Annotated in this window: 52 protein-coding genes, 1 tRNA gene and 1 pseudogene; 30 read left to right on the plus strand and 24 right to left on the minus strand. The window is 59.0% G+C overall.

Features of this window, described 5'->3' with window-relative positions; all coding sequences use genetic code 11:
• Positions 1–288 precede the first annotated feature (288 nt).
• Positions 289–1,488 (minus strand): tyrosine--tRNA ligase, encoded by a 1,200-nt coding sequence (gene tyrS / locus ACQRAX_RS06925; RefSeq protein WP_412039097.1) that lies wholly within the window; start codon positions 1,486–1,488, stop codon positions 289–291.
• 209 nt (positions 1,489–1,697) lie between these two features.
• On the opposite strand from tyrS, the gene ACQRAX_RS06930 reads away from it, so the two are divergent.
• Complete coding sequence (locus ACQRAX_RS06930) at positions 1,698–3,122, plus strand: peptidoglycan DD-metalloendopeptidase family protein (protein ID WP_412039096.1); 1,425 nt, start codon at positions 1,698–1,700, stop codon at positions 3,120–3,122.
• 3 nt (positions 3,123–3,125) lie between these two features.
• The gene (locus tag ACQRAX_RS06935) at positions 3,126–4,217 is read left to right on the plus strand and encodes an anhydro-N-acetylmuramic acid kinase (RefSeq protein WP_412039095.1); all 1,092 of its coding nucleotides are present in this window, start codon (positions 3,126–3,128) and stop codon (positions 4,215–4,217) included.
• A 60-nt stretch (positions 4,218–4,277) separates the two neighbouring features.
• Here ACQRAX_RS06935 and erpA read toward each other — a convergent pair whose 3' ends face one another.
• A complete protein-coding gene (gene erpA / locus ACQRAX_RS06940) occupies positions 4,278–4,628 on the minus strand; it encodes an iron-sulfur cluster insertion protein ErpA (RefSeq protein WP_028942121.1) in 351 nt (116 codons plus the stop codon).
• Positions 4,629–4,794: 166 nt separating this feature from the next.
• Positions 4,795–5,829, minus strand: coding sequence for an N-acetyl-gamma-glutamyl-phosphate reductase (argC, locus tag ACQRAX_RS06945; RefSeq protein ID WP_412039094.1), 1,035 nt, complete (start codon positions 5,827–5,829; stop codon positions 4,795–4,797).
• Positions 5,830–5,971: 142 nt separating this feature from the next.
• Here argC and hemJ point away from each other — a divergent pair, with 142 nt between their 5' ends.
• The 8 genes from hemJ to ACQRAX_RS06985 all read left to right on the plus strand — a co-directional run bounded on the left by hemJ (position 5,972) and on the right by ACQRAX_RS06985 (position 11,358).
• The gene (gene hemJ / locus ACQRAX_RS06950) at positions 5,972–6,397 is read left to right on the plus strand and encodes a protoporphyrinogen oxidase HemJ (protein ID WP_412039093.1); all 426 of its coding nucleotides are present in this window, start codon (positions 5,972–5,974) and stop codon (positions 6,395–6,397) included.
• A gap of 33 nt (positions 6,398–6,430) precedes the next feature.
• Positions 6,431–7,387 (plus strand): NAD(P)H-dependent flavin oxidoreductase, encoded by a 957-nt coding sequence (locus ACQRAX_RS06955; RefSeq protein ID WP_412039092.1) that lies wholly within the window; start codon positions 6,431–6,433, stop codon positions 7,385–7,387.
• Positions 7,388–7,418: 31 nt separating this feature from the next.
• On the plus strand, positions 7,419–7,880 hold the full coding sequence (locus ACQRAX_RS06960; protein WP_412039091.1) for a DUF805 domain-containing protein: 462 nt from the start codon (positions 7,419–7,421) through the stop codon (positions 7,878–7,880).
• Positions 7,881–7,939: 59 nt separating this feature from the next.
• Positions 7,940–8,713, plus strand: a complete 774-nt coding sequence (locus tag ACQRAX_RS06965; protein WP_412039090.1) for an SDR family NAD(P)-dependent oxidoreductase — start codon at positions 7,940–7,942, stop codon at positions 8,711–8,713.
• 71 nt (positions 8,714–8,784) lie between these two features.
• Positions 8,785–9,123, plus strand: coding sequence for a histidine triad nucleotide-binding protein (locus tag ACQRAX_RS06970; protein WP_045180357.1), 339 nt, complete (start codon positions 8,785–8,787; stop codon positions 9,121–9,123).
• Between the two features lie 65 nt (positions 9,124–9,188).
• Entirely contained in the window at positions 9,189–9,836 is a 648-nt protein-coding gene (coq7, locus tag ACQRAX_RS06975; protein WP_412039089.1) for a 2-polyprenyl-3-methyl-6-methoxy-1,4-benzoquinone monooxygenase, read from the plus strand.
• An 8-nt stretch (positions 9,837–9,844) separates the two neighbouring features.
• Complete coding sequence (locus ACQRAX_RS06980; RefSeq protein ID WP_412039088.1) at positions 9,845–10,885, plus strand: DUF2157 domain-containing protein; 1,041 nt, start codon at positions 9,845–9,847, stop codon at positions 10,883–10,885.
• Between the two features lie 2 nt (positions 10,886–10,887).
• Positions 10,888–11,358 carry a hypothetical protein gene (locus tag ACQRAX_RS06985; RefSeq protein WP_412039087.1) on the plus strand — a complete coding sequence of 157 codons (471 nt, stop codon included), beginning with the start codon at positions 10,888–10,890 and terminating at the stop codon, positions 11,356–11,358.
• Here ACQRAX_RS06985 and ACQRAX_RS06990 read toward each other — a convergent pair.
• Positions 11,334–11,756 carry an OsmC family protein gene (locus ACQRAX_RS06990; RefSeq protein ID WP_038616192.1) on the minus strand — a complete coding sequence of 141 codons (423 nt, stop codon included), beginning with the start codon at positions 11,754–11,756 and terminating at the stop codon, positions 11,334–11,336. The genes ACQRAX_RS06985 and ACQRAX_RS06990 overlap by 25 nt on opposite strands.
• A 190-nt stretch (positions 11,757–11,946) precedes the next feature.
• Here ACQRAX_RS06990 and crp point away from each other — a divergent pair, with 190 nt between their 5' ends.
• Complete coding sequence (gene crp / locus ACQRAX_RS06995) at positions 11,947–12,591, plus strand: cAMP-activated global transcriptional regulator CRP (protein ID WP_412039086.1); 645 nt, start codon at positions 11,947–11,949, stop codon at positions 12,589–12,591.
• Here crp and ACQRAX_RS07000 read toward each other — a convergent pair.
• From ACQRAX_RS07000 to ACQRAX_RS07060, 13 genes are all read right to left on the minus strand, one after another.
• Positions 12,588–13,292 (minus strand): lipoate--protein ligase family protein, encoded by a 705-nt coding sequence (locus ACQRAX_RS07000; protein WP_412039085.1) that lies wholly within the window; start codon positions 13,290–13,292, stop codon positions 12,588–12,590. The genes crp and ACQRAX_RS07000 overlap by 4 nt on opposite strands.
• A 53-nt stretch (positions 13,293–13,345) precedes the next feature.
• A complete protein-coding gene (gene trpC, locus ACQRAX_RS07005; RefSeq protein WP_412039084.1) occupies positions 13,346–14,182 on the minus strand; it encodes an indole-3-glycerol phosphate synthase TrpC in 837 nt (278 codons plus the stop codon).
• Positions 14,179–15,228 carry an anthranilate phosphoribosyltransferase gene (gene trpD, locus ACQRAX_RS07010; RefSeq protein ID WP_412039083.1) on the minus strand — a complete coding sequence of 350 codons (1,050 nt, stop codon included), beginning with the start codon at positions 15,226–15,228 and terminating at the stop codon, positions 14,179–14,181. Before trpD ends, trpC begins: the two co-directional genes overlap by 4 nt.
• A 9-nt stretch (positions 15,229–15,237) precedes the next feature.
• Positions 15,238–15,831 (minus strand): aminodeoxychorismate/anthranilate synthase component II, encoded by a 594-nt coding sequence (locus tag ACQRAX_RS07015; RefSeq protein WP_412039082.1) that lies wholly within the window; start codon positions 15,829–15,831, stop codon positions 15,238–15,240.
• A 77-nt stretch (positions 15,832–15,908) separates the two neighbouring features.
• Positions 15,909–17,390, minus strand: a complete 1,482-nt coding sequence (trpE, locus tag ACQRAX_RS07020) for an anthranilate synthase component I (RefSeq protein ID WP_412039081.1) — start codon at positions 17,388–17,390, stop codon at positions 15,909–15,911.
• A gap of 69 nt (positions 17,391–17,459) precedes the next feature.
• Entirely contained in the window at positions 17,460–18,278 is an 819-nt protein-coding gene (locus tag ACQRAX_RS07025) for a phosphoglycolate phosphatase (RefSeq protein ID WP_412039080.1), read from the minus strand.
• Positions 18,275–18,949 (minus strand): ribulose-phosphate 3-epimerase, encoded by a 675-nt coding sequence (rpe, locus tag ACQRAX_RS07030; protein WP_412039079.1) that lies wholly within the window; start codon positions 18,947–18,949, stop codon positions 18,275–18,277. The genes ACQRAX_RS07025 and rpe overlap by 4 nt, the downstream gene beginning before the upstream one ends.
• A gap of 123 nt (positions 18,950–19,072) precedes the next feature.
• On the minus strand, positions 19,073–19,900 hold the full coding sequence (locus ACQRAX_RS07035) for an ABC transporter permease (protein ID WP_412039078.1): 828 nt from the start codon (positions 19,898–19,900) through the stop codon (positions 19,073–19,075).
• A gap of 11 nt (positions 19,901–19,911) precedes the next feature.
• Positions 19,912–21,159: an ABC transporter permease gene (locus tag ACQRAX_RS07040; RefSeq protein ID WP_412039077.1), complete on the minus strand. Its 1,248-nt coding sequence runs from the start codon at positions 21,157–21,159 to the stop codon at positions 19,912–19,914.
• Between the two features lie 64 nt (positions 21,160–21,223).
• Positions 21,224–22,258: an ABC transporter substrate-binding protein gene (locus ACQRAX_RS07045; RefSeq protein WP_412039076.1), complete on the minus strand. Its 1,035-nt coding sequence runs from the start codon at positions 22,256–22,258 to the stop codon at positions 21,224–21,226.
• Between the two features lie 40 nt (positions 22,259–22,298).
• On the minus strand, positions 22,299–23,423 hold the full coding sequence (locus ACQRAX_RS07050) for an ABC transporter ATP-binding protein (protein WP_412039075.1): 1,125 nt from the start codon (positions 23,421–23,423) through the stop codon (positions 22,299–22,301).
• Positions 23,424–23,702: 279 nt separating this feature from the next.
• On the minus strand, positions 23,703–24,332 hold the full coding sequence (locus tag ACQRAX_RS07055) for a response regulator (RefSeq protein WP_045180405.1): 630 nt from the start codon (positions 24,330–24,332) through the stop codon (positions 23,703–23,705).
• Positions 24,333–24,342: 10 nt separating this feature from the next.
• On the minus strand, positions 24,343–26,733 hold the full coding sequence (locus tag ACQRAX_RS07060; RefSeq protein WP_412039074.1) for a PAS domain-containing sensor histidine kinase: 2,391 nt from the start codon (positions 26,731–26,733) through the stop codon (positions 24,343–24,345).
• Positions 26,734–26,827: 94 nt separating this feature from the next.
• Between ACQRAX_RS07060 and ACQRAX_RS07065 the strand changes: the two genes are divergently transcribed.
• Positions 26,828–27,832 carry an alpha/beta hydrolase family protein gene (locus ACQRAX_RS07065; RefSeq protein ID WP_412039073.1) on the plus strand — a complete coding sequence of 335 codons (1,005 nt, stop codon included), beginning with the start codon at positions 26,828–26,830 and terminating at the stop codon, positions 27,830–27,832.
• On the opposite strand, the gene ACQRAX_RS07070 is transcribed toward ACQRAX_RS07065, so the two are convergent.
• From ACQRAX_RS07070 to ACQRAX_RS07080, 3 genes are read right to left on the minus strand one after another with little or no spacing between them, the layout of a single operon-like run.
• Positions 27,829–28,593: a TerB family tellurite resistance protein gene (locus ACQRAX_RS07070; protein WP_412039072.1), complete on the minus strand. Its 765-nt coding sequence runs from the start codon at positions 28,591–28,593 to the stop codon at positions 27,829–27,831. The genes ACQRAX_RS07065 and ACQRAX_RS07070 overlap by 4 nt on opposite strands.
• A gap of 1 nt (position 28,594) precedes the next feature.
• Positions 28,595–29,266: an N-acetylmuramate alpha-1-phosphate uridylyltransferase MurU gene (murU, locus tag ACQRAX_RS07075; protein ID WP_412039071.1), complete on the minus strand. Its 672-nt coding sequence runs from the start codon at positions 29,264–29,266 to the stop codon at positions 28,595–28,597.
• Positions 29,263–30,288 carry an aminoglycoside phosphotransferase family protein gene (locus tag ACQRAX_RS07080; protein ID WP_412039070.1) on the minus strand — a complete coding sequence of 342 codons (1,026 nt, stop codon included), beginning with the start codon at positions 30,286–30,288 and terminating at the stop codon, positions 29,263–29,265. Before ACQRAX_RS07080 ends, murU begins: the two co-directional genes overlap by 4 nt.
• Before the next feature lie 130 nt (positions 30,289–30,418).
• On the opposite strand from ACQRAX_RS07080, the gene ACQRAX_RS07085 reads away from it, so the two are divergent.
• The 11 genes from ACQRAX_RS07085 (at position 30,419) to ACQRAX_RS07135 (ending at position 44,479) form a co-directional block, all read left to right on the plus strand.
• Complete coding sequence (locus ACQRAX_RS07085) at positions 30,419–33,232, plus strand: LPS-assembly protein LptD (RefSeq protein WP_412039069.1); 2,814 nt, start codon at positions 30,419–30,421, stop codon at positions 33,230–33,232.
• On the plus strand, positions 33,213–34,529 hold the full coding sequence (locus tag ACQRAX_RS07090) for a peptidylprolyl isomerase (protein WP_412039068.1): 1,317 nt from the start codon (positions 33,213–33,215) through the stop codon (positions 34,527–34,529). The genes ACQRAX_RS07085 and ACQRAX_RS07090 overlap by 20 nt, the downstream gene beginning before the upstream one ends.
• A complete protein-coding gene (gene pdxA / locus ACQRAX_RS07095) occupies positions 34,526–35,515 on the plus strand; it encodes a 4-hydroxythreonine-4-phosphate dehydrogenase PdxA (RefSeq protein ID WP_412039067.1) in 990 nt (329 codons plus the stop codon). The genes ACQRAX_RS07090 and pdxA overlap by 4 nt, the downstream gene beginning before the upstream one ends.
• A complete protein-coding gene (gene rsmA, locus ACQRAX_RS07100; protein WP_412039066.1) occupies positions 35,512–36,318 on the plus strand; it encodes a 16S rRNA (adenine(1518)-N(6)/adenine(1519)-N(6))-dimethyltransferase RsmA in 807 nt (268 codons plus the stop codon). Before pdxA ends, rsmA begins: the two co-directional genes overlap by 4 nt.
• A 105-nt stretch (positions 36,319–36,423) precedes the next feature.
• Positions 36,424–36,804 (plus strand): Co2+/Mg2+ efflux protein ApaG, encoded by a 381-nt coding sequence (apaG, locus tag ACQRAX_RS07105; protein ID WP_412039065.1) that lies wholly within the window; start codon positions 36,424–36,426, stop codon positions 36,802–36,804.
• On the plus strand, positions 36,804–37,679 hold the full coding sequence (locus ACQRAX_RS07110; RefSeq protein WP_412039064.1) for a symmetrical bis(5'-nucleosyl)-tetraphosphatase: 876 nt from the start codon (positions 36,804–36,806) through the stop codon (positions 37,677–37,679). The genes apaG and ACQRAX_RS07110 overlap by 1 nt, the downstream gene beginning before the upstream one ends.
• A 14-nt stretch (positions 37,680–37,693) precedes the next feature.
• Positions 37,694–38,023, plus strand: a complete 330-nt coding sequence (glpE, locus tag ACQRAX_RS07115; protein WP_412039063.1) for a thiosulfate sulfurtransferase GlpE — start codon at positions 37,694–37,696, stop codon at positions 38,021–38,023.
• A gap of 282 nt (positions 38,024–38,305) precedes the next feature.
• Positions 38,306–40,228 (plus strand): PrkA family serine protein kinase, encoded by a 1,923-nt coding sequence (locus ACQRAX_RS07120; protein ID WP_412039062.1) that lies wholly within the window; start codon positions 38,306–38,308, stop codon positions 40,226–40,228.
• A 134-nt stretch (positions 40,229–40,362) separates the two neighbouring features.
• Positions 40,363–41,634 (plus strand): YeaH/YhbH family protein, encoded by a 1,272-nt coding sequence (locus ACQRAX_RS07125; protein ID WP_412039061.1) that lies wholly within the window; start codon positions 40,363–40,365, stop codon positions 41,632–41,634.
• Positions 41,631–43,193, plus strand: a complete 1,563-nt coding sequence (locus ACQRAX_RS07130; protein ID WP_412039060.1) for a SpoVR family protein — start codon at positions 41,631–41,633, stop codon at positions 43,191–43,193. The genes ACQRAX_RS07125 and ACQRAX_RS07130 overlap by 4 nt, the downstream gene beginning before the upstream one ends.
• Positions 43,194–43,249: 56 nt before the next feature.
• Entirely contained in the window at positions 43,250–44,479 is a 1,230-nt protein-coding gene (locus ACQRAX_RS07135) for a multifunctional CCA addition/repair protein (RefSeq protein ID WP_412039059.1), read from the plus strand.
• Between the two features lie 67 nt (positions 44,480–44,546).
• Here the strand turns inward: ACQRAX_RS07135 and folK are convergent, their stop codons facing one another.
• Together folK and folB are read right to left on the minus strand one after the other, a co-directional pair.
• Positions 44,547–45,056 (minus strand): 2-amino-4-hydroxy-6-hydroxymethyldihydropteridine diphosphokinase, encoded by a 510-nt coding sequence (folK, locus tag ACQRAX_RS07140; RefSeq protein WP_412039058.1) that lies wholly within the window; start codon positions 45,054–45,056, stop codon positions 44,547–44,549.
• The gene (folB, locus tag ACQRAX_RS07145) at positions 45,047–45,400 is read right to left on the minus strand and encodes a dihydroneopterin aldolase (RefSeq protein ID WP_412039057.1); all 354 of its coding nucleotides are present in this window, start codon (positions 45,398–45,400) and stop codon (positions 45,047–45,049) included. Before folB ends, folK begins: the two co-directional genes overlap by 10 nt.
• Positions 45,401–45,474: 74 nt before the next feature.
• Between folB and plsY the strand changes: the two genes are divergently transcribed.
• Positions 45,475–46,044 (plus strand): glycerol-3-phosphate 1-O-acyltransferase PlsY, encoded by a 570-nt coding sequence (gene plsY / locus ACQRAX_RS07150; protein WP_412039056.1) that lies wholly within the window; start codon positions 45,475–45,477, stop codon positions 46,042–46,044.
• 23 nt (positions 46,045–46,067) lie between these two features.
• Here the strand turns inward: plsY and tsaD are convergent, their stop codons facing one another.
• Positions 46,068–47,093, minus strand: a complete 1,026-nt coding sequence (tsaD, locus tag ACQRAX_RS07155) for a tRNA (adenosine(37)-N6)-threonylcarbamoyltransferase complex transferase subunit TsaD (protein ID WP_412039055.1) — start codon at positions 47,091–47,093, stop codon at positions 46,068–46,070.
• A gap of 202 nt (positions 47,094–47,295) precedes the next feature.
• Here tsaD and rpsU point away from each other — a divergent pair, with 202 nt between their 5' ends.
• The 6 genes and pseudogenes from rpsU to ACQRAX_RS07185 all read left to right on the plus strand — a co-directional run.
• Positions 47,296–47,511 carry a 30S ribosomal protein S21 gene (gene rpsU, locus ACQRAX_RS07160; protein ID WP_002551877.1) on the plus strand — a complete coding sequence of 72 codons (216 nt, stop codon included), beginning with the start codon at positions 47,296–47,298 and terminating at the stop codon, positions 47,509–47,511.
• Between the two features lie 304 nt (positions 47,512–47,815).
• The gene (gene dnaG / locus ACQRAX_RS07165; protein ID WP_412039054.1) at positions 47,816–49,786 is read left to right on the plus strand and encodes a DNA primase; all 1,971 of its coding nucleotides are present in this window, start codon (positions 47,816–47,818) and stop codon (positions 49,784–49,786) included.
• A gap of 67 nt (positions 49,787–49,853) precedes the next feature.
• A complete protein-coding gene (gene rpoD, locus ACQRAX_RS07170) occupies positions 49,854–51,701 on the plus strand; it encodes an RNA polymerase sigma factor RpoD (RefSeq protein ID WP_412039053.1) in 1,848 nt (615 codons plus the stop codon).
• A gap of 126 nt (positions 51,702–51,827) precedes the next feature.
• Positions 51,828–55,571 carry a bifunctional diguanylate cyclase/phosphodiesterase gene (locus tag ACQRAX_RS07175; protein ID WP_412039052.1) on the plus strand — a complete coding sequence of 1,248 codons (3,744 nt, stop codon included), beginning with the start codon at positions 51,828–51,830 and terminating at the stop codon, positions 55,569–55,571.
• A gap of 13 nt (positions 55,572–55,584) precedes the next feature.
• Positions 55,585–55,661 (plus strand) — tRNA-Ile (locus ACQRAX_RS07180).
• A gap of 126 nt (positions 55,662–55,787) precedes the next feature.
• Positions 55,788–56,183, plus strand: a pseudogene (locus ACQRAX_RS07185) (site-specific integrase); the annotation flags it as partial.
• On the opposite strand, the gene ACQRAX_RS07190 reads toward ACQRAX_RS07185, so the two are convergent.
• Positions 56,181–57,037 (minus strand): IS5 family transposase gene (locus tag ACQRAX_RS07190; RefSeq protein WP_427867733.1). Its coding sequence is split into 2 segments (ribosomal slippage): positions 56,181–56,689 and positions 56,689–57,037, totalling 858 coding nucleotides; the frame shifts between segments, so codons are not numbered across the junction. The pseudogene ACQRAX_RS07185 and the gene ACQRAX_RS07190 overlap by 3 nt on opposite strands.
• Positions 57,038–57,325 lie beyond the last annotated feature (288 nt).

Consider the following 57,325-nt stretch of genomic DNA (forward strand, 5'->3'; position numbering starts at 1 on the left):
CGCTGTCAACCACCTTTTTCACCGCTACCGATCTTGCGATCGAAGCCCCTCCGGTACTACCTGGAACATCTAACTCGTTGAATCTCAAGGAGTTTTCCGTTCCGACTACGCCGGAAGTGGGGCGGATTATAGACAGATCCACAGGGGCGTCAAGGACTTATTTCAACTTTGTTTCAGCGGGGGCGTTTTGGCTATAAGTAGCAAGCTTCAAGCTGCAAGTAGAAGCAGGAGCGCCGTGCCCACTTGCAGCTTACGGCCTGAAGCTTGCCGCCTCCTTATATAGCTAACTTACTCAGCCTTCAGGGTAATACGCGCGAACGCTTTCTTGCCCGCCTGGCAAACATGAGTAGCTCCCAGAGCAAACACAAAACCGCGATCAACCACTTCGCCATCCACCCGAACACTACCCGCTGCCAGCAGATCACGTGCAGCTGCTGAGTTCTTCACCAGGCCTGCCTTATTAAGGACAGCAGAGATTGGCATCTCCTCGCTCGCCAGCACTTCGACCTCCGGCAAGTCTTCCGGCAGCTCGCCCTCCTTCATGCGGTTGCCCGCAGCACGGTGGGCGTTTTCCGCAGCTTCTTCACCATGGAAACGCGCAACAATCTCTTCGGCCAGCTTGATTTTAATGTCACGCGGGTTGGCACCAGCAGCAACATCGGCACGGAACGCCTCGATCTCGTCCATCGAACGGAAGCTCAGCAGCTCAAAGTAACGCCACATCAAGGTGTCAGGGATCGATACCAGCTTGCTGTACATAACGCCCGGCGCCTCCTGGATACCAACATAGTTACCCAGTGACTTGGACATCTTCTTGACGCCATCGAGACCTTCCAGCAGCGGCATGGTCACAATGTTTTGCGCCTCCTGACCATACGAGCGCTGTAGTTCACGCCCCATCAGCAGATTGAATTTCTGATCCGTACCACCCAGCTCGACATCACACTTGAGCGCCACCGAGTCGTAACCCTGCACCAGCGGATAAAGGAACTCGTGGATGGCGATTGGCTGATTGGTGGTGTAGCGCTTGTCGAAGTCGTCACGCTCGAGCATGCGCGCCACGGTGTACTGCGAAGCCAGGCGAATGAAGTCTGCCGGGGACAACTTGTCCATCCAGGTGGAGTTGAACGCAACCTCGGTCTTGGCCGGGTCGAGAATCTTGAACACCTGCTGTTTATATGTCTCGGCGTTATCCAGCACCTGCTCGCGGGTCAGTGGCGGACGCGTGGCGCTCTTACCGCTCGGGTCACCGATCATGCCGGTGAAGTCGCCGATCAGGAAAATCACCTGATGCCCCAGATCCTGGAACTGGCGCAGCTTGTTAATAAGTACGGTATGCCCCAGGTGCAGGTCGGGAGCGGTCGGGTCAAAACCCGCCTTGATCCGCAGCGGCTGCCCGCGCTTGAGCTTCTCGACCAACTCGGACTCTACCAGTACCTCTTGCGCACCACGCTTGATCAGCGCTAGCTGCTCTTCAACCGACTTCATAACAGACCCGCAGGCTCAGATTCAAAGGGCCCCAACCATACAAGATCAGCCATCAATTACAAGTTTTTGCCCCGGATGTGACCCCGTAGCCGACTGATGACGTCTGCGCGCTTGCGCTGAAAGGGATTTGGTTATATTTTATACAGTTATTTCATCTTCATCATGTCATTCATCTTTTCCAATTCATCTATTTCAAAGTCAATTCATCTATGACCAACGAACCGCCTAAAGCGCCCCCGCTTTATCCGAAGAGCCATCTGTTGGCCGCCAGCGGCATCGCCGCCTTGCTCAGTCTGGCCTTGCTGGTGTTCCCGTCCAGCGAAGTAGAAGCCAAGAAAACCACCCTGAATCTGGAGCTGGAGAGCCCTGCCGAAGAACTTAAGCAAGGCCCGGACGCGCCCCTGACCCAGAACACAGAGGCTTCCAGCCCGTCCCCGTTTGCTCAAATCGATAACAGCAGCGCCGCATCCAAAGAAACTGCCAAGGTTGAAGCGGCACCCGCGTCAGAGCCAGTTGTCCCAGCCAAGGACCCGGGCCATCGTGAAGTCACTGTAAGCCGTGGCGACACTCTGTCGACCCTGTTTGCCAAAGTTGGCCTACCGGCCAGCGCCGTGCACGAAGTACTGAGCAGTAACAAGCAAGCAAAGCAGTTCAGCCAGCTCAAGAGCGGCCAGGTACTGCAGATCGAACTGGACAAGGACGGTCAACTGGCCAGCCTGCACAGCAAGGTCAGTGACCTGGAAACCATCCGCCTGACCAAAAGCGCCAAGGGTTACGCCTTCAATCGTGAAGTCAGTAAGCCAGTGGTGCGCTCAGCCTACGCTCACGGCGTGATCAAGAGTTCGCTGTCGGCCTCCGGCCAGCGCGCCGGCCTGCCCCACAGCCTGACCATGGATATGGCGCGGATCTTTGGCTACGACATCGACTTCGCTCAGGATATCCGCCAGGGCGATGAGTTCGACGTGATCTACGAGCAGAAGATCATGGGCGACAAGGTGGTTGGCAACGGCAATATTCTCTCTGCCCGCTTTACCAACCGTGGCAAGACCTACAGCGCCATTCGCTACACCAACAAGCAGGGCAATACCAATTACTACACCGCTGATGGCAACAGCATGCGCAAGGCGTTCATCCGCACCCCGGTTGATTTCGCCCGCATCAGCTCACGTTTCTCGGCCGGTCGCAAACACCCGATTCTGAACAAGATCCGCGCCCACAAGGGTGTCGACTATGCCGCACCACGGGGCACGCCAATCAAAGCTGCCGGCGATGGCAAGGTCTTGCTCGCCGGACGTCGCGGTGGCTACGGCAACACCGTTATCATCCAGCACGGCAACCGCTACCAAACCCTCTACGGGCACATGCAGGGCTTCGCTAAAGGCGTAAGAACCGGCGGTACGGTAAAACAGGGCCAGGTCATCGGCTACATCGGCACCACCGGCCTGTCCACCGGACCGCACCTGCACTATGAGTTCCAGGTCAACGGCGTCCACGTCGACCCGCTGGGGCAGAAACTGCCAATGGCCGATCCGATTGCCAAGGCTGAGCGTCAGCGTTTCCTGCAGCAAAGCCAACCACTGGTTGCACGCATGAACCAGGAAAAAGCCACCATGCTCGCGTCGAACAAGCGCTAAGCAATGGCTCTTTATCTGGGAGTGATGTCCGGGACCAGCCTCGATGGCCTGGACATTGCCTTGATCAAGCAAGAGCAGGACACCCGCCTGCTCGCAACTCACTACATTCCCATGCCCGCCAGCCTGCGCCAGGATCTGCTCGCGCTGTGCTCCAGCGGTGCTGACGAAATTGCCCGCGCGGCACTGGCCGAAGCGCAGTGGGTACGCCTGGCAGCTGAAGGTATCGAACATTTGCTGGCTGCTCAGAGCCTCAAGCCTGCCGATATCCGCGCCATTGGCAGTCATGGCCAGACCATTCGCCATGAGCCGGCACGCGGATTCACCGTCCAGATCGGTAACCCGGCGTTGCTCGCCGAGCTTACCGGTATTTGTGTAGTGGGCGACTTCCGGCGCCGCGATGTAGCCGCTGGCGGCCAGGGCGCGCCTTTGGTCCCAGCCTTTCATGAGGCACTGTTCGAACACCAGGGCCAGCGCCTGGCTGTGCTTAACGTTGGGGGCTTCAGCAACCTCAGCCTGATTGAACAAGACAAACCGGTCAATGGCTTTGATTGCGGCCCCGGCAACGTCCTGCTCGACGCCTGGATTGATGAGAAACAAGGCCGCAGCTACGACGCCGACGGTGCCTGGGCAGGCGGTGGCCAAGTACATCCCGGCCTGCTCGCCGCTCTGCTGAGTGACCCATTCTTCGCCGGCACCGGCCCCAAGAGCACAGGACGGGAAGTCTTCAACCTGCCTTGGCTCAAGCAGCACCTGGCAAGGCAACCGGTGATTAGCGATACCGATGTTCAAGCCACTCTGCTAGAGCTCACTGCCCACAGCATTGTCACTTCTCTGCAAGCAGCTCAAGAAGCTACCCAGGCACTATTGGTCTGTGGCGGCGGTGCTCACAATGGCGCACTGATGCGCCGCCTCGCCGCCTTGTTACCTGGCGCACGAGTCAGTAGCACCGCAGCACTAGGTATTGACCCCGACTGGGTTGAGGCCATGGCCTTTGCCTGGCTAGCCCACTGTTGCCTGCAAGGCATTCCCGGCAATCGCCCGAGTGTCACCGGCGCCCGCGGCTTGCGCGTGCTCGGCGCAATTTACCCCGGCTGATTTGCACACAGCAAAACGCCGCGCATAAGCGCGGCGTTTGCGGTGCAACCTACCCTGCGATCAAATCGAGAACGACGAGCCACAACCACACGTGGTGCTGGCGTTCGGGTTCTTGATGACAAAACGCGAGCCTTCCAGGCCTTCCTGGTAATCCACCTCGGCTCCTGCCAGGTATTGGAAACTCATCGGATCTACCACCAGGGCCACGCCTTCGCGCTCGACGATGGTGTCGTCTTCAGCGACATCTTCATCGAAGGTAAAACCGTATTGAAAACCCGAGCAACCGCCACCGGTCACGAATACTCGCAACTTCAGACGATCATTGCCCTCTTCATCGACCAGGGTCTTCACCTTGTGCGCTGCACCCTCAGTGAACTGCAAAGCTACGGGGGTGAAGGATTCGACGCTCATGCTGATTATCTCCCGGCGCTGTGCCGCCATAATGCGTGATGACGCGCATTATCCGCTTCTCCGAGAAAATCGGTCAAGAATACAAAAGCCGCAAGCGGTTAGCTGCAAGCTACAAGTGGAGCGCGTTCGCCTTGTACTTGCAGCTTGCGACTTGCACCTTGGGCGCTTAGGGCAGCAGTCCTGCGTGAGAAAGCCCCATGCGTTCATCCAGCCCGAAGAGGATGTTGAGGTTCTGTACCGCTTGGCCCGACGCGCCTTTGACCAGGTTGTCGATGACGGAAAGCACCACGACCAGATCACCATCCTGCGGCCGATGCACGGCAATGCGGCAGACGTTGGCACCACGCACGCTACGGGTTTCCGGATGGCTCCCAGCCGGCATCACATCGACGAACGGTTCATCGGCATAGCGCTTTTCAAACAGCGCCTGCAGGTCAACCGAGGTGTCGGCAACTGTCGCGTACAGGGTGGAATGAATACCGCGGATCATCGGCGTCAGGTGTGGAACGAAGGTCAGACTAACATCGCTACCCGCCGCTCGGCGCAGGCCCTGAGTAATTTCTGGCAGGTGGCGGTGCCCCTTGACCGCATAAGCCTTCATGCTTTCGCCAGCTTCGCAGAACAGCGAACCAACAGACGCGCCACGACCCGCACCGCTAACGCCCGACTTACAGTCGGCAATCAAGCGTGAGGCATCGGCGATTCCGGCCTCCAGTAGTGGCAGGAAGCCCAGCTGGGTGGCCGTCGGGTAACAGCCCGGCACGGCGATCAGCCGAGCCTGGCGAATCTGTTCGCGGTTGACCTCTGGCAGGCCGTAGACCGCGTCCTTGAGCAGCTCTGGTGCGCCATGGGGCTGGCCATACCACCTGGCCCACTCATCAGCATCCTGCAGGCGGAAGTCAGCAGACAAGTCGATGACCTTAGTACCCGCCGCCAGCAGTTCACCTGCCAGGGCATGGGCAACGCCATGAGGGGTGGCAAAGAACACTACGTCGCAGGCTCCCAGGGCTTTTACATCCGGCACGCTGAAGGCCAGACCGTCGTAGTGGCCGCGCAGGTTCGGGTACATGTCGGCAACTGCCAGACCAGCTTCGGAGCGCGAGGTGATCACCGCCACCTCAGCCTGTGGGTGCTGTGCCAACAGACGCAGCAGCTCGACCCCGGTATAACCCGTGCCGCCAACGATACCGACCTTGACCATAACGCGTGCCCCTTATCAACGAACCAACAGGAAAGCTCACGATAATAGGGGGCCGGAAACACGCCCACAACTGTTGAGATGGCCCAGCAGGCGCCTAGCCACTACTATCTGACGACCGTGAACCCTGAAGGAACTCAACTCCATGCTTTTTCTCTGGATCAAAGCGCTGCACATCGTCAGCGTGGTCTGCTGGTTTGCCGGGCTGTTCTACCTGCCGCGCTTGTTTGTCTATCACGCGCAAAGCCAGGACAGCATCAGCCAGGAACGCTTCGTGACCATGGAACGCAAGCTGTACCGCGGCATCATGTTGCCGGCAATGGTCGCCACCCTGGTCTTCGGAATCTGGCTGATGAGCCTGACGCCGGGCTTTCTTAGCCAGGGCTGGATGCACGCCAAGCTCACGCTGGTGATCCTGCTGATCGGTTACCACCACATGTGTGGTGCCCAGCTCAAGCGCTTCGCACGCGGCGAAAACACCCGCAGTCATGTGTTCTATCGCTGGTTCAACGAAGTACCTGTGCTGATCTTGCTGGCCATCGTAATTCTGGTGGTGGTCAAACCGTTCTAACCTAAACCTTCATTCAGCCTCGGGAAACTTGCCATGTCATTGCCTGCCCTGCTCGAACAACGCTTGCGCCTGCCGGTGGTTGCGGCACCGATGTTTCTGATCTCCAACCCGCAACTGGTACTGGCCTGTTGCGCCAATGGGATCGTCGGTAGTTTCCCGGCGCTGAACCAACGCGACAGTGCCGGCTTCAAGGCCTGGCTCGAAGAAATTGAAGCAGGCCTGGCTGCCCTGACCAAGCCTGCCCCCTATGCGGTCAACCTGATCGTGCACCAGAGCAATCCGCGCCTGCAGGCAGATCTGGCATTGTGCGTCGAACACAAGGTGCCGATCGTCATCACCAGCCTTGGGGCGGTAAAGGAGCTGGTCGATGCCGTGCACAGCTATGGCGGCCTGGTGTTCCATGACGTAACCACCCGACGGCATGCCGAGAAAGCGGCTGAAGCGGGGGTCGATGGCTTGATCGCCGTTGCGGCGGGCGCTGGTGGCCATGCCGGCACCTGGAGCCCCTTCGCGCTGATTGCCGAGATTCGCCAGTTCTTCGACAAGACGTTACTGCTGGCTGGCTGCATCAATCGCGGCCATGAAATTCTCGCGGCTCAACTTCTTGGTGCAGATCTGGCCTACCTCGGCACCCGTTTTATCGCCACACACGAAAGCCAAGCCCCAGGCCCTTATAAAGAAATGATGCTAGAGGCCAAGGCTGCCGATATCATCCATACCGCGGCGGTTTCCGGGGTGCCTGCCAGCTTCATGCGCCAGAGCCTGGAAAATGCCGGTTTCGACATGGCCGCCCTACGCAGCCACACCGAAACCAAGCTTAAGCCTATTCACGATGAGGCCAAAGCCTGGAAGACCGTCTGGTCTGCAGGGCAAGGTGTCGGCGCCATCGACGGGCTGTGCTCTGTCGAGCAACTGATTACTCGCCTGGATAGCGAATACCGCCAGGCACAAGCCTCGGCCACAGCCCTGAGTCGACATTGGCCGGGCTGATCGACAACTTTCGACGGCAAAGGAAGCCTCCATGAACACCCCGCTGATCCTGGAAAACTCCAGCAAACCTCAGTTCTTGAACACAAAGGGACGAATCGGCCGAGTTCGCCTGCTGGCCTGGACGTCATCGTTAGCGCTAACTACGATCGCAGGTATATTGGTACTCGCTTGGCTAGCCACCACCGTGGTGCGGGATCTATCGGGACTGCTGCTGATAGCCGGCTTGGTCATTGTCCAGATCCTGAGCATGCTGTTGATCATTCGCCGACTTCACGATTTGAACCGCAGTGGCTGGTTCTGCTTGTTGGTGTTGATACCCTGGCTCGGCTACTTGTTTATTCTGCTGCTGATGTTGGTACCCGGTAATCGATCTAGCAACCGCTTTGGCCCTGCACCCGCGCCCAATAGCATTGGCGAACGGATCCTGGCTTGCCTATGGCCACTACTGATTCTGGGCCTTATTGGCGTATCCGCACTCAAGACCACGTTCTAGCGTCTGCCAGGTACCTGTAAACTGGGCGCTTTGGCCACCCTTTCCGACTGGAGAACTGCATGACCCGTTACGCCATGATCACCGGTGCCTCCAGCGGCTTGGGCCTGGCACTGGCCGAGGCGCTGGCACGTCGGGGACGCAACCTGATCCTGGTGGCCCGTCAGCGTGACCCACTGGAAAGCATTGCCATCGAGCTGACCCAACGGTTTGGCGTTGAAGTGCTGTTTCGCGCCTGCGATTTGGGTGAACCACTGCGCCTGTCCGGGTTCCTGCTGGAGCTGGAAGAAAGTGAGCGACACATCGATCTGCTGGTCAACTGCGCGGGTATTCGCAGCTATGGGCCGTTCCTGGCACAGGAATGGGGCGACGAGCAGGATCTGATCGAAGTGAACATTCTTGCCCTGACCCGTCTTTGCCACGCGCTGGGCAACGCCATGGCGGTTCAGGGCGGTGGCCAGATTCTCAATGTCGCGTCTGTTGCAGCCTTTGCTCCCGGACCATGGATGAGCAGCTACGCGGCCAGCAAAGCCTATGTGCTGAGCTTTTCCGAGGGTCTGCGCGAAGAGCTCAAGCGCACTGGAATCAAGGTCTCAGTGCTCTGCCCTGGCCCAGTACGCTCGCCGCTACGGCGGATTCCCCGCCTGGAAAAGGGTCAACGCTGCCTCAGCCCCGAAGAAGTGGCGCTGTACACTGTCCGCGCGCTGGACAAAAACCGTGCGCTGATCATTCCTGGACGGCGCAATCGCTGGCTGACGTTCAGCCCGCGGCTGCTGTCACGCTGGCTTACGCGCAAATTGGCGGGTGCCATCAATCAAGCTTATTGCCCGCGCTGAGCGCGCGGGACTGGGCGTCGACACCCAGCCTGAGTACACTCAGGCCCGATCCCTCACATGGAGCAACCGTAGTGGAAACTCTGTTCACCAAGATCATCAACCGGGAAATCCCGGCCAAGATCATCTACGAGGACGACCAGGTTCTGGCCTTCCACGATATCGCCCCACAGGCGCCTGTGCATTTTCTGGTCATTCCGAAAAAGCCGATCCGCACCCTCAATGACCTGACCGAAGAAGACAAGGGGCTGGCCGGACATATCCTGTTCACCGCTCAACGCCTGGCCAAAGAACTGGGCTGTGAAGAAGGCTTCCGCGTGGTCATGAACTGCAACGAGCTGGGAGGACAGACGGTCTACCACATACACATGCATGTCCTCGGTCAACGCCAGATGCACTGGCCGCCGGGCTGATCCAGAGCAAGCCCGATCTGCACGATTGCGGTAAACTGTCGGGCACATTCTTGCGGAGGTGCCCGATGGCTACCGAACGTCACTTTTCGCCGCTCGACCGCTTGTTGCTGCAGGCCGATACGGCCATGCGCACCTTGCTACCCTTCAGCGGCCAACCTTCCCGCCCCTCGCCGGCCATCATCCAGCCGGATGTCACCCTCGACGACAGCCAGACCCGCCACGTCGCTGGGCTAATGCGCATCAACCATACCGGTGAAGTCTGCGCCCAAGCGCTTTACCAAGGCCAAGCGCTGACCGCCAAGCTGCCTCAAGTGCGCAAGGCGATGGAACACGCGGCTGAAGAAGAGATCGACCACCTGGCCTGGTGCGAGCAGCGCATCCGTCAGCTGGGTAGCCATCCGAGTGTGCTCAACCCATTGTTCTACGGCATGTCGTTTGGCATCGGCGCACTTGCCGGTCTGGTTAGCGACAAGGTCAGTCTGGGGTTCGTTGCCGCTACCGAACATCAGGTGTGCAAACACCTGGACGAGCACCTGGAGCAGATTCCGACCGAGGATGAAAAATCCCGGGCGATCCTTGAGCAGATGCGCGTCGACGAAGAACAGCACGCTGAATCAGCCCTTGAGGCTGGCGGCTTCCGCTTCCCAGCCCCGGTGCGCTTTGGCATGAGCCTGATGGCCAAGGTCATGACCAAGAGCACCTACCGTATCTAGGACACACCATGACGGAACGTTTCGATGCCAAGGACCTGGCCCGCGCTGTCAGTGCAGGTGTTCTGAACCCCGGCCAGGACCAGGCTCTGCTTGACTTTCTCAAGCGCCAGCCAGCCACCCAGGCCAGTTTCCAGCTGGCCCATGTAGCCTTCTACCTCGGCGCGCTATTGATAATGGCGGCCATGGGCTGGCTGCTCAACGAAGCCTGGATGCGCATTGGCGACGGCGCGCTGTTGCTGATCGCTTTGCTGTACATCGGCGCCGTGACCCTGGCTGGCGTGTTCATGCAACGCCGTGGCCAGATCATTCCGGCTGGCGTGCTTGGCGCCGTGGCAGTCAGTATCGTGCCTCTGGCCGTGTTCGCTGCGGAGCGACTCACCGGCTTCTGGCCCATGGACGACAGCCAAACCGGATACCACAACTACTACACCTATGTGCAAGGCGGCTGGCTCCTTATGGAAGCAGCCACGGTGGTTGCCGGTCTACTGATGCTGCGCCTGATCCCCTTCCCCTTCATTGTGATGCCGATTGCCGTAGCTCTGTGGTTCATGTCCATGGACCTGAGCGAATGGTTCTATGGCTTCACATTCACTTGGGAGCAGCGCCTCAGCGTGTCATTGTGGTTTGGCCTGATGGTACTTCTGGTGTTCCTGGTCATTGATGGCAGAACGCGTCAGGACTTTGCGTTCTGGGGCTACCTTGCCGGTCTATTGGCTTTCTGGCTGGGACTGAGCCTGATGGAAAGCGACAGTCAACTGAGCAAGGCCCTGTACTGCCTGATCAATATTGGTCTGATGGGGGTGGCGGTACTGTTGCGCAGGTCAATGTTCATGGTCTTTGGTGCCATGGGCGTAGCCGCATACCTGGGCTATCTATCCTACGAAGTGTTTGCCGACTCCCTGCTGTTCCCAGTGGTGCTGAGCATAATCGGTCTGGGCGTGATTGGCCTGGGGCTGTTTTACCAAAAGCATCGCGAAGTATTGAGCACTCGTCTGCGCGCACTGGTACCCCATGGCTTGCAGCAGATGCTCCCAGGCCTACGTCACTGAAGATGCGTCTGTTTACGGTACGCCTGCTACAAAGCCTGGGACTGGCGCCGGTTGCCTACCTGTTTGTGTGCCTGATCAACGCCAGTATCGGGCAGACGCCATTTAGCCTGGCACTGCCGAGCATGGTCGACCCTGACAGCAACAGTATGGTTGAACTGCTGCTGTTCACCGCGCCCGGGCAACTGCTTTTTCTGCTGGCCAGCTGTTTTATCCACAGCAGGCGACTGCTCTGCGGCGCCTTTGTGCTGTCTGCCACATTGACCATGCTGCTGCAGTGCCTGTTGTTTGCTCAAACCTTCGGCGCGACTTGGAGCAGTGCAGAAATCCTCGGCCTGTGGGTCATAAACCTACCTTGGTTGCTGCTGGCTCTGATTCCTGGGCTGGGCTTGCTGATTGCCCTCGATCCATTGAAAGGCCCGTTCCCAACGGGCCCCACGATGACTGCAAATCAGCCGAGTTCAACAATCTCGTAGCTATGGGTAATCTCAACACCCGCCCGACCGAGCATGATCGAAGCCGAGCAGTACTTCTCGGCTGAAAGCTCCACCGCACGCTTGACCTGAGCGTCCTTGAGCCCACGGCCCTTGACCACGAAATTCAGATGAATCTTGGTAAATACTTTCGGGTCTTCGCTGGCGCGCTCGGCTTCCAGGAAGGCTTCACAGCTCTCTACCGCCTGGCGGGATTTTTTCAGGATGCTGACCACATCGAAGTTACTGCAGCCGCCCAGGCCCAGCAGGAGCATTTCCATTGGCCGCACGCCGAGGTTACGCCCACCGGCTTCAGGTGGACCGTCCATGACCACAACATGGCCACTGCCTGATTCGCCCAGAAACATGGCTTCACCTGCCCACTGGATACGCGCCTTCATCATCCGGACTCCATTGTTTGAAAAAGGCTGCCAGCTTAGACCTAGAAGGCCTGGCGGAAAAGCTCAAGCATGCGAGTAAATCTGCCGATATACGCACAAGTGTCTGATAAGCTGACGCCAAATCACTGGCACAGCTGGCCAGACTCTCTATAAAAAGCGTACAAGCGTTGCCTCTTACCGGGATTCAGTCATGGTTGCATCAGCCCTTCCAGCGAAGATCAAGAACATCGACAAACTGCTCGCCCATTGTCAGCGGCGCCGTTTTGCGGCCAAAAGCAACATCATCTGTGCCGGCGACAAAGCCGATACGCTGTCATTCATCGTCAAAGGCTCGGTGACCATCCTGATCGAGGATGACGACGGCCACGAAATGATCATCGCCTACCTCAACAGCGGCGATTTTTTCGGTGAACTGGGCTTGTTTGAGCCTACCGGACAGGAACAACTGCGCAGTGCCTGGGTTCGGGCCAAGAGCGAATGTGAAGTAGCGGAGATCAGCTACGAAAAATTCCGCGAGCTGGCACGACAGGATCCGGACATCCTCTATGCCTTGGGCAGCCAAATGGCCCAACGGCTGCGCAACACCACCCGCAAGGTCGGTGACCTGGCATTTTTTGATGTCACCGGACGCGTTGCTCGTTGCTTGCTGGAGTTGTGTAAGCAACCCGATGCCATGACTCACCCCGACGGCATGCAGATCAAAATTACTCGCCAGGAGATCGGGCGTATCGTCGGCTGTTCACGGGAAATGGTCGGCCGCGTCCTCAAGGACCTGGAAGAACGCAGCCTGGTTCACGTCAAAGGCAAGACCATGGTGGTCTTCGGTACCCGTTAATCGCGGGCGATGCCCTCGATTACCTTGGCATAAGCCTGCCCCAGGCGCTCAAGCAGCGGCGCCTCGGGCACCACTTCATGCAAGGCGATATGGCTGTCGGCCAGGCAGCGTTGCTCCAGCTGACAAATTTCGTTGAAGCGATTGACCGCGGCCACCATCGATTCACGCTCGTTATCCAGCAGCAGCGCGCCGTGGACCAACACGACCGGACGCTTGCCGCCCAAGCCCTGACGCCAGCGCTGAGCGGTGCCCACCAGTTTGCGACCATTGAGGTTGACGTTGTAGCGCCCATCGCAGAACGCACCTTCAATTTCGCCTACAGAGGCTAGACCGCCCCAATCACGCAGCACGTCACACAATGGCAGACACAGGCGCTCATAGGCGTTTTCGATACGTCCATGGTCGCCTTCACTACGCGGCGCCACATAGACCAGGGCGATGTTGATCACCGCAGGCGATTGCGGCACCGGTTCACCGCCCGTTTCACGCAACAGAACCGGCCAACCGGCAATTGCTAGCTCAGCACAAGCGACCTCGAAACCTTCAAGACGGCTCATGCGTCGCGGCATGACCAATGCGTGGTCAATTGGCCGCCAGAACAACAAGCCGTAATCCTTTTCGCCCTTACACACCGCCGCCAGCAGTTCCTGTTCGGCATGCAGGCCGGCCTCGACAGTCACATCCAGTAGTTGCTCAGTCATCGCGAAAACCTTGTCGATACAAAAAAGCCGGCGATGCCGGCTTCAGAGTTGAATCAGTCCAGTCCTTGCACCGGATTCTGCACCGCCCGCTCAGGGAAGAACAGGCGCTGCAACTCAAGCCCAGGATGCTCGGCGCGCATGAATGCTTCACCGACCAGAAACGAATAGACCTCGTTGATTTCCATCAGCTCAACGTCCGCACGGTTGAGAATACCGCTTTCGGTAATCGCCAGACGGTCGCGAGGAATCCGCGGCAACAAGTCGAGGGTGGTTTCCAGGCTGACTTCAAAGGTGTGCAGGTTGCGGTTATTGACGCCGACCAGAGGCGTATCGAGGGTTTTCAAGGCCCGCTCCAGCTCATCGCCATCGTGCACTTCAACCAGCACATCAAGGCCAACGCTTTTCGCTGTGGACGCCAGTTCAGCCATTTTCACATCATCCAGCGCCGAGACGATCAGTAGCACGCAATCGGCGCCCAGGGCACGGGCTTCAACGATCTGATAAGGATCGATCATGAAGTCTTTGCGAATCACCGGTAGCTTGCAGGCTGCGCGAGCCTGCTGCAGGTAAACATCGGCGCCCTGGAAATAGTCGACATCGGTGAGTACCGACAAGCAGGTCGCCCCCCCCTGTTCGTAGCTCTTGGCGATTTCGGCCGGCACGAAGTTTTCGCGGATTACACCTTTGCTTGGCGAAGCCTTCTTGATCTCGGCAATCACCGCAGGTTGCTTGCGCTTGGCCTGTTCGATCAGCGCATTGGCAAAACCGCGTGGTGCATCAGCGGCGGCGACCAGACGCTCGAGTTCGGCGAGACTGACCCGAGCGCTACGCTCGGCGACTTCCTGGACCTTACGCGCCAGAATGTTTTCCAGAACCGTCGGCACACTCATCCTTCATTCTCCTGCTTGAATACGGCGGTGAAAGCGCCCAGTTCTTCGAGTTTTTCCCGGGCAAGGCCGGTGTGCAGTGCGTCGTGGGCAAGCTCGACACCTTGCTTTAGGGTCATAGCGTGGTCTGCCGCGTACAGCGCAGCACCGGCGTTGAGCACGATCATTTCTGCAGCTTTCTGGCCATTTTCAGTCTTGCGCCGCCCTAAGGCATCGCGAATCAGCTCCAGGGACTTGGCTGGACTCTCAACGGCCAGGCCATGCAAGCTTTGGCTTTTCATGCCGAGGTCTTCGGGTTCGACCCAGTACTCGGTGATCTGGTCGTTCTTGAGTTCGGCGACGAAGGTCGGCGCCGCCAGACTGAACTCGTCCAGGCCGTCCTTGGAGTGCACCACCAGCACATGTTTGCTGCCCAGGCGTTGCAGCACCTCGGCCAGAGGCCGGCACAGCGCCTGCGTGAACACACCGACTACCTGGTGTTTCACACCGGCCGGATTCGTAAGCGGGCCGAGCATGTTAAACAGAGTCCGCAAGCCAAGGTCGCGACGCGGCGCAGCGGCAAATTTCATGGCCTTGTGATGGGTCTGGGCAAACATGAAGCCGATACCGACGCTGTCGATACACCGGGCAACTTGCACAGGCGTCAGGTTCAGGTAGATACCGGCAGCTTCCAGCAGATCCGCGCTACCACTCTTACCTGAGACAGCACGGTTGCCGTGCTTGGCCACGGTGCAGCCAGCGGCGGCAACCACGAAGGCAGAAGCAGTGGAGACGTTGAAGATGTTCGCCCCATCGCCACCGGTGCCAACCACATCGACTACCTGATCGAGGGTGTTGAGTTCGACCTTGTCAGCCAACTCGCGCATCACCGACACCGCACCAACAATTTCGTCGATGCTTTCGCTCTTCATGCGCATGCCCATCATGAAGGCACCGATCTGCGCTTCAGTGCACTGGCCGGTCATGATTTCGCGCATCACATCGCGCATTTCTTCGGTGCTCAAGTCCAGGTGGCCGACAATGCGGCTGAGCGCGCTCTTGATATCCATGATCGATCCTTAGCGGCGGCCGCCGGTCTGCTTGAGGAAGTTGGCGAACAGCTCGTGGCCCTGCTCGGTGAGGATCGACTCGGGGTGGAACTGCACCCCTTCGATGTTCAGCTCTTTGTGCCGTAGGCCCATGATTTCGTCCACTGAACCATCTTCAAGGGCGGTCCAGGCAGTCAGTTCCAGGCATTCGGGCAAGGTTTCACGCTTGACCACCAGCGAGTGATAGCGGGTCACGGTCAGCGGATTGTTCAGGCCGGCAAACACGCCGAGGTCCTTGTGAAATACCGGGCTGGTCTTGCCATGCATGACCTGACGGGCCCGCACGACGTCACCGCCAAAGGCCTGGCCAATGGACTGGTGCCCCAGGCAAACGCCGAGAATCGGCAGCTTGCCAGCAAAGTGCAGGATGGCTTCAATAGAAACACCAGCTTCGGTCGGGGTGCACGGACCAGGGGAAACCACGATACGCTCAGGGTTCAGCGCTTCGATCTGGGCGATGGTCAGCTCGTCATTGCGAATGACCTTGACCGCTGCACCCAACTCGCCGAGGTACTGCACGACGTTGTAGGTGAAGGAGTCATAGTTGTCGATCATCAGTAGCATCTGGGTTCAACCTCTAGAATCAATTTCGCCGGGTGGACAGGCGCAAGACGGCGCGCTGCGGGCGCCGTGGGTTTCAATCAGCTGCGTGGCGTCTGTTCAGCCAGCGCTACCGCACGGAACATCGCCCGACGTTTGTTGATGGTTTCTTCCCATTCCAGTGCAGGTACCGAGTCGGCGACGATGCCACCGCCAGCCTGTACATGCAGTTCGCCATCCTTGATGACCGCAGTGCGAATGGCGATGGCCGTGTCCATATTGCCGTTCCAGGCAAAGTAACCGACTGCGCCCCCGTAAACACCGCGTTTAACCGGCTCGAGTTCATCAATGATTTCCATGGCGCGGATCTTCGGCGCCCCGGACAAGGTCCCGGCGGGCAGGATTGCGCGCAGCGCATCCATGGCGCTGAGGCCTTCCTTCAATTCACCGGTCACGTTGGAAACAATGTGCATGACGTTGGAGTAACGCTCGATGACCATCTTCTCGGTGACTTTGACTGTGCCGGTTGTCGACACCCGGCCGGCATCGTTGCGGCCCAGGTCGATCAACATCAGGTGCTCGGCGATTTCCTTGTCGTCCGACAGCAGATCTTCTTCGAGCGCGCGGTCGGCTTCCTCAGTGGCACCACGCGGACGCGTGCCAGCAATCGGGCGGACGGTAACCAGGTTGTCTTCAACCCGCACCAGCACTTCCGGTGAGCTGCCTACCACATGGAAGTCACCGAAATTGAAGAAGTACATGTATGGCGTCGGGTTGAAGCAACGCAACGCCCGATACAGGTCGATCGGCGCGGCCTTGAAGTCGATCGACATACGCTGGGACGGCACCACCTGCATGCAGTCGCCCGCGAGGATATATTCCTTGATGGTATCGACCGCACGCTCGTAGTCACTCTGGGTGAAGCTGGAGCGGAAGGTCGGCTCGGCGGCTTGTGGGCCACCCAGTTCCAGGCCGCGGCGCGGGGTGATTGGTTGACGCAGTTGCTCAAGCAACCCCTCAAGGCGGGCCAGGCCGTTTTCGTAGGCGTGTTCCTGAGCCGGATCGGCCAGGACAATGGCGTGCATCTTGCCCGCGAGGTTGTCGAACACCACCACGGCATCGGAAACCATCAGCAGAATATCCGGCACACCCAGCGGATCGGGATTCGGGCATTTGCCCAGACGCTTCTCCACATAGCGCACACAGTCGTAGCCGAAGTAACCAACCAGACCACCGTTGAAGCGTGGCAGACCCGCGATGGTCGGCACTTTGTAGCGTTCCTTGAAGGACTCGACGAACGCCAGCGGGTCTTCTACGTCGTGGCGCTCGATCTCGACACCGTCGTGACTAATGCGCACCTGATGGTCATACACCCGCAGCACCGTGCGGCACGGCAAGCCAATGATCGAGTAACGTCCCCACTTTTCTCCGCCCTGCACGGACTCGAGCAAGTAGGAGTTGGCCTGGTCAGCCAGTTTCAGGTAGATCGACAGTGGTGTGTCGAAGTCGGCCAGGGTCTCGCAGGCCAGGGGAATACGGTTATAGCCTTCAGCGGCCAGGCGCAGGAATTCTTCGCGGGTCATGATAGCCTCGTGGCAAGCAGCAAATGGGTCAAACAGGCAAACGGGCCGGCAACGGCCGGCAGCGAACAGTCAGGCGCGCCAACGCCAACGGGCCAGGGCCTTAATGACTTTCATCCAGAGTTTGCCGGTAACCGCCACGATGGAATCTCGATTTGAGGGGGATTGAACGTCAGCCAACGTTATCCCAGTGGCCGCATCTAAGCAACCGGGCAACAGCGCTCGCAGGTCGTCAATGACCAGGCATGGCTGTTCTTCGCTGATAGGACGGCCATGGTTGTAGCCATAGCTCAAGCCCACGCATTTGACCCCGGCCGCCTTGGCCGCCAGTACGTCACTGCGCGAATCACCGACGAACAGGGCCTCTTCAGCCGAGACATTGGCCATCTTCATGACGAACAACAGCGCTGCCGGATCCGGCTTTTTCTGCGGCAGGGTGTCGCCGCCAATGATCCAGCGAAAGTAACGACCGATTTTCATCTGGTCGAGCAACGGCGCGACAAAGCGCTCCGGCTTATTGGTGATCAGGGCCATTTCCACGCCCTGCTTGTACAGCCACTTGAGCGTGTCACGCACACCGGGGTAGACCACGGTCAGTTCATGATTGTCGGCATAGGCCTGCATGAACAGCTCCAGACCCTTTTCTGCCTCGTCGTCCGCAACGGCGGCATGATCCAGGCCACCGGCCAGGGCCCGGCGCACCAGCACCGGGGCACCGTTGCCGACCCAGTGGCGTACAGCCTCCAGGCCTGCGGGCTTGCGCCCCATTTCGAGCAGCATGTGATCCACCGCTGCGGCCAGGTCAGGGACCGAATCGATCAGGGTACCGTCCAGATCGAACATCACCAGCCTGGGCAGCGCCCCGGGGAACAGCTGCTCGAAGCCACTCATGCGCGGGCCAAAGCCAATTCGGCATGCATCTTGGCGATGACTTCCTGGTAGTTCGGGGTGTTGAAGATCGCCGAACCAGCAACGAAAGTATCGGCACCGGCTGCAGCGATCTCACGGATGTTGTTCACATTCACGCCGCCGTCGATTTCCAGACGGATATCGCGGCCGCTGGCGTCGATCAGCGCACGGGCTTCGCGCAGCTTGTCGAGGGTGCCGGGGATGAATTTCTGCCCGCCGAAGCCTGGGTTGACGCTCATCAACAGGATCATGTCGACCTTGTCCATCACGTACTTGAGGGTGTCGAGCGGGGTTGCCGGGTTGAATACCAGGCCGGCTTTGCAACCACCGTCACGAATCAACTGTAGTGAACGATCGATGTGCAGGGTGGCTTCCGGATGGAAGGTAATGTAACTGGCACCCGCTTCGATGAAGTCGCCGATGATGCGATCAACCGGGCTGACCATCAGGTGCACGTCGATTGGCGCGGTGATGCCATATTTGCGCAGCGCGGTACAGACCATCGGGCCGATGGTCAGGTTCGGCACGTAGTGGTTGTCCATTACGTCGAAGTGAACGATATCGGCACCAGCGGCCAGCACGTTGTCGACTTCCTCACCCAGGCGAGCGAAATCGGCAGAAAGAATCGAGGGGGCAATAGCGTAGGGCTGCATGGCGCACCTGTAGGGCAGAATCACGGTGGCGCGCATTGTACCTCAGGCAAACGGCCAGGGGCTGACTGGTATCAAAGTGCTCGACGGAGTGGGAGCGGATCGACCCGCCCCCACAGTAGTCCGTCACTCCGGCTGTTGAGTGCGCAGCTTCTCGCTACGCCCTCGCAGCCACTCCAGGGTCAGCAACAGCACCACCGAAAACGCGATCAGCAAGGTTGCCGCCGCCGCAATTGTCGGGCTGAGGTTCTCACGGATGCCGCTGAACATCTGGCGTGGCAAGGTCGCCTGCTCAGGGCCGGCCAGGAACAGGGTCACCACCACTTCATCAAACGAGGTGGCAAACGCGAACAAGGCACCGGAAATCACCCCTGGGGCAATCAACGGTAACGTCACTCGACGAAAGGCGGTCAGCGGCGAGGCGCCAAGACTGGCCGCGGCACGTACCAGGTTGTAGTTGAAGCCTTGCAGTGTCGCCGACACAGTGATGATGACGAACGGCACACCCAACACTGCATGCACCAGGATCAGTGAGATAAAACTGTTGCCCATGCCCAACGGTGCGAAGAACAGATAGCTGGCAACACCGATGATCACCACTGGCACCACCATCGGTGAAATCACCAGGGCCATGATCAGCGGCTTGCCAGGAAAGTTGCCACGGGTCAGGCCAATCGAGGCCAAGGTGCCGAAAATCATCGCCAAAACAGTGGCAGCCGGGGCGACGATGATGCTGTTCTTCAGCGCACGCATCCATTCAGCCGAGGCGAAGAAGTCCTGGTACCACTGCAGCGAGAAGCCTTGCAGCGGGTAGACCAGAAAGCTACCGGAGTTGAACGACAACGGAATGATCACCAGCACCGGCAGCACCAGGAACAACAGGATCAGCCCGCAAAGGATGCGCAAGCTGTAGAACCAAACCCGCTCGACGGGCGACATGTAAGGGCTCAGCATGACAACGCTCCTCAGCTCAGGCGCAAGCGGCTGGCGCCGACCAGCCAGCTATAGATCAGATACAAAATGACGGTGGCGAGCAGCAGCAGGCCGCCCAACGCAGTCGCCATACCCCAGTTGATGCTGGTGTTGGTATAGAAGGCCACGAAGTAGCTGACCATCTGATCATTAGGGCTGCCGAGCAGCGCCGGGGTGATGTAGTAACCGATGGCCAGGATGAACACCAGCAGACAGCCCGCACCGACACCGGCGTAGGTCTGCGGGAAGTACACCCGCCAGAAACTGGTGAACGGATGACATCCCAGAGAGATCGCCGCACGCATATAGGTCGGCGAAATGCCCTTCATTACGCTGTAGATCGGCAGGATCATGAACGGCAGCAGGATGTGAACCATGGAGATGTAGACACCAGTGCGGTTGAACACCAGCTCCAGCGGTTTATCGATGATGCCCACCGCCATCAGTGTGCTGTTGATCAATCCGCCTGACTGCAGTAGCACGATCCAGGCTGCCACCCGTACCAGGATTGAAGTCCAGAACGGCAGCAGCACCAGAATCATCAACAGGTTGCTTTGACGGGTCGGCAAATTGGCCAGCAAGTAGGCCAGTGGATAGGCCAGCACCAGGCAAAGGGCGGTGATGACGAAACCCATCCACAGGGTGCGGGTAAAGATGTCCAGGTAAATGGCCTGGTCCGGGGTGGCCTTGGCCAGCTCGCCGAGGTCATCGATGCGATGGTCCAGGGCCGCCAGCAGATAGAACGGGGTCACGCTACTGGTGTTACGGCGGATGGCCTGCCAGTACGCGGGATCGCCCCAGCGCTCGTCCAGCTCCTGCAACGCTTCTTTATAAGAAGCCGGCTCAGTTTTGAACGGCAACGCACGGGCGGTTTTTGACAGCAGGCTGCGATAGCCGGCCAGTTCCATGTTCAAGCGCTTGGAGGTATCGCCCAGCGTCTGGTTCTTGCGCGCCTGAGCCAAGTCTTCACTGAGTGCCTTGTACACTGACTCGCCCGGCAAGCCTTTACCGTCCCATTGCGTTACCACAGCAACAGTCTGCGGCAAGCCCGTGACGACTTCCGGGTTGCCGACACTCTTGTAAAGCAGTGCGGCAATAGGCACCAGGAAAACCAGCAGCAGGAACAGCGCCAGCGGCGCAATCAGGGCCTGCGCCTTCCAGCGGTTGACCCGCTCGGCACGTGCCAGGCGCTGCTTGAGGGTGGAACCGGCGCCTTCATTGAGGGGCACTGCGATGGCCATAGCGAACTCCGAAATCTTGAGAACAGGGAGCGTCGGCTCGTTGCCGACGCTCCATCAGCCGACCTTACTTGGCAGCCCAGGCGTTGAAGCGTTGCTCCAGTTGCTCGCTGTTGTCAGCCCAGAAGGCGACGTCGATCTGCACTTGGTTAGCAATGTTTTCCGGGGTGGTCGGCATGTCTTTTTTGATCTCGTCAGAAAGCAGGCTCACCGCTTTGGAGTTGGCTGGGCCGTAGGCAATGTTTTCCGAGTAGATCTTCTGCTGCTCAGGTTTGACCGAGTAGGCGATGAATTTCTTGGCTTCTTCGGCGTTCTTCGCGCCCTTGGGAATGGCCCAGGCGTCGAAGTCATAGATGCCGCCGTTCCACACCACCTTCAGGTTGCTTTCTTTCTGTACCGCAGCGATCCGGCCGTTGTAGGCCGAACTCATGACCACGTCACCCGAAGCCAGGTACTGCGGTGGCTGCGCACCGGCTTCCCACCACTGGATGCTTGGCTTGAGTTCGTCGAGTTTCTTGAAGGCGCGGTCCTGGCCTTCCTTGTTGCCGAGCACCTTGTAGACGTCCTTGGGCGCGACGCCGTCAGCCATCAGGGCGAACTCCAGGGTGTACTTGGCGCCCTTGCGCAGGCCACGTTTACCTGGGAATTTTTTGGTGTCCCAGAAGTCGGCCCAACTGGTCGGGGCGGTTTTCAGCTTGTCAGCGTTGTAGGCCATGACCGTGGACCAAACAAAGAAGCCCACGCCGCAAGGCTGAATGGCACCAGGTACATAGTCGGCCTCGTTGCCGAACAGCGCCGGATCGAGCTCTTCGAACATGCCTTCGTCGCAACCACGCGCCAGCTCCGGCGACTCGACTTCGACCAGGTTCCAGGACACGCTCTTGGTGTCGACCATGGCTTTGATTTTGGCCATTTCACCGTTGTATTCGCCAGCCACGATCTTGCCGTTGCCTGCCTTTTCCCATGGCTCGTAGAACGCTTTGGTCTGTGCCGCCTTGTTGGCGCCGCCGAAAGAGATCACGGTCAGATCAGCCGCTGCCATAGCCTGGCCCGCCGCAAACAGCCCCAGCGTCAGAGCGGTCAACTTCAAGTGTTTGAACATTATTATTCTCTCCACAGTACAGGGTTGGTGAAGCAAGCCTTCAGTTGGCTTCGAGGAGTGGATCGAGCGCGCGGGCGTGCTCCACTTCCCAGCCAAGCGGTACCACATCGCCCACGGCCAGCGCCGGGTCGAGTTCGGCAATCGGCTGCTTCACAAAGAAATCGGCCTTGCCGCAAACCTCCAGACGGACCCGTACGTGGTCGCCCAGGTAAATGAATTCAGCAACTCGACCAGAGAAGCGGTTGACACAGCTTTCGCTGTGGCCGTTCAGGCGTACGCGCTCTGGACGAATCGACAGGGTGACCGGCTCACCGCTCTGACCAACATTGACGGCCAAGGCCTCCACCTTCTCGCCGCGGGCGAGCTGCACCAGGCAACGCTCACCGTCCTGACTGATCAGGCGCCCATTGATGCGGTTATTTTCACCGATGAAATTAGCCACAAAGGTGTTCTTTGGCTCTTCATAGAGGGTGCGAGGGTCAGCGATCTGCTGGATCTCGCCCTGGTGGAACACGGCCACGCGATCCGACATGGTCAGTGCTTCACCCTGGTCATGAGTCACGTAAACCACGGTGACACCCAAACGCTGGTGCAGGTGCTTGATCTCCATCTGCATGTGTTCACGCAGCTGTTTATCCAAGGCCCCGAGCGGTTCATCCATCAGCACCAGCTGTGGCTCGAACACCAGCGCCCGGGCAAGCGCCACGCGTTGCTGCTGGCCGCCGGACAATTGACCGGGGTAGCGCTGCGCGAACGCGTCGAGCTGCACCATGCTCAGCACGCGTTTGACGCGCTCACTGATGTCGGTCTTGCTCAAGTTGCGCACACTCAAAGGGAAGGCCAGGTTTTCGGCCACAGTCATGTGCGGAAACAACGCGTAGTTCTGGAACACCATGCCGATGTCGCGTTTGTGCGGCGGCACGTTGTTGATCGAGCGGCCCGCCAGCTGGATCTCACCGGCGGTCGGGGTCTCAAAGCCTGCGAGCATCATCAGGCTGGTGGTCTTGCCGGAGCCGGACGGGCCGAGCAAGGTCAGGAATTCGCCTTTGCGAATATCCAGATTGAGGTCTTTGACGATCAGCGACTCACCGTCGTAGCTCTTCTGCACACCGCGGAAGCTGACCAGCACTTCACCGGCTGCAGCGCTCGAATTCACCTCACTCATACCCGTACCTTCTTGTTGGATGACTGCGTATTTACAGCCTAGTGAAGGTGCGAGTCGGCGCAAATCGGGGGTGGGGAGAGATTGATATCAGCTAGATGGAAGGCTGGGGGTAGGGATTGCCCTACAAGGATGGCGTTTTTGGATAAGGTTCACGTCTTCCGAACCAGGACAACCGTTATTGCTGGCAAGGCCAGCGCCCACAAAAAGCCACCTGCAAGCAACCCTCTGGGGCCTGGCCTTGTCAGCGATAAGAGCGACCCGGTGTCGCTAACAGAACACTCAGAGCAGCTTGTGCTCCATGGCGTATTTGACCAACTCCGCCAGCGAATTCACATTGAGTTTCTGCATCAGGCGCGCCTTGTGGGTACTGATCGTCTTGTTGCTCAGGGCCAGCTGCTGGGCAATGTCATTGACGTTGGCTCCTTGGGCCAGCCGCTCGAACACCGAGAACTCACGCTCCGACAGCAGCGAATGCAATGGCCGGGCATCCGTCAAACCCACCTCGAAAACCATCCGGTCAGCCAACTCCGGATCGATATAGCGACCACCACCGGCCACCCGGCGAATGGCTGTCAGCAACAAGGCCGGGTCGCTGTCTTTGGTCGCGTAACCGGCAGCGCCGATCTTCAAGGCGCGGGCGGCCATTTGTGCCTCATCATGCATCGACAGTACCAGGATGGCCGGGGGGTTATTCAGGGCTCGGATCCGTGGAATCGCCTCCAGACCATTGACTCCCGGCATGGAGATATCGAGCAACACCACCTCACAGTCGGTATGTCGCAAGGTCTCTAGCAGTTGCTCGCCGTTACCGGCCTCCCCCGCCACTTGCATGTCCTTGGCCAGGCCAATCAATTGCTTGATACCCTCACGAACGATGGTGTGGTCTTCGGCAACCAGAACTCGAATCACAGTACCGCTCCTATTTCAGGGGAATCGCCACGCTTAGGCTGGTGCCTTCACCGGGCTCACTCTCAAGGGTCATCTGGCCACCGAGCATCAACACCCGTTCGCGCATCCCGACCAGACCGAAAGACGTCGGCCGATTTTGCTCAAGGGCAAAGCCAAGGCCGTCGTCGATTACCGTCAAACGCAAGGTTCGACCGTCCAGGCTCAAGCTTATCTGGACAGTATGCGCCTGGGCATGACGCATGACATTGGTCAGCGCCTCTTGCAGGATGCGGAACAGACCGATTGCCTTGGCATCGCTCAAAGGAGGCAGGTTTTCCGGTACCTGGACCAGGCAGGGAATCTGCGTTCGCGCTTCGAAACGCCGCGCCTGCCACTCGATCGCCGAGGCAATACCCGCATCCAGGATCGGCGGACGCAGCGCTGTGGCGACATCACGAACCAATTGAAACAGCTGGGCAATCAGGCGTTTCATGCTGGCAAGACGCTCGTTGAGGCCCGGATCGAGGTCGGCATAGGCTAGCTCGCACATGGACGTTTCCAGTTTGAGCACGGTCAGCATCTGTCCCAGTTCATCATGCACTTCCCGAGCGATACGGGCCTTTTCTTCCTCACGGACACTTTCCAGGTGCGCCGATAGCTCGCGCAGCTGTTCCTGGGAACGAGCCAGTTCCAGCTCAGCCCGCTTGCTCTGGGTGATGTCCCAGACCACTCCGTCCCAGACTACGCGACCATCACCCAGGCTGCGGGTACTGGCCTTGATATCGGCCCAGCGCTGTTCGCCCTCACGCGTCAGAATGCGTCCCTGCCAGGACCAATCGCGGTCGGTAGCCAAGGCCAGGTCCTGGACTTTGTGGTAGTCGGCCCGGTCATCCGGGTGCACCAGGTTGCGCAAACCCATGTCCGGGCGTTGCAGCGCGGCAGGGGTATAGCCGACCAAGGCCTCACTGCCTTCGCTGATATAGGGAAATTCCAACTCACCTTCAGCCGGGTTGCGCTCCAGCCGAAACACCAACCCTGGCACGTTGCCGGCAATACCCTTGAGCCTGGCCTCACTTTCGCGCAAAGCCGCCAGGGCCCGACGGCGCTCGGTGACGTCAGTAAGAAAAACCACCAGGTACTCGGCGTCACGAAAGCGCAGAAAGCTCAGCGATACATCCACCGGCAGCAGGCTGCCATCGGCGCGCAGGCACTGGGTTTCGAAATGCTGGGCCAGGTCATTACTGGCCCGTGCGCCCCTCCACAGCTCCAGCCAGCGATCCATGTGCAAGCCAGGCTCGAAGTCGATCAGCGGCCGGTCGATCACAGCGCCCTCGGCATAACCGAGCATACTTTCAGCCGCGCGGTTGGCATAACGCACATGGCTGTCCCAGTTGACCCAGAGAATGCCCACCGTGCTCTGATCGATGGAAAACTGACTGAGACGCAAGGCCTCTTCGCGCGCCTGACGCTGGTTGATGCTCTCGCGCGCGGTTAGCAGGTTGTGCTCCAACTGCCGCAACTGACGCCGCTGCCAGATAACCATGGCGACACTGCTCAACAGTAAGACGGCGAGCAATAACCCCAAGTTTTGCCAGAAACCCGGCGACTCGCTCAAGCGTGGGTATTTAGGCTCCAGCCAACGTTGATGCAACTGTTCAAGGTCCTTGGCCGGAATGGCCTGCAGGCCGCGCTCAAGAATCTCCGCCAACTGCGGCCAGTCGCGCCGGGAGGCAACCCGCAGGAGTTGCGGCAGGCCGATATCGCCAACCACGGCCAAGTCACTGAACTCATTTTCTCGCGACAGTCGGCTTAACTGCGCCTCATCCACCACGGCGTAGCGGGCTTGCTCGCTGAGCACCAGCTGCAGGGCCTGACGCTCCTGGGGAACGCCTTGCAGGTTGAGATTGGAATACGTCGCACGCAAATAGTCGGCCACTGCGCTCGGCATGCGTACCGCCACCCGTTCATTTCCGGTGAGCTTCTCAAGATCAACCGCTACCGCACCGGTGCGCGGCCCAACAATCAATTGCGGCACGCGCATGTACGGATCGCTGAACAGCCATAAGCGCAGGCTGGCCGGCGTTTGGGTCAAGCCCGGCGCCAGATCCACCTCACCGGCTAGCAACGCCCGCTCCAGCGCCGCCTGGTCAGGGAAGTTACGCCAGGTCAGGTCCAGGCCAAGCGAGCGACCCAACCAGTTCATTAGCTCGACATTGACCCCATAGAGTTGCTGCAGGCGTCGATCAAACTGGGCAAATGGCGCTTGCAAGACCAAACCAACGCGCAGGCTGCGATGCTGCTCCAGCCATTGCCGCTGTTCAGGCTCCAAGAGCAAAGCTGCAGAGGGGCCTGTGGGGGTTGCCGAAGTGATCAAGGACCAGCAAAAACAGCCGATAAGCAACAGACAGCGCAGTGATTTCATCTAAACGCTCATCAAAGTATGGATGGCCACCGAGCATGGCCCTCCCGGACAAATACTATTAGGCTGCCGGTATTATTCTGGCCTGGAGCAATCCATGTTTGCACTTCATCGCTCAACGCTTCCGGCGTTGTGCCTGACACTGATACTACCTTGTAGCGCACTCGCAGCGGAGGGTGAACCAGCAGACGCGGCGGCCAAAGAGCAGCCAGCCGCTGTTCAGCGCCAACCACTGCTCGAACGTAGCCAGGAAGATGCCCAGGCACTGGAGCGCCAGGTTCCGCAAGCCGAGCAGCAAACCCTGCAAGCTGGCAGCGATAGCTTTCTCGCACTATGGAAACCGGCCAATACTGGCGAACCGCTTGGCGCCCTGATCATCCTGGCCGGTGCCGGCGAAACCGCTGATTGGCCAAAAACCGTTGGACCTTTGCGTCGCAAGTTTCCAGACGCTGGCTGGCATAGCCTGAGCCTGAGCCTGCCTGATCTACTGGTCGACGCCCCACAGGCGCGCGTCGAAACCGCGCCAGCCCCGAGTCAGCCGGTAGCACAAGGCCAGAGCGCACCAGCCAAGGACACACCTGAAGACGCCAATGCCGGTGTCGAACGGGCCACCGCCGTCGAAAGTGAAGTCAGCGAAAGCGCAAACCCTTCCCAACCTATGGATGCCGACGACAAGGCTGACGCCGAACGCATTTTTGCCCGTGTTGATGCCGCGGTTGCCTACGCTCAGCAACACAATGCCCGTAGTATCGTACTGTTGGGCAATGGCAGTGGCGCTTACTGGGCTGCCCGCTACCTTAGCGAGCGACAACCGGCGCAGGTTGAAAAACTGGTAATGGTCTCAGCGCAAACCCCGGCACAAGCCGAGCACAGCCTGGAGGCGCTGGCGCCGACGTTGAAAGTACCCACTGCGGACTTCTTCTATACAAACCAGGCGCAAGGCAAAAGAGCAGCCGAACTGCGCCTGCAAGCCAGCAAGCGAGTCAAGGACAACAACTATCGCCAAGTAGGATTGACCGCCATGCCCGGCAATGACGCGGCGGAGCAAGAGCAACTGTTCCGCAGAGTCCGTGGCTGGCTTGCAGCAGACAACACTGACTAAAAACCGCGGTTTTTGCGGATGACCGCATAGGCCTGGTGCAGCTCGCCGGTGCGCTCGGTTGCTTCGCGCACCTGCGAGGGGCTGGCGCCACTGCCCACCAGTTTATCGGGATGATGGCGGCTGAGCAGGCGCCGATAGGCCTGCTTGATCTGGCCCGACTCAGCCTGCGGCCCGACGCCGAGCACCCGCAAGGCATCCTGATAACCGAGACCGGCGTTGGGCAGGCTGGGTCGCTGGGGCTCGTATTCCAGCGCCAGCGCCTGGACCTTGGGCGCTGACCATCCCAACTGCTGCCCCCAATCGAGTAACAACTCGCGCTCGCGACGGCCCGCCCGACCATCGGCCCAGGCCATGCGCCAACACGCGCGCAACATGCCCTCAGCAGCATGCGGCTGCTGCCGCAAGCGACGTAGATAGCCCCCCAGGCGGTCCTTGCCACTTTTACCGCGATTGAACGCGACAATCGCCCGGCGCCGCGCAGGTTCGCTCATTTCCAGGCGCTGCATTTCCTGACGTGCCTGCTGAATGTGGCCGTCGACTACTCGCCCGTCGCACTTGGCCAATCGCCCAAGCAGCACAAACAGCACCTCATCGTCACGCAACACCGGACGCCCACCCAAGCGCTCCCGCACATGCGCCCAACTGTGCAACTGCAGACGGCGGTCCATCGCCTGACCCAGCAAAGCCCCCAGCAACGCTCCTGGAATGCTGGCAATGGCGAAGCCGGCTCCGGCACCAATCACTGTGCTCGGCCACAACATGTCAGCGGCGCCCTTTGATCAGTTGTTCGACTTCAGCCAGACGCTCCTGGGTACCGACATCCACCCAATTGCCTGTGTAGTGTTCGCCAGTGACCTTCCCTACCGCCATGGCATCACGTAGCAGTGGCGCCAGCTTAAAGGCACCCGGTGTACAGCCGTTGAACAGCGCCGGGTCGATAACGGCAATACCGCTATAGGTCAACGTAGCAGCGCCGTCCTGGCCATCGCTGACCAGCCCTTGCTGCAAACAGAAATCACCCTTGTCGTGATGCCCTGGGTTGTCGACCAGCACCAGATGGGCAAGCCCGGCAGGCTTGTCGGGCAAACAGGAGAAATCGTACTCAGTCCAGACATCGCCGTTGACCAGCACAAACGGTTGCTCACCCAACAACGGCAGGGCCTTGAAGATGCCGCCGCCGGTTTCCAGTGGTTCACCCTCAGCGGAGTAACTGATATTCAGGCCCCAACCCGCGCCTTTACCCAAGTGGGCTTCGATCTGCTCCCCCAGCCAGGCATGGTTGATCACCACTTCCTTGATGCCTGCCAGCGCCAGGGCCCGCAGGTGGTATTCGATCAGCGGTACACCGGCCACAGGCAGCAGCGGTTTTGGGGTATGCAGGGTGAGCGGACGCATGCGCTCACCTTTTCCCGCAGCCAGAATCATTGCTTTCATGGACGCGCTCCAGCGCTCGCTTGCAGGCTTTCGATCAACTCATCCAACTCGGCCAATTCCGGGCGACGGGCGATCACTTCATCTATATAGGCGAAGAAACGCGGCACGTCTGTCAGATAGCGCGGTTTACCATCGCGGTGGCAGATACGCGCGAAAATACCGATGACCTTGAGGTGGCGCTGTACGCCCATCAAGTCACTGGCGCGGTGGAAGTCTTCAAAATCGGCCTGCACCGGGATGCCTTTGGCCTGGGCCCGCTGCCAGTAACGCTTCAACCAGCCCTCCACCCGTGCTTGTGGCCAACTGAGAAAAGCATCCTTGAACAGGCACGTGACGTCATAGGTCACTGGCCCATACACCGCGTCCTGGAAATCCAGCACGCCTGGATTTGGCATGCTCTGCATCAGATTGCGCGGCATATAGTCGCGGTGTACCAACACCTTGGGCTGAGTCAGCGCGCTTTCGATCAGCAAGGCGCTGATGCGCTGCCAAGCGGCCAACTGCGCGTCGGTGAAGCCAAGCTCCAGCTCGCGGCCCACGTACCACTCGGGAAACAGCTCAAGCTCACGGCGCAACAGTGCTACGTCGTAGCTTGGCAAGGGTGCATCCATCGGCAATTGCTGGAACGCCAGCAGTGCCTCGATGGCATCATCGAACAGGCTATCGGCGTTATCAGCGTTGATCACATCGAGATAGGTCTGCGTGCCAAGGTCGCTCAGCAGCAAAAAGCCGCGCTCCAGGTCCTGCGCATGGATGACCGGCACGTTGACTTTGGCCGTAGCCAGCAAGTGATCGATATCGACAAAGGGACCGCAGTTTTCCTGTGGCGGCGGTGCATCCATGACCACAAAGCTGCGGCCTTCGGCCTGCCAGCGGAAATAGCGGCGAAAGCTGGCATCGCTGCTGGCGGCGGTCAAACTGCCGCTCGGAACAGCGCCCCAGCCCTGCGTCTGAAACAGATTTGCCAGTTGCTCGTTGAGCCAAACGTGGAGGTGTTGCAGGCGTACATCATGATCAGGCATTACAAGGGTCTCCGACGGCCCTAGCCGTCAAGCGGGTCATGCTTTATTATCCAGCATCTTTTTCAGACCATCGAGAGGCGTGCGGCCCCACACGCGGGCAGATGGCACGCAGGAAGCCCGGACTAATAAGATGGCATTGAAATCCCCCGCGTTTCGTAAAAAATTCCCGTTGCTGGTCACCGGCGGTCTGCTGGCACTGCAACCTCTGGCCACCTCGTATGTGGTCGCCGCAGAGCAATTCGACTGCCAAGTGTCCGCTGCCGGAGGCTGGGACTGCAAGCCCAAGACCAACGCTGCCACGCTGCCGCCACGTCCGGTGCATACTGGCGCAGCTGCCAGTGCATCCGGCGAGGGCACTGCTGAGGCTGGCGAAGCCGGTGCCGAGGGCTCCAAGGGGCCGATGCTCGTTACCGAGAGCAAGGGCCGTGGCCTGAAATCGCGCAGTGACGACTACAGCCACCTGGACTGGGTCCCGCGTGATCAGCTGACCCCTGCGCAGCTTGCCGAAACCGGGCCGTACTGTGCCGGCGCCTACATCGAGCCAACACGTCCAGGTATGGATGACACCACGCCGAAGGACGAAGCCCCGACCTTTATCGGTGCCAAGGTATCTCGCTACCAGCAGGAAAAGCAGATCGCCACCCTCGCCGGTGACGTAGTCATGCGCCAAGGCAGCATGCAGGTCGAGGCCGATGAGGCCAACCTGTACCAGGCCGAGAACCGCGGTGAGCTCAGCGGCAACGTCAAGATCCGTGACAACGGCTCGCTGGTGGTCGGCGACCATGCCGACATCCAGCTCGACACCGGTGAAGCCAAGGTCGACAACGCCGAATACGTCATGCACAAGTCGCGCATCCGCGGCAACGCGCTGTACGCCAAGCGTGCCGAGAACGCCATCATCCGCCTCAAGGATGGTACCTATACCACCTGTGAGCCGAACAGCAACGCCTGGCAGCTCAAGGGTAATAACATCACCCTGAACCCGGCCACCGGCTTCGGTACCGCGACCAACGTCACTTTGCGGGTCAAGGATATTCCGGTGTTCTACACACCGTATATCTACTTCCCGATTGACGACCGTCGCCAGTCCGGTTTCCTGCCACCGTCGTTCAGTACCAGCGATGACACCGGCTTCATGCTGGTCACGCCGTACTACTTCAACCTGGCGCCGAACTACGACGCCACCTTGTATCCACGCTACATGGCCAAGCGCGGCATGTTGATGGAAGGCGAGTTCCGCTACCTGACCAAATCCAGTGAAGGTCAGTTCGGGGGTGCTTACCTCAATGACGACAATGACGATCGCAAAGACCAGACTGATTACGAAGATCAGCGCTGGATGGTTAACTGGCAGCACAAGGGCGGCCTGGATGAGCGCCTGCTGACTGAAGTCGACTACACCGACATCAGCGATCCGTTCTACTTCCAGGACCTGGAATCGGAACAGATTGGCGTTGAGAGCCGTGATTTCATCAATCAGCAGGGTGCACTGACCTGGCGTGGCGACAGCTATACCGCGCGCTTGAACATGCAGGCCTATGAGCTGGCAACCATCTCCAAGATCACCCCGTATGACAAGTTGCCGCAGATCACCTTTAACGGGATGTTGCCATACCATCCGGGCGGGCTTGATCTTAAGTACCAGACCGAAGCTGTGCGCTTCGACCGCGATCTGCAGAGCGGTCCGGTATTTGACGAAGACGGCAACCTGGACACCAGCGTGCGCGCAGACGGTGGCCGAATTGACCAGAACGTGTTCGGCCTGGCACGAGCGAACGGCGATCGTTTCTATGCCGCGCCGGAAATCAGCCTGCCGCTGAACGCGACCTATGGCTACCTGAAGCCTTCGATCAAGTACACCACTACTCATTACGAACTGGACCTGGACAGCCAGGGTAAACAGCAAGCTGCAAATGCCACCGATCTTCAAGGCAAATTCAGCAGCAGCCAGAATCGTAATGTGCCGATCTTCAGCGTTGACAGCGGCCTGTACTTCGACCGTAACACTCAATGGTTCGGCAAAAACTATCGCCAGACCCTGGAACCACGGCTGTACTACCTGTATGTGCCTTATGAAGATCAGAAAGACATTCCAATCTTCGACTCCAGTGAGAGCACCTTCAACTACGGCTCGCTGTTCCGTGACAACCGCTTCAGCGGTCGCGACCGGATTGGTGACGAGAACAAACTGTCGCTGGGCGTAACCAACCGCTGGATTGAAGAAAACGGCTTCGAACGCCAACGCTTCAGCGTTGGTCAAGCGTTGTACTTCAAAGATCGCAAGGTGCAACTGCCGGGCATCGACTATCGCACTCGCGATGACTCGCTCTCCGACGTATCGCCTTACGCGCTGGAATACGCCTACCGCTTCAACCGCGACTGGCGCTTCAATTCCGACTTCAACTGGGATCCAGACAGCCGCAGCACCCGTTCGGGCAGTGCGATGTTCCACTACCAGCCTGAAGATGACGTGAACAAGGTAGTCAACCTCGGCTATCGCTATCGCAACGACATGGTTCGCTATGATCAGGCAACAGGCACATGGTCAGCCGGTGGCAACAGTGACTACGGCCGCCCTGGTGACCCGAACTACGTCAAGGATTACTACAAGATCCAGCAGCATGACTTCTCGGTCATGTGGCCGATTGTTCCACAATGGACCGCAATCGCGCGCTGGCAGCACGACTACAGCCAAAACCGTACCTTGGAAGCCTTCGGTGGTTTCGAATACGACAACTGCTGCTGGAAGCTGCGCCTGATCAACCGTTACTGGATCGATTATGACGATTTCAGCCAGGCAACTCCGCAAAACGAAAAGGGCGACCACGGCATCTTCCTCCAGGTTGTGCTGAAAGGCCTCGGCGGCGTAGTGGGCACTAAAGTCGAGTCGTTCCTCGACAAGGGCATTGAAGGTTATCGTACCCGTGAAGACCAAGCTTACTGATTGTCTGCGCCCGCTGTTGCTGGGCGCTGTATTGCTGACCGGCACGGCGCATGCCGCCGTGCAACCTCTGGATAGCGTTGTGGCCATCGTCGACAATGACGTGGTCATGAAGAGTCAACTGGACCAGCGCGTACGCGAAGTCCAGCAGACTATCGCCAAGCGTGGTGGCTCTGCGCCACCCGCTGGCGTGCTCGATCAGCAGGTACTCGAACGCCTGATCGTCGAAAACCTGCAACTGCAGATCGGCGAACGCTCGGGTATCCGTATCACTGACGAAGAACTGAACCAGGCCATCGGCACCATCGCCCAGCGCAATGGCATGAACCTGGAACAGTTCCGCGCCGCACTAGCCCGCGACGGCCTGTCGTATGATGATGCTCGCGAGCAAGTTCGCCGCGAGATGATCATCAGTCGCGTGCGTCAACGTCGTGTGGCTGAGCGTATCCAGGTAACTGAACAGGAAGTGAAAAACTTCCTCGCCTCGGACATGGGCAAGATGCAGCTGTCTGAAGAGTACCGCCTGGCTAACATCCTGATCCCGACTCCGGAGCGTGCTGACGCTGCCACTATTCAGGCCGCCGCCAAACAGGCGGGTGAGGTTTACCAACAGCTCAAGCAAGGTGCCGACTTCGCCCAACTGGCCATCGCCCGTTCGGCCAGTGAAACCGCGCTGGAAGGCGGCGAGATGGGTTGGCGTCGGGCAGCTCAGCTGCCACCGCCATTCGACCGCCTGCTCAGCACCTTATCGGTAGGTGATGTCACCGAGCCAGTGCGCACTCCAGGCGGTTTCATCATCCTCAAACTGCAGGAAAAGCGCGGTGGCCAGGCCATGGTGCGTGACGAAGTGCACGTACGTCATATCCTGATCAAACCAAGCGAAATTCGCAGTGAGGCAGCTACTAAGCAGCTGGCGGAAAAACTCTACGAGCGGATCAAGAATGGCGAAGACTTCGGCGAACTGGCGAAGAGCTTCTCCGAAGATCCTGGTTCGGCGCTTAATGGCGGCGATCTCAACTGGGTCGACCCGAACGCCCTGGTGCCTGAGTTCCGCGAGCAAATGGCCAGCGCCCCGCAGGGCGAAGTCACCAAGCCATTCCAGACCCAATATGGCTGGCATGTCCTGGAAGTGCTTGGCCGTCGCGCCACTGACAGCACTGACCAGGCTCGCGAGCAACAAGCGATGAACGTCCTGCGTAACCGTAAGTATGACGAAGAGCTGCAAACCTGGCTGCGTCAGATCCGTGACGAAGCCTACGTTGAAATCAAGCTTCCTGGCGCCGATCAGGCCTCCCAGTGAAACCTCAGCGCTTCGCCCTCACTCCCGGTGAGCCAGCCGGCATAGGTCCCGACCTGTGCCTGCTGCTCGCCGCGCACGCCCAGCCTCACCCTCTGATTGCCATCACCAGCTGTGACCTGCTCGCCGAGCGGGCCACACAGCTGGGTGTGGCAATCAGTTTGCTACCCGTCACGCCCGAGGCCTTTCCAGACCAGCCCGCTCCTGCCGGCAGCCTGTATGTCTGGGATACCCCCCTGCAGAACCCGGTGGTAGCTGGCCAGCTGGACAAGGCTAATGCAGCCTTCGTGCTCGACACCCTGACCCGTGCTGGCCAAGGCTGCCTGGACGGGCATTTTGTCGGGATGATCACCGCCCCCGTGCACAAAGGCGTGATCAACGAAAGCGGGATTGCCTTCTCCGGCCACACCGAATTCCTCGCTGACCTCACCGGCACCGCGCAAGTGGTGATGATGCTGGCCACTCGAGGCCTTCGCGTCGCCTTGGTGACCACTCACCTGCCCTTGCGTGATGTTGCCGACGCCATCACGGCAGAACGCCTGGAGCGCGTCACGCGGATTCTCCACGCCGACCTGCAGCAAAAGTTTGGCATTCCCAACCCACGCATCCTGGTCTGCGGCCTGAACCCGCACGCCGGCGAGGGTGGCCACTTGGGCCATGAAGAAATCGATACCATCGAACCCACATTGGCGCGATTGCGCAGCGAAGGCATGGACCTGCGCGGCCCACTGCCTGCCGATACCCTGTTTACCCCCAAATATCTGGAGCACTGCGACGCAGTGCTGGCGATGTACCACGACCAGGGCCTGCCCGTCCTCAAGTACAAGGGCTTCGGCGCTGCCGTGAACGTGACCCTCGGTCTGCCGATTATCCGTACCTCGGTCGACCACGGCACAGCCCTTGACCTGGCCGGCACCGGCCGGATCGACACCGGCAGCCTGCAGGTCGCCCTGGAAACCGCCTACCAGATGGCCGAGACCCGAATATGAGTGAGCAATACCAACACCGGGCGCGCAAGCGCTTCGGCCAGAACTTCCTGCACGACGCCGGTGTTATCGACCGCATCCTGCGCTCGATCCACGCCAAGGCCGCAGACCGCATGCTGGAGATTGGCCCAGGCCAGGGCGCTTTGACCGAAGGCTTGCTGGCCAGCGGCGCGCAACTGGACGTGGTCGAGCTGGACAAAGACCTGGTGCCGATTCTCAACCAGCAATTCGCTGGCCGCGATAATTTCCGCCTGCACCAGGGTGATGCACTGAAGTTCGACTTCACCAGCCTGGGCGCTGCGCCCAATAGCCTGCGCGTGGTCGGCAACCTGCCGTACAACATCTCAACGCCGTTGATCTTCCACCTGTTGAGCAATGCCGAGCTGATCCGCGACATGCACTTTATGCTGCAGAAAGAAGTGGTCGAGCGCTTGGCCGCAGGCCCTGGTGGTGGTGACTGGGGCCGGTTGTCGATCATGGTCCAGTACCACTGCCGAGTAGAACACCTGTTCAACGTTGGCCCAGGCGCATTCAACCCGCCTCCAAAAGTTGATTCGGCCATCGTGCGCCTGGTGCCTCACGAGACCCTGCCGCACCCGGCCAAGGATCACCGCCTGCTGGAGCGTATCGTTCGCGAAGCATTCAACCAGCGCCGCAAGACCCTGCGCAACACCCTCAAGGCCCTGCTTAGCAGCGAAGCCATCGAGGCGGCCGGCGTCGACGGCAGCCTACGTCCGGAGCAGTTGGACCTGGCGGCGTTCGTCCGCCTGGCCGACAAGCTGGCCGAGCAGCAGGGCGCCGAATAAGGCATCGCCACGGCCAGTCATGCCCGCATGACTGGCCGGCACCCCCGCCAATAGCCTAGACTGGACGCAATCGCCGTATCAGCGTCTGTTTCCAAGGCCCCTTGCATGTCAGATCCCCGCTATCAGATCGACGTCAGCGTCGTGACCCGTTTTCTCAAAGATCAATCCGAACCCGAAAACGACCGTTTCGCCTTCGCCTACACCATAACCGTTCAGAACAACGGCTCGCTGCCTGCCAAACTGCTGTCGCGCCACTGGTTGATCACCAACGGCGATGGCCAGGTCGAGGAAGCCAAAGGCGCCGGGGTGATCGGCCAGCAACCGCTGATCGAACCCGGTAAAAGCCACACCTACAGCAGCGGTGCAGTGATCAGCACCACCGTCGGCACCATGCAGGGCACCTACCAGATGATCGCCGAAGACGGTAAGCGCTTCGACGCCGTCATTGCTCCCTTCCGCCTGGCCGTTCCCGGAGCCCTGCACTGATGGCGGTGTACGCAGTTGGCGACTTGCAAGGGTGCCTGCAACCACTGAAATGCTTGCTCGAACGAGTTAACTTCAACCCCGCTGTTGACCGCCTGTGGCTGGTAGGTGACCTGGTCAACCGTGGCCCGGAGTCACTGGCAACTCTGCGTTTTCTGTATTCCATACGCGCGTCACTGGTGTGCGTGCTGGGCAACCACGACCTGCATCTGCTGGCAACCTGGCACAACATAGAGCGCCTGAAGAAGAACGACACCCTGCGTGAAATTCTCGACGCCCCGGATGCCGGTGAGTTGCTCGACTGGCTGCGTCGGCAAAAGCTGCTGCACTATGACGAACAACGCGGCGTGGCCCTGGTGCATGCCGGCATTCCACCACAGTGGACCTTGGGCAAGGCCCTGGAACTGGCTGGCGAAGTGGAAGAAGTGCTGCGTGATGACAACCGCTTCAAACTCTATCTCGACGGCATGTACGGCAACGAGCCGAACAAGTGGAGCAAGGACCTCAACGGCGTAACTCGCCTGCGGGTAATCACCAACTACTTCACCCGCATGCGCTTCTGCACCAGCGAAGGCAAGCTCGACCTCAAAGGCAAGGAAGGCGCCGACACCGCCCCCCCTGGCTACAAGCCATGGTTCGCCCACAAAGGTCGCCGCTCTCGGCATGTGAAGATCATTTTCGGCCATTGGGCAGCCCTTGAGGGCCGCTGCAATGTGCCGGATGTGATTGCCTTGGACACCGGCTGCGTATGGGGCGGTGCCATGACCCTGTATAACGTCGACAGCGGCGCCATGTATCGCTGCGAATGCACCGACGAAGGTACGCCCCGAGCGCAGCCTGAGCCCGCACAAGCAGCTAGAATGAACGACCAGTCCTGAAGGAAACCGTCCCCATGAGCGAATTCAAACGCATCCCTCCCGAGCAGGCCCAGGCGCTGCGCGAGCAAGGTGCGGTCGTGGTCGATATTCGCGACCCGCAAACCTATGCCACCCTGCACATTGCAGGCTCGAAGCATCTGGACAATCATTCTGTCGCAGACTTCATTCGTGGCGCTGACCTCGATGCGCCCACGGTGGTGGTCTGCTACCACGGCAACTCCAGCCAGAGCGCCGCCGCTTACCTGGTCAGCCAGGGCTTTTCCGAGGTCTACAGCCTGGACGGCGGCTTCGAGCTGTGGCGCGGCACCTACCCCGCAGAAACCGCTCAAGGCACCGCTGAATAATTTTTTTCAATTCCTGCAGCCCGCGCCCTGCGCGGGCTCGCGCCTGAGCTGACGAACGGTCGCGATGAACAATTCATCCAACCGCCCTTGACCTCGCCGAGAACCAACTATCCTTAAGCCCAGGCCATCCAAAAAGGGGAGAGCCGGTACACCGGCGTGCGGGTCATCGGTAGCGATTTTACAGGTGTTCTGGGGGGTATACAGCAATCGGCAGCGTCGATTGCATGCCAGCATCAGCTGACTGATCCGGCGTCGGCTCCACGTATCGAGCGAGGTGACGTCATGAGTATTTTTAGCCACTTCCAACAACGTTTCGAGTCCACCCGTCAGGAAGAACTTTCGCTGCAAGAGTACCTAGAGCTCTGCAAAAGCGATCGCAGCGCTTACGCGTCAGCGGCCGAACGCCTGTTGATGGCCATCGGTGAGCCGGAACTGGTCGACACTTCGAACAACTCAAGGCTGTCGCGAATATTCTCCAACAAGGTGATCCGACGCTATCCGTCCTTCGAAGATTTCCATGGCATGGAGGAGTGCATCGATCAGATTGTCTCCTACTTCCGCCATGCCGCTCAGGGCCTGGAAGAGAAGAAACAGATCCTCTACCTGCTCGGCCCCGTGGGTGGTGGTAAATCCTCTCTGGCCGAAAAGCTCAAGCAACTGATGGAGAAGGTACCCTTCTATGCCATCAAGGGCTCCCCGGTCTTCGAGTCACCTCTGGGGCTGTTCAACGCCACAGAAGACGGCGCCATTCTCGAAGAAGACTTTGGTATTCCGCGACGCTATCTGAACACCATCATGTCGCCTTGGGCGACCAAGCGGCTGGCCGAGTTTGGGGGCGACATCAGCCAGTTCAAGGTCGTCAAACTGTACCCGTCGATCCTCAACCAGATCGCCATAGCCAAAACCGAGCCAGGTGACGAGAACAACCAGGACATTTCCGCACTGGTCGGTAAAGTCGATATTCGCAAACTCGAGGAATATCCTCAGAACGATGCCGACGCCTATAGCTATTCGGGTGCGCTGTGCCGGGCCAACCAAGGCCTGATGGAATTCGTCGAAATGTTCAAGGCGCCCATCAAGGTACTGCACCCATTGCTGACCGCTACTCAGGAAGGCAACTACAACAGCACCGAAGGCCTGGGGTCGATCCCCTACTCGGGGATCCTGCTGGCCCACTCCAACGAATCGGAATGGCACAGCTTCCGTAACAACAAGAACAACGAGGCGTTCATTGATCGGATCTACATCGTTAAGGTACCGTACTGCCTGCGGGTCAGCGATGAGATCAAGATCTACGACAAGTTGCTGTTCAACAGTTCGCTGGCCAAGGCTCACTGCGCGCCTGACACACTGAAGATGCTCGCCCAGTTCACCGTGCTCTCGCGCCTGAAAGAGCCAGAAAACTCGAACATCTACTCGAAGATGCGTGTTTATGACGGTGAAAACCTCAAGGACACCGACCCGAAAGCCAAGTCGATCCAGGAATATCGTGACTCTGCCGGCGTGGATGAAGGCATGAATGGCCTGTCGACTCGGTTTGCCTTCAAGATTCTCTCGAAAGTCTTCAACTTCGACCCACACGAGATCGCTGCCAACCCGGTGCACCTGCTCTATGTACTGGAGCAGCAAATCGAGCAGGAACAATTCCCGGCCGAGGTGCGCGAGCGCTACCTGCGTTACCTGAAAGAGTACCTGGCACCGCGCTACATCGAGTTCATCGGCAAGGAAATCCAGACCGCTTACCTTGAGTCCTACAGCGAGTACGGGCAGAACATCTTCGACCGCTACGTGCTCTATGCCGACTTCTGGATTCAGGACCAGGAATACCGCGATCCGGAAACGGGCGAAATTCTCAACCGTATTGCGCTGAACGAAGAGCTGGAGAAAATCGAGAAACCCGCTGGCATCAGCAATCCGAAGGACTTCCGCAACGAGATCGTCAACTTCGTGTTGCGCGCCCGTGCCAACAACAACGGCAAGAACCCAACTTGGCTCAGCTATGAAAAACTGCGGGTAGTGATCGAGAAGAAGATGTTCTCCAACACCGAAGACCTGCTGCCCGTCATCAGCTTCAACGCCAAGGCCAGCAAAGAGGATCAGCAGAAGCACAACGACTTCGTCACCCGAATGGTGGAACGCGGTTACACAGACAAGCAAGTTCGACTGCTCTCGGAATGGTACCTGCGGGTCAGAAAGTCGCAATAAGCGACAAGCTGCAAGCTGTCAGCCGCAAGTCGTGAGCGCATGTCGAATGTGCCCGCGCTTGTGGCGGCAGCGGTGATCCAACTTGAAGCTTGAAGCTTACAGCTTGCAGCTACCGCCTACTCCCGGAGGGGTCTATGAGCTATGTGATCGACCGACGCCTGAACGGCAAGAACAAGAGCACGGTCAACCGCCAGCGCTTTCTGCGGCGTTACCGTGACCACATCAAGAAAGCCGTCGAGGAGGCCGTAAGTCGCCGCTCCATCACCGATATGGAACACGGTGAGCAGATCAGCATACCCGGCCGCGATATCGACGAGCCGGTGCTTCATCATGGTCGCGGCGGCAAGCAGACCGTGGTCCATCCCGGCAACAAGGAATTCACCGCTGGCGAGCACATCGCCCGGCCGCAAGGCGGCGGCGGTGGTGGCGGCCGTGGCAAAGCCGGGAACTCCGGCGAAGGCATGGACGAATTCGTCTTCCAGATCACCCAGGAGGAGTTTCTCGAATTCATGTTCGAGGACCTGGAGCTACCCAACCTGGTCAAACGTCATCTGGCTGGCACCGACACCTTCAAGACCGTGCGCGCGGGCATCAGCAATGAAGGTAATCCATCACGCATCAACATCATCCGGACCCTGCGCTCGGCCCATGCCCGACGCATCGCCCTGTCCGGCAGCAGCCGCGCCAAACTACGCGCAGCCCAAGAGGAACTGGCAAGGCTGAAACGGGAGGAACCAGACAACTTCGGCGATATTCAGGAAATTGAAACCGAAATAGAACGATTGAGTGCACGTATCAACCGCGTTCCTTTCCTGGATACCTTTGACCTCAAATACAACTTGCTGATCAAGCAACCCAACCCCAGCTCCAAAGCCGTGATGTTCTGCCTGATGGATGTTTCCGGGTCGATGACCCAGGCCACCAAAGACATCGCCAAACGCTTTTTCATCCTGCTGTACCTGTTCCTCAAGCGTAACTACGACAAGATCGAGGTGGTTTTCATCCGCCACCACACCAGCGCCCGCGAAGTCGACGAAGAAGAGTTTTTCTATTCTCGGGAGACCGGCGGCACCATCGTCTCCAGCGCCCTGAAACTGATGCAGGAGATCATGGCCGAGCGCTACCCGGCCAACGAGTGGAATATTTACGCAGCCCAAGCCTCGGATGGCGACAACTGGAATGACGACTCACCGATCTGCCGCGAGATCCTCTCCAAGCAGATCATGCCGTTCGTCCAGTACTACACTTACGTTGAGATCACCCCTCGCGAACATCAGGCATTGTGGTACGAATATGAACGTATCGGCGAAGCCTTTGCCGATACGTTTGCCCAGCAACAGCTGGTGTCGGCCGGCGATATCTATCCGGTCTTCCGTGAACTCTTCCAGCGCAGGTTAGTGACATGACCGCTAGAGAGCAGAAGCGCCACCCCATTTCCACCGGGTCCGAATGGACATTCGAACTGATCCAGGCCTATGACCGGGAAATCAGCCGCCTGGCCGAGCGCTATGCCCTGGACACTTACCCCAACCAGATCGAAGTGATCACCGCCGAGCAGATGATGGATGCCTACGCCTCCGTCGGCATGCCACTGGGTTATCACCATTGGTCCTACGGCAAACACTTTCTCAGCACCGAGAAATCCTACAGCCGGGGCCAGATGGGCTTGGCCTATGAGATCGTGATCAACTCCGACCCCTGTATTGCTTACCTGATGGAAGAAAACACCATCTGTATGCAGGCTCTGGTGGTTGCCCATGCCTGCTACGGCCACAACAGTTTTTTCAAAGGTAATTACCTGTTCCGTACCTGGACCGATGCCAGCTCGATCATCGACTATCTGGTGTTCGCCAAGCAGTACATTACCCAGTGCGAAGAGCGCCACGGCATCGACGCCGTAGAAGACCTGCTCGACTCCTGCCACGCACTGATGAACTATGGGGTCGACCGCTACAAGCGCCCTTACCCGATTTCCGCCGAAGAGGAGCGGCGCCGGCAAAAGGAACGGGAAGAGCATCTACAAAAGCAGATCAACGACCTGTGGCGAACCATCCCCAAAGGCGCCGATAAGAACAGCGACCGGGACAACGCCCGTTTTCCGGCTGAACCCCAGGAAAACATTCTCTATTTCATCGAAAAACACGCGCCACTGCTCGAACCCTGGCAGCGCGAGATCGTGCGCATCGTGCGCAAGATTGCCCAGTACTTCTACCCGCAACGCCAGACTCAGGTCATGAACGAAGGCTGGGCGACCTTCTGGCATTACACCCTGATGAACGACCTGTACGACGAAGGCCTGGTCACTGAAGGCTTCATGATGGAGTTTTTACAGTCGCACACCAGCGTGGTATTCCAACCTGGTTTCGACAGCCCCTACTACAGCGGCATCAACCCTTACGCCTTGGGCTTTGCCATGTACCGCGACATCCGGCGCATGTGCGAACACCCCACCGAAGAGGACCGTCGCTGGTTCCCCGACATTGCCGGTAGCGACTGGTTGTCGACCATCAAATTCGCCATGAGCAGCTTCAAGGATGAGAGCTTCATCCTGCAGTATCTTTCACCTACCGTGATCCGCGACCTCAAGCTCTTCAGCATCCTGGATGACGACCAGCGCGAAGACTTGCTGGTGCCGGCCATCCACGACGAAAGTGGCTACCGGATCATCCGTGAAACCTTGGCCGCTCAGTACAACCTGGGCAATCGCGAACCCAACGTGCAGATCTGGAGCATCGACCGCCGCGGCGACCGCTCGCTGACCCTGCGTCACCAGCAACATGATCGCAAGCCACTGGGTGACTCGACCGAGGAGGTTCTCAAGCACCTGCACCGCCTCTGGGGCTTCGACATCCACCTGGAAACCCTGCAGGGTGAACAGATCATGAAAACCCACCACGTGCCGCCCAAGGGCGAGCATGGCGACGCCGAGTATGGTCGCCTGGACTTGGCGGTGGTGCACCTGTAGCTCGGTCCTCCGCTGCTGCCAGACAGGGTATCCTGTGGCATCAACGGAGGATTTACATGCAGATCTACAAAGTCGGCGGTGCCGTACGCGATCGCCTGCTCGGGCAGCCGGTCAGTGATATTGACTGGGTCGTGGTCGGCGCTAGTGCAGAGCAGATGCAGGCATTGGGCTATCGGCCCGTGGGTGCCGACTTTCCGGTATTCATCCATCCCAAAAGCGGCGAGGAGTACGCGCTGGCGCGCACTGAGCGCAAGAGTGGCCGCGGATACGGTGGCTTCACCTTTCATGCCAGCCCCGAAGTTACCCTCGAAGAGGACCTGATCCGCCGCGACCTGACCATCAACGCTATGGCCGAGGATGAGCAGGGGCAAATCAGCGACCCCTATCATGGGCAGAAAGACCTAGAAAACCGCATTTTGCGTCATGTATCCCCGGCGTTCGCCGAAGATCCTCTGCGAGTACTGCGCGTGGCACGCTTCGCCGCCCGCTACGCCGGGCTGGGCTTCACGGTGGCAGAAGAAACTATCGAACTAATGCGCCAGCTCAGCGAATCCGGCGAACTGCAGGCGCTCACCGCCGAACGCAGCTGGAAGGAAATCGCCCGGGCGCTAATGGAAGATAAACCGCAGGTGTTCATCCAGGTGCTGCGCGATTGTGGCGCCCTCAAGGAACTGATACCAGAACTGGATGCATTGTTTGGCGTGCCGCAACCGGCGGCCCACCATCCAGAAATCGACAGCGGTATACATACCCTATCGGTCCTCGAACAAGCCGCGCAGCACCAGCAACCCTTGACGGTGCGCTGGGCCTGTTTGCTACATGACTTGGGCAAAGGCACCACACCCGAATCTGAATGGCCAAGGCATATCGCCCATGAACAGCGCGGCCTGAAGCTGATCAAGGCAGTCAACCAACGCTTCAAGGCACCGCGCGACTGCCAGGAGTTGGCCTTGCTGGTCGGTGAGTACCATACCCATTGCCACCGCGCTCTGGAGCTCAAGGCTTCAACCCTGCTCGAGCTCCTGCAAAGTTTTGATGTTTATCGTCGGCCGGAGCGTTTCGAAGCGTTCATTGCCGCCTGCGAAATGGATGCACGGGGACGCAAAGGGCTGGAGCAGCGGGAGTATCCACAGGCGGATTACCTGCGCGGTGCGGCAACGGCAGCGAGAGCGGTGCAAGTACAGCCGCTGGTCCAGCGAGGCCTGACCGGGCAGGCGCTGGGTGAGGCACTGAAGGGCGAACGTTTAAAGGCGCTAAAAGCCTACAAGGACAGCCCCCGCAGCTGAGACCGTGGGGTTGGCTTCCCGGCTCCCACAAGAACCTGTAGGAGCCGGCCTTGCCGGCGAAAGGGTCTCAAATACCCGTCAATTGCTGACCACGCCACTCAAACGGCACAGGCGCCAGAACCTGATCAATCTGCGCTTCGGCCCACAGCTGAGCCATGGTTTTGCCTACCCCTGAATGCACCAGTTGCGGCGCAATCAGCGACAGTGGCCACAACACGAAAGCATTTTTGAGAATTTCGGCCCGCGGCAGCACCAGCCCATCGAAACTGCCGCACAGGTCGTTATACATCAACACATCGATATCCAGCGGCAGGCCTTTACGATCCGGCGCATAACGCCCGTTATCGGCTTCGATGAACTTGAGCCGACGATCCAGCTCCATCAGGGGCAGATCAGTCAAACCGGTCACCACCAGATTGAAGAAAGGACCGCTCTTGATCCCCACCGCCTGGCTCTCGAACACCGCCGAACAGCGCATGTCGTGGAGAAAACCAGCCAGCGCATCCAACCCCGCACACAGATGCCGCTCACGCTCGACATTACTGCCAAGGCCAAGGTAAACCCGGTTCAGAGACATCCGCGCTCGATCTCCACACCCACCCCTGTGGCGGCCGCCACGGCACCAGGCTTGGTCAGTTTGAGTTGCAGCCACGGGATCTGGAACTCACTCATCAACACTGCAGCCAGACGCTCGGCAAAGGTCTCGACCAGCTCAAACTCGGATTGCTCGGCAAAGGCCTGGATACGCGCGGTCACGCTTGCGTAGTCCAAAGCCAGAGTGAGGTCGTCCCCCGCCGCTGCCGGACGGTTATCCCAGGCAAAACGCAGGTCCAGGCGCAGGCACTGGCGAATCCCACGCTCCCAGTCATAGGCACCGATGACGGTATCGACTTCCAGGCCTTCGATGAACACTCTGTCCAAGCACTTCTCTCCACTGCACGACAAGGGCGACTGGCGCCGTTAGAATCAAGGCGTCCTCGCCCGGAATAGTTAGCATGTTTTGGTTACTGGCGCTGCTCGCCTACCTGCTTGGCTCGCTGTCCTTTGCCATTCTCCTTAGCCGCCTCACTGGCAGCCCGGACCCGCGCATGAGCGGCTCTGGCAATGCCGGCGCCACCAACATGCTGCGCCTGGCCGGCCGCAAACTGGCGGTCCTGACCCTGCTTGGCGATCTGTGCAAAGGCTTGTTGCCAGTGCTGATCGCCAGTCTTGCCGGCCTAGATCTGCAGCAACAGGCCTGGATCGGCTTGTGTGCAGTTATCGGCCATCTGTTCCCGGTGTACTTCTGCTTTCGCGGTGGCAAAGGTGTCGCTACCGCCGCGGGGCTGCTGCTGGGGTTGTATCCCCCAGCCGCACTCCTGGCCATCAGCGCCTGGCTGCTGACCTTCTACCTGACCCGCACCAGTTCGCTGGCGGCGCTGATCGCCACACCCCTGACACTTCCGTTGCTGGCCTGGCGCGAGCCCCAGGCACTGCTGCCGATCAGCGTACTGACCGTGCTGATCGTCTGGCGCCACCGCGGCAATCTACGCGACCTTTTCGCCGGTCGCGAACGGCATTTCTGAATCGTCTGCATGGGCGCCGCTCATCACAGCGGCGCCAGTTGCTCCATCGGCCAGCGTGCCTGCACGCTGATCGCCAAGCTCTCCTGCTGCCCCGCAGCCAGTCGCTGGCAACCGGCATAGGCAATCATGGCGCCGTTATCGGTGCAAAACTGTGGGCGGGCGTAGTAGACATTGCCCTTGATGCCCGCAAGCATCCCTTCCAACGAGGTTCGCAGCGCTTTGTTGGCACTGACGCCACCGGCAATCACCAAACGCTTCAGACCGGTCTGCTTCAAAGCACGCTTGCACTTGATGGTCAGAGTCTCCACCACCGCCTGCTGGAAGGCCAGCGACACGTCGCAACGAGTTTGCTCGCCGTCGTCTCCAGCTTTCTGACACTGCTGCCAGGTGTTCAGGGCGAAGGTCTTGAGGCCGCTAAAGCTAAAGTCCAGACCCGGGCGATCAGTCATTGGTCGCGGGAACACAAACCGCCCAGGGGCACCCTGGGTCGCCAGACGGGCGATTTCCGGGCCACCCGGATAATTGAGCCCCATCAACTTGGCAGTCTTGTCGAATGCCTCGCCCGCCGCATCATCGAGCGTTTCGCCCAGCAGCTCATAGCGGCCAATACCGTCCACGCGCACCAACTGGGTATGCCCGCCGGAAACCAGCAAAGCGACGAATGGAAACTCCGGCGGCTGCTCCTCGAGCATTGGGGCGAGCAAATGACCTTCCATATGATGCACGCCCAACGCCGGAATACCCCAGGCAAACGCCAGGGCCTGAGCGCAGGATGCGCCCACCAACAGCGCCCCCACCAAGCCAGGACCTGCGGTGTAGGCAATCGCGTCGATCTCGGTGGCGACACAGTCGGCCTCGGCCAGCACCTGGCGGATCAACGGCAGCATGCGCTTGACGTGATCTCGCGATGCGAGCTCTGGCACCACGCCGCCATAGGCACGGTGCAAGTCGATCTGACTGAACAATGCATCGGCCAAAAGACCGCGTTCACTGTCGTATAATGCGACGCCGGTTTCGTCGCAGGATGTTTCTAATCCCAGTACTAGCATGGGTCTGCGCCTTGTGGAGGCTGAATTCGAAGGCGCGCATGATAGTCCCCACTCCCGATGCCGACCAGCGGTTTTCGATCAGAGGCTTTGCATTCCGGCTTGCTAAGGGTTAACATCCGCAACCCTTAAAAACCGACGTTCTCCAGTGCACAGTTTTGCCACGAGTTCGTTGACCCCCGGTAATGAATGAAGGTAGCTCTGGATGCCAGCCGTCAAAGTTAAAGAGAATGAACCCTTCGACGTAGCTCTGCGTCGTTTCAAGCGCTCCTGCGAAAAAGCCGGTGTTCTGGCTGAAGTTCGTAGCCGCGAATTTTACGAGAAGCCGACTTCTGAGCGTAAGCGCAAAGCAGCAGCCGCTGTTAAACGTCACGCCAAGAAAGTTCAGCGCGAACAGCGCCGCGCCGTTCGTCTGTACTAATACAGACGTCTGTCGCAAGCTTCTGCCTCGCCCGGCCTAAAGCCGGGCTGCCGGCAGTCGTTGCTTGATCCTCAGGCCTTTGGCTCGAGGCGTCTCATTGCTTCGGTAATGCGGACAACCTGCCTGAATCGTCAGAACTGGCCTCAACGCCAGCTGTGCACGTCATTACTGACGAGCCTTAACCGGCTACCGACGAGCACGTCTTTCCGAATTTTGTGTTACGCCATTCGACGTCGCTCGAACGCGCAGCCGTTCCCGCAGCATTAGCGATTACACTTGCTTATCGCCTGATGATGAGAGTGCCATGGCCGGGCTGATTCCCCAAAGTTTCATTGACGACCTCCTCAATCGCACCGACATCGTCGATGTGGTGAGTTCGCGCGTGCAACTGAAAAAAGCCGGCAAGAACCTCACCGCCTGCTGCCCGTTCCACAAGGAAAAAACCCCGTCCTTCAGCGTCAGCCCCGACAAGCAGTTCTATTACTGCTTTGGCTGCGGCGCAGGCGGCAACGCCCTTGGCTTCATCATGGACCACGACAACCTGGACTTCCCCCAGGCTGTCGAGGAACTGGCCAAGGCCGCAGGCATGGAAGTCCCTCGCGAGGAAGGTGGTCGCGGACAAAAGCCCCGACAGCCCACCGATTCGCCGCTGTATCCACTACTGGAAGCAGCCGCTGAGTTTTATCGTCAGGCCTTGAAAAGCCATCCGACGCGCCGCTCGGCAGTGGAGTATCTGAAAGGTCGCGGCCTGTCTGGCGAGATCGCGCGCGACTTCGGCCTGGGCTATGCCCCGCCAGGCTGGGACAACCTGTTCAAACACTTGAGCAGCGATACCCTGCAACAGAAAGCCATGATCGATGCCGGCCTGCTGATCGAGAATGCCGAGTCAGGCAAGCGTTACGATCGCTTCCGCGACCGGGTGATGTTTCCCATCCGCGACAGCCGCGGCCGTGTCATCGCCTTCGGCGGCCGAGTGCTTGGCGACGACAAACCCAAGTACCTGAACTCCCCGGAAACCCCGGTATTCCATAAGGGGCAGGAACTCTACGGGCTTTACGAAGCACGCAAATTCAACCGCAACCTCGATGAAATCATCGTGGTTGAAGGCTACATGGACGTCATCGCCCTGGCCCAGCAAGGCCTGCGCAATGCCGTGGCGACCCTGGGCACGGCGACCAGCGAAGAACACCTCAAGCGCTTGTTTCGGGTAGTGCCTAGCGTGCTGTTCTGCTTTGACGGTGACCAGGCAGGTCGCAATGCCGCTTGGCGTGCGCTTGAGTCGGCCTTGTCGAGCCTGCAGGACGGCCGCAAGGCACGTTTTCTGTTCTTGCCCGAAGGCGAAGACCCGGACACCCTGATTCGCGCGGAAGGCACTGACGCCTTCCGCGCCCGCATCAATCAGCACGCCCAGCCTCTGGCCGACTACTTTTTCCAGCAGCTAACCGAAGAAGCCGACCCGCGTTCGCTGGAGGGCAAGGCCCATATGGCCACCCTGGCAGCACCGTTGATCGAAAAAGTGCCGGGTGCCAACCTGCGCGCCTTGATGCGTAACCGTCTCAAGGAAATCACCGGGCTCGACAACCAGCAGGTCGAGAAACTGAGCCATAGTGCCCCGACTGAAGCGCCGCCCAGCTACGATCCTGGCATCGATTACGACGCCATTCCCGACTACACGCCAGACTACAGTGACTTCCACCAACCTGAGTACGCCCCGCCGCAACAACAGTGGACGCCGAACAAGGGCGGCAAGAAGAAGTGGGACGGCAAACCCTGGGACAAGAAAGGCAAACCCTGGGAGCGCAACGGCCAACGCCAGGACGCCCCACCACGGGTGCCAACTTCGGTAGAACCCCCGACCTTGAGCGCCCTACGCACGTTGCTGCACCATCCGCAGCTGGCCAAAAAAGTAGAAGACGCCGGCCACTTTGCAGCGGAAGAACACGTCTACGCCCAGCTGCTGGTGGCACTGCTCGAGGCGTTGCAAAAGAATCCTGAGCTACGCTCACTACAGCTGATTGCGCGCTGGCACGGCACCGAACAAGGTCGCTTGCTGCGGGCATTAGCGGAAAAGGAATGGCTGATTGATGCCGATAACCTTGAACAACAGTTTTTCGACACTATAACTAGCTTGTCCGCTCGCCAACGCGAGCGAAGCCTGGAACATCTGCTCAGGAAAGCACGTCAAAGTGAGTTGAGCGCAGAGGAAAAAAATCAGCTGCGCGACCTGCTAAGCCGGAATGTTCCCGCACAAACCCCGACCTCAACTGGCGCGTGAGGTCCTAGCTCGGGTATAATCCTCGGCTTGTTTTTTGCCCGCCAAGACCTTCAGTGGATAGGGTGTTATGTCCGGAAAAGCGCAACAGCAGTCTCGCATCAAAGAGTTGATCACCCGCGGTCGTGAGCAGGGCTACCTGACTTACGCGGAGGTCAACGACCATCTGCCTGAGGATATTTCAGATCCGGAGCAGGTGGAAGACATCATCCGCATGATCAACGACATGGGGATCAACGTATTCGAGAGTGCTCCGGATGCGGATGCCCTTTTGTTGGCCGAAGCCGATACCGACGAAGCAGCAGCTGAAGAAGCCGCCGCAGCGTTGGCGGCTGTGGAAACCGATATCGGTCGCACGACTGACCCAGTGCGCATGTACATGCGTGAAATGGGCACCGTCGAGCTGCTGACCCGCGAAGGCGAGATCGAAATCGCCAAGCGTATCGAAGAAGGTATTCGTGAAGTCATGGGCGCTATTGCCCACTTCCCGGGTACTGTCGAATATATTCTCAGCGAATACGACCGTGTGACCGCCGAAGGCGGCCGCCTGTCCGACGTTCTCAGTGGCTACATCGACCCGGATGACGGCATCGCCCCACCGGCCGAAGTACCGCCGCCTGTCGATCCAAAAGCACCTGCCAAAGCCGATGCTGATGACGACGAGGAAGAGAAAGAAAGCGACGAAGAGGAAGAGGAAACCGAAAGCGGTCCCGATCCAGTCGTGGCCCAGCAGCGCTTCGGTGCCGTTCAGGAACAACTGAACGCTACCCTCAAAGTGCTGAAAAAGAACGGCCGCCAGCACAAGGATAGCCTCAAGGCGATGCTTGAACTGGCCGAACTGTTCATGCCGATCAAGCTGGTGCCAAAGCAGTTCGAAGTACTGGTCGAACGTGTTCGCGGCGCTCTGGATCGCCTGCGTCAGCAAGAACGCGCAATCATGCAACTGTGTGTCCGTGACGCACGCATGCCACGCGCTGACTTCCTGCGCCTGTTCCCTAGCAACGAAACCGACCAGACCTGGAGCGGCGATCTGTCCAAGCGCAGCACCAAGTGGGCGGCTGCGCTGGGCGAGAAAAACGACGCGATCGTTGCTTGCCAGCAGAAGTTGATCGACCTGGAAACCGAAACCGGTCTGACCATCGCCGAGATCAAGGACATCAACCGTCGCATGTCGATCGGTGAAGCCAAGGCTCGTCGGGCGAAGAAGGAGATGGTTGAGGCCAACCTGCGTCTGGTTATCTCGATCGCCAAGAAGTACACCAACCGCGGCCTGCAGTTCCTCGACCTGATCCAGGAAGGCAACATTGGCCTGATGAAGGCGGTGGACAAGTTCGAATACCGTCGTGGTTACAAGTTCTCGACCTATGCCACCTGGTGGATTCGCCAGGCGATCACCCGTTCGATCGCTGACCAGGCCCGCACCATCCGTATTCCGGTGCACATGATCGAGACGATCAACAAGCTCAACCGTATTTCCCGGCAGATGTTGCAGGAAATGGGTCGCGAACCGACCCCGGAAGAGCTGGGTGAACGCATGGAAATGCCTGAGGACAAGATCCGCAAGGTATTGAAGATCGCCAAAGAGCCGATCTCCATGGAAACCCCGATCGGTGACGACGAAGATTCGCATCTGGGAGACTTCATTGAAGACTCGACCATGCAGTCGCCAATCGACGTAGCCACGGTTGAAAGCCTCAAGGAAGCGACCCGTGATGTGCTCTCCGGTCTGACCGCACGTGAAGCCAAAGTGCTGCGCATGCGTTTCGGTATCGATATGAACACCGATCACACCCTCGAAGAGGTCGGCAAGCAGTTCGACGTGACCCGTGAACGGATCCGTCAAATTGAAGCCAAGGCGCTGCGCAAGCTGCGCCACCCGACGCGAAGCGAGCATCTGCGCTCCTTCCTCGACGAGTGATGACAAACCCCGGCCCAGGCCGGGGTTTTTCTTTTGCGCAAACAGCGATTTAAAGCTTTCGCCACTACCCTCTCGCAGAAATGCCCGTCTACACTCGAATCAGTCCAATTGTGTGACGAGGCCGCTATGCCCAGAATGCCGGCCCTTCTGTTGCTGCTCCAACTGCTCTGGAGTGCAACGGCCGGCGCCTTGACCCTGACCGACGAAGAACAAGCCTGGCTCAGCGCTCATCCGCAGCTGCGCTTGGGCGTCGATGCATCTTGGCCACCGTTTGAATTCCGTGACCAGGACGGTCGCTACCAGGGATTGGCTGCCGACTACATTGCCCTTATCCAGGAGCGACTGGGCGTGGCATTCAAGCCAATCGAGCCTACCAACTGGACGGCCGTACTTGAGCAGGCACGCCAGAACAAGCTGGACTTGCTTCCCGGCATCATGTCGACTCCGGAGCGCCAGGGCTTTCTGGCTTTCACCCGTCCCTACCTCGATTTCCCGATCGTCATCCTCGCCCATGAAGGCGGTGCACAGCCGCGCTCACTCAAGGACTTGTATGGGCTGAAGGTTGCCGTCGTGGAAAACTATGCGCCACATGAACTGCTGCGCACTCATCACCCCGACCTCAATCTGGTCGCCCTGCCAAACGTCAGTTCTGCCCTGCAGGCACTGGCTACCGATGAAGTCGATGCAGTGGTTGGCGACCTTGCATCGAGTATCTGGAGCTTGCGCCAGCTCAAGCTCGACGGCCTGTACGTCAGCGGTGAAACCAATTACCGCTACCAACTGGCCATGGCTGTACCGCGAGAGCAGAAAATATTGATCGGCATTCTCGACAAGGTCATGGCCGACATGAGCCCCGGTGAAATCAGCCATATTCAGGAGCGCTGGGTCGGTAATGTTCTGGATCACCGCACGCTCTGGTACGACCTGTTGATCTACGGCTTGCCCGGAATAGTGCTGTTGGTGGCAATTTTAGCGGCGGTAATCAGGGTCAACAGACGCCTGAGTTCGGAAATATCCAGACGCATAGCCCTGGAGCAAGAGCTGCGCAGCAGCGAGTATCACTACCGCGGCCTGGTCGAAAGCCTCTCAGCGATCGCCTGGGAAGCGGATGCCAATGACTTCACCTACAGCTACGTCTCACCGCATGCCGAAGACCTGCTTGGTTATCCACTGGAGCAATGGCTGTGTCCGGGCTTCTGGCGCAGCATCATCCATGCCGACGACGCCCTCTGGGCGCAAGCCTACTGTGACAGCGAGACCGCAGCCGGGCGCGACCACAGCCTCGAGTATCGAGTGACGCGTGCCGATGGTCGCAGCCTGTGGGTGCGCGATATCGTCAGCCTGATCGAGCACGGGCATAAACCGGTCATGCGCGGGCTGATGATCGATATCAGCGAAACCAAGAATGCCGAAGATGCCTTGCGACTCTCGGAGCAGAAGTTTGCCTCCGTGTTCCAGCAGTGTCCGGATATTTTGCTGATCGCCCGCCTCAGCGATGGCTGTCTGATAGAGGTCAACGAGGCCTTCGAAGAACAAATAGGTCTGAGTTCGGCCCAGGTCATTGGCCGTACGGCCACCGAGCTGGGGATTTGGGGCGTCAACGGTATCGGTCCAGAGCTGCTGCTGCGCCTGCAAACGGGCAGTATTCGCAACCTGGAAACACTGTTCCGGCGCAGCAACGGCCAGTTGTTCACCGGCCTGATCTCGGCGGAAACCTTTGAGCTCGACAGCACACCGGCCCTGGTCGTCACCGTACGCGACATCAGCCAACTCAAAGAAACCCAAGAACAGCTGCAAACCTCCGAAGAAAAGTTCGCCAAGGCCTTCCACGCCTCCCCTGACGGTTTACTGCTTTCGCGCCAGAGCGATGGCTTACTGCTTGAGGTAAACGAAGGTTTCTGTCGCCTGACCGGCTACGACAGCCATGTGTCACTGGACCACACCTCCCTGGACCTAGGCATGTGGGTAGATCTCAATGAGCGACGGCGCTTGCTTGAACTGCTGAAAAGAGACGGCTTCGTCCGCGATTTCAGCTGCCATATCCGCCGCAGTGACGGCCAGATACGGCTGTGTGAGCTCTCCGCGCGGCCCCTGCCGATTGGCGGTGTCGACTGCATGCTGACCATCGCCAGGGACATCACTGAACGCCATCTGATGCAGGAAAAGCTGCAATTGGCCGCCACCGTGTTCGAGAACACCGCTGAAGGCGTGCTGATCACCGACACCGACCAACGCATCAGTGCCGTCAACCGGGCGTTCAGCGAGATCACCGGCTACAGCGAATTCGAAGCCTTGGGGCAAACGCCGCGCCTGCTTGCCTCGGGACAGCACGACAGTGCCTTTTACGCCGCCATGTGGCACCAATTGACTGCTGAAGGGCACTGGCAGGGCGAAATCCAAAACCGCCGTAAAAACGGAGAGCTGTACCCCAGTTGGTTGACCATTAGCGCCGTGCGTAATTACGACCGCGGCATAACCCACTTTGTCGCGGTGTTCGCCGATATATCCAGCCTCAAGCATGCTCAGGCGAAACTCGACTACCAGGCCCACCACGACCCCCTCACAGGTCTGCCTAACCGCACCTTGTTCGAGAGTCGCCTGCAAGCAGCGCTCACCTGTGCGCAAACGTCCAAACGCCAGGGAGCGGTGCTGTTTCTGGACCTGGACCGTTTCAAGCATATCAATGACAGCCTTGGCCATCCGGTCGGCGATTTACTGCTCAAGGGCATAGCACAGCGCCTGAAAGAACAGGTTCGCGATATCGACACCGTAGCCCGCCTGGGCGGCGATGAGTTCATCATTTTATTACCCGGCCTGCATCAGCCCAGCGACGCCAGCCATATTGCCAACAAACTGCTGGCTTGCTTCAGTGCGCCCTTTCAGGCCGGAGAACACGAGTTCTTCACCAGTGCCAGCATTGGCACCAGCCTGTATCCGCAGGACGGCAGCGATGTCGCCTCCTTGATCCGCAACGCCGACGCCGCGATGTATCGCTCCAAGGCCAAGGGCCGCAATCGGGTTGAATCCTACACCTGCGACCTCACTGCCCAGGCCAGCGAGCGCATTGCTCTGGAACACGAATTACGCCGCGCCCTGGAACGCAATGAATTGAGCCTGAGCTATCAGCCCAAGTTCAGTCTGAAGACCCAAAGCCTGGTCGGTGCCGAAGCGCTGATCCGCTGGACCCACCCATTGCTTGGCGAAGTGCCACCAGAGCACTTCATTACCTTGGCCGAAGAGAACGGCATGATCCTGCAGCTCGGTGACTGGGTGCTGGAACAAGCGTGTCGACAAATGCAGGCCTGGAAGCAAACCCACCAGGCCTTCGGCCCGTTGTCGGTGAATCTCGCTGGCGCCCAACTGCGTCAACCGAGCTTGATCAAACGCATTGAGCAATTGCTCAAGACCCACCAGCTCAGAGCCGGCGACCTGCAGTTGGAAATCACCGAGAACTTCATCATGAGCCAGGCCGAGGAGGCGCTGGCCATCCTCCACCAGCTCAAACACTTGGGCGTACAATTGGCCATCGACGACTTTGGTACAGGTTACTCATCACTGAGTTACCTCAAACGCCTGCCGCTGGACATACTCAAGATCGACCAATCGTTCATTCGCGGATTGCCGGATGACCCCCACGATGCCGCCATTGCCAGGGCGATCATTGCGCTGGGGCGCAGCATGCAATTGACCATCATTGCCGAAGGTGTGGAAACCCAGGCCCAGCAGCAGTTTCTTGCGACTGAAGGCTGCGAACAGATCCAGGGTTACATCGTCAGCCTGCCACTGCCTGCGGAAGAATTTGCTGCAGCCTTCCTTCGTATAGCAGTTTCGGATCTTTCGGATGGCACAGCCTGGAAACCCTCGTTATAATCCGCGTCCACTGGGGCCTATAGCTCAGTTGGTTAGAGCAGAGGACTCATAATCCTTTGGTCCACGGTTCAAGTCCGTGTGGGCCCACCATACTCAAAGCCGCGCATTGCGCGGCTTTCGCGTTTCTGGCGGGACCGCATCAAATACAGTCCTATGGTCCAAAGGTACAAAATCGGTACAGTGCTGGTGCGCCAGTACACCTTTGGAGTCCTTCAGATGGCTACACTCGTTAAAACTCCTTCTGGCACATGGAAGGCGTTAATCCGTAAAACCGGATGGCCAACAGTAGCGAAAACCTTCCGCACCAAGCGTAATGCCGAGGATTGGTCACGACGTACAGAAGACGAAATGGTTAGGGGTGTTTACATCCAGCGCAGCGGGTCCGAGCGCATGACGCTGGAAGCAGCCCTCAAGCGCTACTTGAGCGACATTACCCCCACCAAGAAGCCCACCACCCAGCGCGGCGAAACGTCGAAAGCGAAGAAGCTCACAGAACACCTGGGCAAATATTCACTCGCGGCCCTTTCCGCTGAAACTATCGCGAGCTACCGCGACAAACGCCTAAACGAAAAAGGGCGTGCCGGCACTACCAGCAATAACACCGTACGCCTAGGTTCTGTACGAAAAGAGATGTCGCAAACACCGCATGGAACAAGCCAGCGAGACCATAGCGGCATAGCTTTTCGCGAGCTTGTCGAAGCGTGTCACGATCCGGCGGTTCTCTTTCAGCCAGCCAAACATGCGCTCGATGATGTTGCGCTGTCGGTACTTGGGCCGATCAAACAGTCTGGGTAAGCCAGGCTTGGGTTTGCGCTTCATCGAGCGCAGCGGGATGACGGGTTGCATTCGATATTGGTCGCAGTAGCGGCGTAGCGCTTCGGCGTCGTAGCCCTTGTCGGCAAGCAACCATTTACAGCGTTTACGCGGGCCGCCACGTTGGCTCGATGGAATGCTGACCTCGTCCAACAGGGGTTGGGCGTAGCTGATGTCACTGGCTTGACCGCCAGAGAGGAGGAAGCGCAACGGTGTCCCGTTGGCGTCGCAGAGCATGTGGATTTTGGTAGTCAGGCCACCGCGACTGCGGCCTAGAGCGTGATCGGCAGGCTCGTCAGGCCCCCTTTTTTCCCGGCGCCAGAAGAGGCTCGGGTTGCGCGTACTGCGGTTGAGTCGATCATCCAGGTTTGCAAATCGATAAAGCCTTGCTCATTCAATCTCAGGTGCAAGCGTTTGAGCATCTGATCGAATGTACCCTGGTTTCGCCAGCCCCGAAACCGTTGATACACCGTTGACCAGGGGCCGAAGCGTTCCGGCATATCTCGCCACGCAGCACCTGAGCAGAGCACCCAGAGCACGCCATCGAGCATCAGGCGGTCGCTCAGGCGGGGCCGCCCCCGGCCATGGGTTTCGGTGAAGAGATCAGCAACCACAGCCCAGGCCTCATCCGAGAGTTCATAACGCTTTGCCATCACAGGATTCCTTTCCGTAGATAGCCGCCGACTCTACAAAATCTAAGCTTCCGAGGGACGCCGATTGGGTTTCTCGGGATTTCGTACAGAGCCTAAGGGGTCGCCTCGGAAAACGGAAAAAATCGTACTACAAGGGCTTCCCCATTGAGTACAAGCCCAATAGCGATTGTGTTGTTCACTGCTGCGCGTGCCGGAGCGACGTAAGAAGGTGAAGGACTGCGGTACTACAAACGGTCATATTGAGCTGACGACTCGGACCCTGATGAAAGACGCGCGTGAGGACCTCGT

It is taken from the genome of Pseudomonas sp. UM16 (genome assembly GCF_050312595.1).
Lineage (GTDB): Bacteria > Pseudomonadota > Gammaproteobacteria > Pseudomonadales > Pseudomonadaceae > Aquipseudomonas.

Bases quoted from the DNA above. Each gene is read 5' to 3' on its own strand.
- tsaD (WP_412039055.1), bottom strand. From the start codon at position 47,093: ATGCTAGTACTGGGATTAGAAACATCCTGCGACGAAACCGGCGTCGCA.
- ACQRAX_RS07050 (WP_412039075.1), bottom strand. From the start codon at position 23,423: ATGAGTGAGGTGAATTCGAGCGCTGCAGCCGGTGAAGTGCTGGTCAGC.
- ACQRAX_RS06985 (WP_412039087.1), top strand. From the start codon at position 10,888: ATGCGTCTGTTTACGGTACGCCTGCTACAAAGCCTGGGACTGGCGCCG.
- ACQRAX_RS06955 (WP_412039092.1), top strand. From the start codon at position 6,431: ATGTCATTGCCTGCCCTGCTCGAACAACGCTTGCGCCTGCCGGTGGTT.
- ACQRAX_RS06930 (WP_412039096.1), top strand. From the start codon at position 1,698: ATGACCAACGAACCGCCTAAAGCGCCCCCGCTTTATCCGAAGAGCCAT.
- ACQRAX_RS07110 (WP_412039064.1), top strand. From the start codon at position 36,804: ATGGCGGTGTACGCAGTTGGCGACTTGCAAGGGTGCCTGCAACCACTG.
- ACQRAX_RS07085 (WP_412039069.1), top strand. From the start codon at position 30,419: ATGGCATTGAAATCCCCCGCGTTTCGTAAAAAATTCCCGTTGCTGGTC.
- ACQRAX_RS07060 (WP_412039074.1), bottom strand. From the start codon at position 26,733: ATGAAATCACTGCGCTGTCTGTTGCTTATCGGCTGTTTTTGCTGGTCC.
- hemJ (WP_412039093.1), top strand. From the start codon at position 5,972: ATGCTTTTTCTCTGGATCAAAGCGCTGCACATCGTCAGCGTGGTCTGC.
- ACQRAX_RS07080 (WP_412039070.1), bottom strand. From the start codon at position 30,288: ATGCCTGATCATGATGTACGCCTGCAACACCTCCACGTTTGGCTCAAC.
- ACQRAX_RS07015 (WP_412039082.1), bottom strand. From the start codon at position 15,831: ATGCTACTGATGATCGACAACTATGACTCCTTCACCTACAACGTCGTG.
- ACQRAX_RS07070 (WP_412039072.1), bottom strand. From the start codon at position 28,593: ATGTTGTGGCCGAGCACAGTGATTGGTGCCGGAGCCGGCTTCGCCATT.
- ACQRAX_RS06935 (WP_412039095.1), top strand. From the start codon at position 3,126: ATGGCTCTTTATCTGGGAGTGATGTCCGGGACCAGCCTCGATGGCCTG.
- argC (WP_412039094.1), bottom strand. From the start codon at position 5,829: ATGGTCAAGGTCGGTATCGTTGGCGGCACGGGTTATACCGGGGTCGAG.
- plsY (WP_412039056.1), top strand. From the start codon at position 45,475: ATGTTTTGGTTACTGGCGCTGCTCGCCTACCTGCTTGGCTCGCTGTCC.
- ACQRAX_RS07065 (WP_412039073.1), top strand. From the start codon at position 26,828: ATGTTTGCACTTCATCGCTCAACGCTTCCGGCGTTGTGCCTGACACTG.
- trpE (WP_412039081.1), bottom strand. From the start codon at position 17,390: ATGACCCGCGAAGAATTCCTGCGCCTGGCCGCTGAAGGCTATAACCGT.
- ACQRAX_RS07035 (WP_412039078.1), bottom strand. From the start codon at position 19,900: ATGCTGAGCCCTTACATGTCGCCCGTCGAGCGGGTTTGGTTCTACAGC.
- ACQRAX_RS06980 (WP_412039088.1), top strand. From the start codon at position 9,845: ATGACGGAACGTTTCGATGCCAAGGACCTGGCCCGCGCTGTCAGTGCA.
- ACQRAX_RS07000 (WP_412039085.1), bottom strand. From the start codon at position 13,292: ATGACTGAGCAACTACTGGATGTGACTGTCGAGGCCGGCCTGCATGCC.
- glpE (WP_412039063.1), top strand. From the start codon at position 37,694: ATGAGCGAATTCAAACGCATCCCTCCCGAGCAGGCCCAGGCGCTGCGC.
- rpoD (WP_412039053.1), top strand. From the start codon at position 49,854: ATGTCCGGAAAAGCGCAACAGCAGTCTCGCATCAAAGAGTTGATCACC.
- rsmA (WP_412039066.1), top strand. From the start codon at position 35,512: ATGAGTGAGCAATACCAACACCGGGCGCGCAAGCGCTTCGGCCAGAAC.
- folK (WP_412039058.1), bottom strand. From the start codon at position 45,056: ATGTCTCTGAACCGGGTTTACCTTGGCCTTGGCAGTAATGTCGAGCGT.
- ACQRAX_RS06960 (WP_412039091.1), top strand. From the start codon at position 7,419: ATGAACACCCCGCTGATCCTGGAAAACTCCAGCAAACCTCAGTTCTTG.
- trpC (WP_412039084.1), bottom strand. From the start codon at position 14,182: ATGAGTGTGCCGACGGTTCTGGAAAACATTCTGGCGCGTAAGGTCCAG.
- coq7 (WP_412039089.1), top strand. From the start codon at position 9,189: ATGGCTACCGAACGTCACTTTTCGCCGCTCGACCGCTTGTTGCTGCAG.
- ACQRAX_RS07040 (WP_412039077.1), bottom strand. From the start codon at position 21,159: ATGGCCATCGCAGTGCCCCTCAATGAAGGCGCCGGTTCCACCCTCAAG.
- ACQRAX_RS06990 (WP_038616192.1), bottom strand. From the start codon at position 11,756: ATGAAGGCGCGTATCCAGTGGGCAGGTGAAGCCATGTTTCTGGGCGAA.
- rpe (WP_412039079.1), bottom strand. From the start codon at position 18,949: ATGCAGCCCTACGCTATTGCCCCCTCGATTCTTTCTGCCGATTTCGCT.
- ACQRAX_RS07175 (WP_412039052.1), top strand. From the start codon at position 51,828: ATGCCCAGAATGCCGGCCCTTCTGTTGCTGCTCCAACTGCTCTGGAGT.
- ACQRAX_RS07125 (WP_412039061.1), top strand. From the start codon at position 40,363: ATGAGCTATGTGATCGACCGACGCCTGAACGGCAAGAACAAGAGCACG.
- dnaG (WP_412039054.1), top strand. From the start codon at position 47,816: ATGGCCGGGCTGATTCCCCAAAGTTTCATTGACGACCTCCTCAATCGC.
- ACQRAX_RS07120 (WP_412039062.1), top strand. From the start codon at position 38,306: ATGAGTATTTTTAGCCACTTCCAACAACGTTTCGAGTCCACCCGTCAG.
- trpD (WP_412039083.1), bottom strand. From the start codon at position 15,228: ATGGATATCAAGAGCGCGCTCAGCCGCATTGTCGGCCACCTGGACTTG.
- ACQRAX_RS07025 (WP_412039080.1), bottom strand. From the start codon at position 18,278: ATGAGTGGCTTCGAGCAGCTGTTCCCCGGGGCGCTGCCCAGGCTGGTG.
- ACQRAX_RS07135 (WP_412039059.1), top strand. From the start codon at position 43,250: ATGCAGATCTACAAAGTCGGCGGTGCCGTACGCGATCGCCTGCTCGGG.
- murU (WP_412039071.1), bottom strand. From the start codon at position 29,266: ATGAAAGCAATGATTCTGGCTGCGGGAAAAGGTGAGCGCATGCGTCCG.
- rpsU (WP_002551877.1), top strand. From the start codon at position 47,296: ATGCCAGCCGTCAAAGTTAAAGAGAATGAACCCTTCGACGTAGCTCTG.
- erpA (WP_028942121.1), bottom strand. From the start codon at position 4,628: ATGAGCGTCGAATCCTTCACCCCCGTAGCTTTGCAGTTCACTGAGGGT.
- ACQRAX_RS07130 (WP_412039060.1), top strand. From the start codon at position 41,631: ATGACCGCTAGAGAGCAGAAGCGCCACCCCATTTCCACCGGGTCCGAA.
- tyrS (WP_412039097.1), bottom strand. From the start codon at position 1,488: ATGAAGTCGGTTGAAGAGCAGCTAGCGCTGATCAAGCGTGGTGCGCAA.
- apaG (WP_412039065.1), top strand. From the start codon at position 36,424: ATGTCAGATCCCCGCTATCAGATCGACGTCAGCGTCGTGACCCGTTTT.
- ACQRAX_RS06965 (WP_412039090.1), top strand. From the start codon at position 7,940: ATGACCCGTTACGCCATGATCACCGGTGCCTCCAGCGGCTTGGGCCTG.
- crp (WP_412039086.1), top strand. From the start codon at position 11,947: ATGGTTGCATCAGCCCTTCCAGCGAAGATCAAGAACATCGACAAACTG.
- ACQRAX_RS07045 (WP_412039076.1), bottom strand. From the start codon at position 22,258: ATGTTCAAACACTTGAAGTTGACCGCTCTGACGCTGGGGCTGTTTGCG.